This is a genomic window from Granulicoccus phenolivorans DSM 17626 = NBRC 107789 = JCM 15570, from assembly GCF_000423085.1.
Lineage (GTDB): Bacteria > Actinomycetota > Actinomycetes > Propionibacteriales > Propionibacteriaceae > Granulicoccus > Granulicoccus phenolivorans.
In genome coordinates, this window is record NZ_KE383974.1 from 109,971 (window position 1) to 157,779 (window position 47,809).

General features: G+C 69.5%; 41 protein-coding genes (1 of these 41 running past the window's edge). 28 read left to right on the plus strand and 13 right to left on the minus strand.

Annotation, left to right across the window (positions count from 1 at the left end; translation table 11 throughout):
* Window positions 1-779 carry the 5' portion of a citrate synthase gene (locus G531_RS0117860; RefSeq protein WP_026928263.1) on the minus strand. It extends 505 nt beyond the left edge of the window, so the window shows 779 of its 1,284 coding nt (coding positions 1-779); its start codon is at window positions 777-779; its stop codon lies off the left edge, out of view.
* A gap of 331 nt (window positions 780-1,110) precedes the next feature.
* Here G531_RS0117860 and rplM point away from each other — a divergent pair, with 331 nt between their 5' ends.
* The 3 genes from rplM to glmM are packed head-to-tail and all read left to right on the plus strand — an operon-like array spanning window position 1,111 to window position 3,444.
* Window positions 1,111-1,554, plus strand: coding sequence for a 50S ribosomal protein L13 (gene rplM, locus G531_RS0117865; RefSeq protein WP_026928264.1), 444 nt, complete (start codon window positions 1,111-1,113; stop codon window positions 1,552-1,554).
* Between the two features lie 14 nt (window positions 1,555-1,568).
* Window positions 1,569-2,090: a 30S ribosomal protein S9 gene (rpsI, locus tag G531_RS0117870; RefSeq protein WP_026928265.1), complete on the plus strand. Its 522-nt coding sequence runs from the start codon at window positions 1,569-1,571 to the stop codon at window positions 2,088-2,090.
* 4 nt (window positions 2,091-2,094) lie between these two features.
* Window positions 2,095-3,444 (plus strand): phosphoglucosamine mutase, encoded by a 1,350-nt coding sequence (gene glmM, locus G531_RS0117875; RefSeq protein ID WP_026928266.1) that lies wholly within the window; start codon window positions 2,095-2,097, stop codon window positions 3,442-3,444.
* A 97-nt stretch (window positions 3,445-3,541) separates the two neighbouring features.
* Here the strand turns inward: glmM and G531_RS0117880 are convergent, their stop codons facing one another.
* The 9 genes from G531_RS0117880 to G531_RS0117920 are packed head-to-tail and all read right to left on the minus strand — an operon-like array spanning window position 3,542 to window position 14,661.
* Window positions 3,542-4,858 carry an MFS transporter gene (locus G531_RS0117880; protein WP_051215680.1) on the minus strand — a complete coding sequence of 439 codons (1,317 nt, stop codon included), beginning with the start codon at window positions 4,856-4,858 and terminating at the stop codon, window positions 3,542-3,544.
* Window positions 4,859-4,896: 38 nt separating this feature from the next.
* The gene (locus G531_RS23800; protein ID WP_051215681.1) at window positions 4,897-5,361 is read right to left on the minus strand and encodes a VOC family protein; all 465 of its coding nucleotides are present in this window, start codon (window positions 5,359-5,361) and stop codon (window positions 4,897-4,899) included.
* Between the two features lie 28 nt (window positions 5,362-5,389).
* The gene (locus G531_RS0117890; protein ID WP_026928268.1) at window positions 5,390-6,172 is read right to left on the minus strand and encodes a crotonase/enoyl-CoA hydratase family protein; all 783 of its coding nucleotides are present in this window, start codon (window positions 6,170-6,172) and stop codon (window positions 5,390-5,392) included.
* Window positions 6,169-8,130: an AMP-binding protein gene (locus tag G531_RS23805; RefSeq protein ID WP_051215682.1), complete on the minus strand. Its 1,962-nt coding sequence runs from the start codon at window positions 8,128-8,130 to the stop codon at window positions 6,169-6,171. The genes G531_RS0117890 and G531_RS23805 overlap by 4 nt, the downstream gene beginning before the upstream one ends.
* Window positions 8,130-8,954 carry an oxepin-CoA hydrolase, alternative type gene (locus G531_RS0117900; RefSeq protein ID WP_026928269.1) on the minus strand — a complete coding sequence of 275 codons (825 nt, stop codon included), beginning with the start codon at window positions 8,952-8,954 and terminating at the stop codon, window positions 8,130-8,132. The genes G531_RS23805 and G531_RS0117900 overlap by 1 nt, the downstream gene beginning before the upstream one ends.
* Window positions 8,951-10,090 carry an acyl-CoA dehydrogenase family protein gene (locus G531_RS0117905; protein ID WP_026928270.1) on the minus strand — a complete coding sequence of 380 codons (1,140 nt, stop codon included), beginning with the start codon at window positions 10,088-10,090 and terminating at the stop codon, window positions 8,951-8,953. Before G531_RS0117905 ends, G531_RS0117900 begins: the two co-directional genes overlap by 4 nt.
* A gap of 22 nt (window positions 10,091-10,112) precedes the next feature.
* The gene (locus G531_RS0117910; RefSeq protein WP_026928271.1) at window positions 10,113-11,312 is read right to left on the minus strand and encodes an acyl-CoA dehydrogenase family protein; all 1,200 of its coding nucleotides are present in this window, start codon (window positions 11,310-11,312) and stop codon (window positions 10,113-10,115) included.
* 11 nt (window positions 11,313-11,323) lie between these two features.
* Window positions 11,324-12,511, minus strand: a complete 1,188-nt coding sequence (locus G531_RS0117915; protein WP_026928272.1) for an acetyl-CoA C-acyltransferase — start codon at window positions 12,509-12,511, stop codon at window positions 11,324-11,326.
* A gap of 8 nt (window positions 12,512-12,519) precedes the next feature.
* Window positions 12,520-14,661, minus strand: a complete 2,142-nt coding sequence (locus G531_RS0117920; RefSeq protein ID WP_026928273.1) for a 3-hydroxyacyl-CoA dehydrogenase NAD-binding domain-containing protein — start codon at window positions 14,659-14,661, stop codon at window positions 12,520-12,522.
* Window positions 14,662-14,772: 111 nt separating this feature from the next.
* Here G531_RS0117920 and G531_RS0117925 point away from each other — a divergent pair, with 111 nt between their 5' ends.
* Together G531_RS0117925 and G531_RS0117930 are read left to right on the plus strand one after the other, a co-directional pair.
* Window positions 14,773-15,693 carry a LysR family transcriptional regulator gene (locus G531_RS0117925; protein ID WP_026928274.1) on the plus strand — a complete coding sequence of 307 codons (921 nt, stop codon included), beginning with the start codon at window positions 14,773-14,775 and terminating at the stop codon, window positions 15,691-15,693.
* A gap of 158 nt (window positions 15,694-15,851) precedes the next feature.
* A complete protein-coding gene (locus tag G531_RS0117930; protein WP_145978601.1) occupies window positions 15,852-16,355 on the plus strand; it encodes a hypothetical protein in 504 nt (167 codons plus the stop codon).
* Between the two features lie 367 nt (window positions 16,356-16,722).
* On the opposite strand, the gene G531_RS0117935 is transcribed toward G531_RS0117930, so the two are convergent.
* A complete protein-coding gene (locus G531_RS0117935; protein ID WP_035759651.1) occupies window positions 16,723-17,982 on the minus strand; it encodes an alpha-amylase family protein in 1,260 nt (419 codons plus the stop codon).
* Between the two features lie 16 nt (window positions 17,983-17,998).
* Window positions 17,999-18,886 (minus strand): type I pantothenate kinase, encoded by an 888-nt coding sequence (gene coaA / locus G531_RS0117940; protein WP_211221904.1) that lies wholly within the window; start codon window positions 18,884-18,886, stop codon window positions 17,999-18,001.
* 126 nt (window positions 18,887-19,012) lie between these two features.
* Between coaA and glmS the strand changes: the two genes are divergently transcribed.
* The 5 genes from glmS to G531_RS23815 all read left to right on the plus strand — a co-directional run bounded on the left by glmS (window position 19,013) and on the right by G531_RS23815 (window position 25,074).
* A complete protein-coding gene (gene glmS, locus G531_RS0117945) occupies window positions 19,013-20,857 on the plus strand; it encodes a glutamine--fructose-6-phosphate transaminase (isomerizing) (protein WP_026928278.1) in 1,845 nt (614 codons plus the stop codon).
* Between the two features lie 66 nt (window positions 20,858-20,923).
* The gene (locus tag G531_RS0117950; RefSeq protein WP_026928279.1) at window positions 20,924-21,280 is read left to right on the plus strand and encodes a holo-ACP synthase; all 357 of its coding nucleotides are present in this window, start codon (window positions 20,924-20,926) and stop codon (window positions 21,278-21,280) included.
* Window positions 21,277-22,710: a bifunctional ADP-dependent NAD(P)H-hydrate dehydratase/NAD(P)H-hydrate epimerase gene (locus G531_RS23810; protein WP_035759655.1), complete on the plus strand. Its 1,434-nt coding sequence runs from the start codon at window positions 21,277-21,279 to the stop codon at window positions 22,708-22,710. The genes G531_RS0117950 and G531_RS23810 overlap by 4 nt, the downstream gene beginning before the upstream one ends.
* Complete coding sequence (alr, locus tag G531_RS0117960; protein WP_026928280.1) at window positions 22,700-23,854, plus strand: alanine racemase; 1,155 nt, start codon at window positions 22,700-22,702, stop codon at window positions 23,852-23,854. Before G531_RS23810 ends, alr begins: the two co-directional genes overlap by 11 nt.
* Window positions 23,851-25,074 carry an alpha/beta fold hydrolase gene (locus G531_RS23815; protein ID WP_051215684.1) on the plus strand — a complete coding sequence of 408 codons (1,224 nt, stop codon included), beginning with the start codon at window positions 23,851-23,853 and terminating at the stop codon, window positions 25,072-25,074. The genes alr and G531_RS23815 overlap by 4 nt, the downstream gene beginning before the upstream one ends.
* 24 nt (window positions 25,075-25,098) lie before the next feature.
* On the opposite strand, the gene G531_RS0117970 is transcribed toward G531_RS23815, so the two are convergent.
* Entirely contained in the window at window positions 25,099-26,229 is a 1,131-nt protein-coding gene (locus tag G531_RS0117970; RefSeq protein WP_026928281.1) for a glycosyltransferase family 4 protein, read from the minus strand.
* 325 nt (window positions 26,230-26,554) lie between these two features.
* Here G531_RS0117970 and G531_RS26850 point away from each other — a divergent pair, with 325 nt between their 5' ends.
* From G531_RS26850 to G531_RS0118060, 18 genes are all read left to right on the plus strand, one after another.
* Window positions 26,555-28,702 (plus strand): DEAD/DEAH box helicase, encoded by a 2,148-nt coding sequence (locus G531_RS26850; protein WP_081684248.1) that lies wholly within the window; start codon window positions 26,555-26,557, stop codon window positions 28,700-28,702.
* The gene (gene tsaE / locus G531_RS0117980; protein ID WP_245630437.1) at window positions 28,695-29,633 is read left to right on the plus strand and encodes a tRNA (adenosine(37)-N6)-threonylcarbamoyltransferase complex ATPase subunit type 1 TsaE; all 939 of its coding nucleotides are present in this window, start codon (window positions 28,695-28,697) and stop codon (window positions 29,631-29,633) included. The genes G531_RS26850 and tsaE overlap by 8 nt, the downstream gene beginning before the upstream one ends.
* Complete coding sequence (tsaB, locus tag G531_RS23825) at window positions 29,630-30,319, plus strand: tRNA (adenosine(37)-N6)-threonylcarbamoyltransferase complex dimerization subunit type 1 TsaB (protein ID WP_051215685.1); 690 nt, start codon at window positions 29,630-29,632, stop codon at window positions 30,317-30,319. Before tsaE ends, tsaB begins: the two co-directional genes overlap by 4 nt.
* Window positions 30,316-30,783, plus strand: a complete 468-nt coding sequence (locus G531_RS0117990) for a GNAT family N-acetyltransferase (RefSeq protein ID WP_051215686.1) — start codon at window positions 30,316-30,318, stop codon at window positions 30,781-30,783. The genes tsaB and G531_RS0117990 overlap by 4 nt, the downstream gene beginning before the upstream one ends.
* Window positions 30,776-31,819: a tRNA (adenosine(37)-N6)-threonylcarbamoyltransferase complex transferase subunit TsaD gene (gene tsaD, locus G531_RS0117995; protein WP_026928284.1), complete on the plus strand. Its 1,044-nt coding sequence runs from the start codon at window positions 30,776-30,778 to the stop codon at window positions 31,817-31,819. The genes G531_RS0117990 and tsaD overlap by 8 nt, the downstream gene beginning before the upstream one ends.
* A gap of 23 nt (window positions 31,820-31,842) precedes the next feature.
* Window positions 31,843-33,024, plus strand: a complete 1,182-nt coding sequence (locus G531_RS23830; protein ID WP_035759657.1) for a THUMP-like domain-containing protein — start codon at window positions 31,843-31,845, stop codon at window positions 33,022-33,024.
* 136 nt (window positions 33,025-33,160) lie between these two features.
* Window positions 33,161-33,457 (plus strand): co-chaperone GroES, encoded by a 297-nt coding sequence (gene groES, locus G531_RS0118005; RefSeq protein ID WP_026928285.1) that lies wholly within the window; start codon window positions 33,161-33,163, stop codon window positions 33,455-33,457.
* Window positions 33,458-33,474: 17 nt separating this feature from the next.
* The gene (gene groL, locus G531_RS0118010) at window positions 33,475-35,067 is read left to right on the plus strand and encodes a chaperonin GroEL (protein ID WP_026928286.1); all 1,593 of its coding nucleotides are present in this window, start codon (window positions 33,475-33,477) and stop codon (window positions 35,065-35,067) included.
* A gap of 1,056 nt (window positions 35,068-36,123) precedes the next feature.
* Entirely contained in the window at window positions 36,124-36,954 is an 831-nt protein-coding gene (locus tag G531_RS23835; protein WP_051215687.1) for an HpcH/HpaI aldolase family protein, read from the plus strand.
* Between the two features lie 109 nt (window positions 36,955-37,063).
* Window positions 37,064-38,644, plus strand: coding sequence for a polyprenol phosphomannose-dependent alpha 1,6 mannosyltransferase MptB (gene mptB / locus G531_RS0118020; RefSeq protein ID WP_026928287.1), 1,581 nt, complete (start codon window positions 37,064-37,066; stop codon window positions 38,642-38,644).
* 130 nt (window positions 38,645-38,774) lie between these two features.
* The gene (gene guaB, locus G531_RS0118025; protein ID WP_026928288.1) at window positions 38,775-40,295 is read left to right on the plus strand and encodes an IMP dehydrogenase; all 1,521 of its coding nucleotides are present in this window, start codon (window positions 38,775-38,777) and stop codon (window positions 40,293-40,295) included.
* Window positions 40,296-40,338: 43 nt separating this feature from the next.
* Window positions 40,339-41,445, plus strand: coding sequence for a GuaB3 family IMP dehydrogenase-related protein (locus G531_RS0118030; RefSeq protein WP_026928289.1), 1,107 nt, complete (start codon window positions 40,339-40,341; stop codon window positions 41,443-41,445).
* Window positions 41,446-41,484: 39 nt separating this feature from the next.
* Window positions 41,485-41,814, plus strand: a complete 330-nt coding sequence (locus G531_RS0118035; protein WP_026928290.1) for a chorismate mutase — start codon at window positions 41,485-41,487, stop codon at window positions 41,812-41,814.
* A gap of 119 nt (window positions 41,815-41,933) precedes the next feature.
* Window positions 41,934-43,196 carry an extracellular solute-binding protein gene (locus G531_RS0118040; RefSeq protein ID WP_035759659.1) on the plus strand — a complete coding sequence of 421 codons (1,263 nt, stop codon included), beginning with the start codon at window positions 41,934-41,936 and terminating at the stop codon, window positions 43,194-43,196.
* Entirely contained in the window at window positions 43,193-44,170 is a 978-nt protein-coding gene (locus tag G531_RS0118045; RefSeq protein WP_035759662.1) for a carbohydrate ABC transporter permease, read from the plus strand. The genes G531_RS0118040 and G531_RS0118045 overlap by 4 nt, the downstream gene beginning before the upstream one ends.
* Window positions 44,167-44,997 (plus strand): carbohydrate ABC transporter permease, encoded by an 831-nt coding sequence (locus G531_RS0118050; protein ID WP_026928293.1) that lies wholly within the window; start codon window positions 44,167-44,169, stop codon window positions 44,995-44,997. The genes G531_RS0118045 and G531_RS0118050 overlap by 4 nt, the downstream gene beginning before the upstream one ends.
* Window positions 44,998-45,006: 9 nt before the next feature.
* Entirely contained in the window at window positions 45,007-46,257 is a 1,251-nt protein-coding gene (locus G531_RS0118055) for an ABC transporter ATP-binding protein (protein WP_026928294.1), read from the plus strand.
* A 55-nt stretch (window positions 46,258-46,312) separates the two neighbouring features.
* Window positions 46,313-47,770 carry a MauE/DoxX family redox-associated membrane protein gene (locus G531_RS0118060; protein ID WP_162143194.1) on the plus strand — a complete coding sequence of 486 codons (1,458 nt, stop codon included), beginning with the start codon at window positions 46,313-46,315 and terminating at the stop codon, window positions 47,768-47,770.
* Window positions 47,771-47,809 lie beyond the last annotated feature (39 nt).

Sequence of the window (47,809 nt, forward strand, 5' to 3'; positions counted from 1 at the left end):
GCCCCGATCCCGGCACTGACCGAGGTGTAGGGGTCATTGCCCGAGGACGCGACCGCGCGTACCGCATTGGCCGAACAGTTCTGCTCGTGGTCGGCGTGCAGGATGAACAGCACCTCCAGGGCGCGCTCCAGCCGCGGATCCACCTCGTAGTGCGGCTCGCCGACCTGGAACAGCATGGTCAGGAAGTTCTGCACATAGTTGCGGTCATCGCGCGGGTAGACCAGCGGCAGGCCGTGCCCCTTGCGGTACGCGAACGCGGCCAGCGTCGGCATCTTCGCGATCAGCCGGTGGATCTGCCGCCACCGGGTCTCCTCGTCCTGGTACTCCCGGCCATCGGGATAGAAGGTGTGCATCCCGGCCACCGCGGACATCAGCACCGCCATCGGGTGGGCGTCGTAGCGGTAGTGCCGCACCATCTCGGTGATGTTCTCCGGCAGGAACGTGTGCTTGGTGATCACGGTCTGCCATTGCGTCAACTGTTCCTGCGTGGGCAGTTCCCCGTGCAGCAACAGGTACGCCACCTCCAGGTAGGTGCACTGCTCGGCCAGTTGCTCGATCGGGTAGCCGCGGTATTCCAGAATCCCGGCGTCGCCGTCGATGTAGGTGACCGCGGACTTGACCGAGGACGTGTTGACCAACCCCGGGTCGTAGGTCGACAGCCCCGGGGCGTCGGCCACCCGCACCTGCTTGAGATCCGTCGCTCGGATCGTATTGTTGGTGACCGGAATCTCGTAGGTCGCGCCGGTCCTGTTGTCCACAATCGTGAGGGTCTCCGCCATGGGATGACCGTACGCGAGGGGCTCCGGGGCCACCATGGGTGGGGTCTGTGACGCTACCCACTGCGGTCCCGGTTGGACACTCACCCGCCGGGGCGACTAGACTTTCCTGCTGTTGCGCTCGACGCAAACGGGGAGGGTTCGCCGCGAACCCTTTCGACTGGCCGATCCGGGGGATCGAGAAGCGGTGCTGGGACTCCGGCGCGTATTCTCGTGCCGTGGCAGGCCCGCACCGAGCATGACATCCGTCTTCCGGGGCAATCTCCCCATTTCGGCCCTGCGGGCCGCAATGCGGTGATGGTCCCGGTGTCCGAATCGAGAGAAGAGGTTTTGCGTGTCCACGTACACCCCGAAGCCCGGAGAGGTCACCCGCAACTGGGTCGTCATTGACGCCCAGGATGTGGTGCTCGGCCGCCTCGCCGTGGAAGCCGCCACCCTGCTGCGTGGCAAGCACAAGCCCACGTTCGCCCCGCATGTCGACGGTGGCGACTTCGTGGTCGTCGTCAACGCGTCCAAGATCGCGCTGTCCGGCAAGAAGCGCACCGACAAGATGGCCTACCGGCACTCCGGTCGGCCCGGTGGCCTCAAGCAGGTCCCCTACGGTGAACTGCTGGACAAGGATCCGCGTCGCGCCGTCGAACTCGCCGTGTGGGGCATGCTGCCCAAGAACCGGCTGAGCCGCCAGCTGATGAAGAAGCTCAAGGTCTACGCCGGCCCCGAGCATCCCCACGCTGCACAGAAGCCCGTGCAGCACCAGATCACCCAGATCGCCCAGTGAAGCCGGAGAATCACGTGACTGAGCACATTGACGAAGTTGAGGTCGACGAGTCGGTGACCCCGTTCACCGAGGGCGACCGCGAGATCACCTACCGCTCCGAGGCCGACGGCGCCGCGGCGAGCGACCCGAACGAGCGCCCGGCCATGATCGGCCCGGCCCAGGCCCTGGGCCGCCGCAAGGAGGCCATCGCCCGCGTCCGGATCATCCCCGGGTCGGGCACCTGGAAGATCAACGGCCGCACCCTCGAGGACTACTTCCCGAACAAGGTGCACCAGCAACTGGTCTCCGAGCCCTTCGAGACCGCCAACGTGGCCGGCGCCTACGATGTGATCGCGCTGATCAACGGCGGCGGCATCACCGGCCAGGCCGGGGCGCTGCGCCTGGGTGTGGCCCGGGCCCTGAACAACGTCGACGTCGAGGCCTCGCGCCCGGCGCTGAAGAAGGCCGGCATGCTGACCCGGGACGCGCGCGTCAAGGAACGCAAGAAGGCCGGTCTGAAGAAGGCCCGCAAGGCTCCGCAGTACAGCAAGCGCTGATCCCGTGGCGCGCCTGTTCGGAACAGACGGTGTCCGCGGTCGGGCGAACGAAGGCCTGACCGCGGAGCTGGCGCTCGACCTCTCGGTTGCCGCAGCCCATGTGCTGGGGGAGACCGGCGAGTTCGGCGGCACCAAGCCCGTGGCCCTGGTCGGGCGCGATCCGCGGGCATCCGGGGAATTCCTGGAGGCAGCGGTGGTGGCCGGCCTGGCCAGCGCCGGGGTCAACGTCGTCCGACTGGGGGTCGTTCCGACACCCGGCGTGGCCTACCTGGTCGGCGCCACCGGCGCCGACCTGGGCGTCATGCTGTCGGCCAGCCACAACCCGATGCCCGACAACGGCATCAAGTTCTTCGCCCGCGGTGGGGTCAAGCTCGGTGATCAGATCGAGGATGCCATCGAGGCGCGGATGGGCGAGGCCTGGCAGCGCCCGGTCGCCGGGGGTGTCGGACGCGTCCAGGACGACGGGGTCGAGGTCGAGCAGTACATCCAGCACCTGGTCGATTCGATCGAGGGGACGCGACTGGACGGGCTCACCGTCGTGGTCGACGCCGCCAACGGTGCTGCCTCGCACACCGCGGTGGAGGCGTTCACCCGCGCCGGTGCCCGGGTGGTGCCGATCCACCATCGGCCGGACGGGTTGAACATCAACGAGAACTGCGGTTCGACCCACCTGGGTGATCTGCAGCGGGCCGTCGTCGCCGAGGGGGCCGATCTCGGGATCGGCCTGGACGGGGATGCCGACCGCTGCCTGGCCGTCGACAAGGCGGGCAATCTGATCGATGGGGACCAGGAACTGGCGATCATCGGTCTGGACCTCAAGGAACAGGGCCGGCTGCCGGGGGACACCATCGTCGCGACGGTGATGAGCAATCTCGGTTTCGTGAACGCGATGGCCGACCACGGGATCCGGGTGGAGCGCGCCAAGGTCGGGGACCGATACGTGCTGGAGATGATGAACGAGTCCGGCTTCGCCCTCGGTGGCGAGCAGTCCGGGCACGTCGTGATGAGCCAGTACGCCACCACCGGCGACGGCGTCCTCACCGGGCTGCACCTGATGGCCCGGATGGCGCGTACCGGGAAGTCGCTGGCCGAACTGGCGTCGGTGATGACCCGGCTGCCGCAGGTTCTGGTCAACGTCGGCGGGGTCGACAAGGCCCGGGCCGGAACGCACGAGGGCCTGCTGGCCGACGTGCAGACCGAATCCGACGCCCTCGGGACGAGCGGTCGGGTGCTGCTGCGCCCGTCGGGTACCGAGCAGTTGGTCCGGGTGATGGTCGAGGCCGGCACCCAGGATCATGCCCAGGCCGTCGCCGACCGGTTGGCCGCCTCGGTGCGCCGGAATCTGGCGCTGTGATCGGCTGATTGAATCCGAAACGCCTGCGGGGCAGGTGCGGCAGTCACGCTTCGTGCGGACTGCGGCACCTGCCCCGCAGCGGTTTCGGCCCTTGTCATCACCTGCTGGTAGCGGCTTCCCGAACCCGGCGGGCGTCCCGATCCGGATCGAGGAAGATCAGCCCGCCGATGGCGGCGACCACGGCGGCGATGCCGAAGATCTGGAACGCGGAGGCGTATCCGTCGGCCGCAGTGGCGGAGTGATCCACGATGTAGCCGGTGAGGTAGGGAGCGACCAGACCGCCGATCGCCATGATGGCCAGCAGCAGGCCCAGGGCACCGGCAACCTGACGCGGCGGGGCGATCTGCGAGATGGCTGCGTTGATGATCGGGAAGTTGATCGATCCGAGGCCGTATCCGACCGACACCAGGGCGACCGCGATCGCCGGCGTCGAAATGTAGGGCAGTCCCACCATGCTCAGGCCACAGACGAGCAGGGCGGCTGCCGGCAGGATCCCGCGGAAGATCCGGGCACTGCCGCCACGGGCCAGAATCCGGTCACCGACGAACGTGGACAGCAGCAACGTGATCAGGCTGACGATGCTCGGCAGGGCAAACATGACCCCGGAGCTGAGCCGGGAATAGCCCAGGCCCACCTCGAAGTAGGACGGCAGCCAGGTGAGCACGGCAGTGAACAGGGCATACATGGCGATCAGCGAGACCGCGCCGGCAATGAAGGTCGGGGTGGTGAAGATCGTCTTCCACGGGACATGGTCGCCGGTGGCGGAGTCCGAGGCTGCCGAAGCAGCATCGCGTCCGTAGGGCCCTTCCTTCCACACCAAGAGCCACAGGACCACCCAGAGCACGCCGCCGACCGCCAGCGTGACGAAGCCCGCGCGCCAGCCCCACTGGTTGACCACCAGAGCAATGGCCGGCAGCACGGCGAGTTTGGCAATCGAGCCCCCACTGGTGATGAACGCCCCCGGCAGCCCGCGCTTTTCCTTCGGGTGCCAGGAGTAGAGCGCGGTGTGGATCAGCGCGCTGGAGGGTCCTTCGGTCGCGCCGAGGACGATGCGCGAGACCAGCAGAACGGCAAAGCTCGCGGCAGCGATCACCGGGACCATGCAGGCCGCCCAGGCCAGTGCCAGGAAGGCGAGCAGCCAACGCAGCGGAGCCCACCGGGCGAGCAGGCCGGCACTGAACCCGCTGATGGTGAAGGCGAGGAAGAAGGCGCTGCCGACCAGCCCGAGCTGAGAGGCGGTGAGGCCGTATTCCTCCCTCAGCGGCTGAGCCACCAGGCCCAGCACGGCCTTGTCGCTGGTGTTGATGATGTAGAGGATCACCAACGTGAAGGTGATCGCCCAGGCACGGGGACGGGATTCACCCCGGGGCCCGGTTGTTGTGGTGACGGGGGTCGGGGCCTGCTTGATGGCCATGGGTCAAACCTTTCGGGTAGCGAAGTTGAGGGCCGACATCAGGCGTCGAAGCCGTAGTAGGCACGTGCTTCGGGCTCGCGCCCGGCGCCGGGCTCGAAGAGCTCCAGCAGCACGTTGTCGGGAGCGGCGAGCATGAAGTACTTCGAGCCACCGGTGACGCGGATGGGATTGCGCAGATCCAGGCCCGCTTGCTCCATCCGGGCGTACAGATCTTCCAGGCCGACGACCTGGATTCCCAGGTGGTGCACCGCATTCCGGCCGAGGTCGCGGGGAGCCTGGTCATACAGGTGCATCGCGCCGAGGCCGATCTTGAGGAAGACGTTGCGGGCGCCGGCGTAGCCGCCGTCCCACGCGACGTGAGCGTCGAACCATCGCTGGTAGAAGGCGATCGTGGCGTCGACGTCGGAAGCGAACATGTGGACGTGGTGCAGGTGATATCGCTCGGGCCGGCCGTAGGGGTAACGCTCCGGCGGGTAGGTGGGGTCAGTGGCTGCGTGACTCATCGGGGTTCCTTGGTTCTGGGAGGGCCGGTCAGCGGCCCTGAAAGCGTGCGGCGCGTCGTTCCTTGAAGGAACGGATGCCCTCGGCGAAGTCCTCGGAGGTCAGGACCTGCGCCCGGATGCCCGGAATGGCTTCGATCGCGGCCTGCTCCCCGTGCTGGACATAGGTGAGGGCACCGGCCTTCAGGGCCCGCACGCCGAGGGGCGCGGACTCGGTGATCCGGTGGGCCAGCTCCAGCGCGCGTTCGCGCTGCTGCCCGTGCGGGACGACCTCCTGGACCAGACCGATCTCGAGGGCACGATGGGCGGAGAACTCGTCGCCGGTGAACAGGTGGTACATCGCATTGCCCCAACCGGTCCGCGTCAAGTAGCGGAAGTGCGCTCCGCCGAAGGGGGCGATCCCACGCTTGACCTCGACCTGGCCGAACCGGGCGCTGTCGGCGGCGATCACGATGTCACCGGCCAGCATCATCTCGACGCCGAAGGTGTAGGTGATGCCCTGGACCGCGGTGATCACCGGCTTGGTGCAGCGACGGCCGAGGCCGAGCGGATCCACCCACTCCGCCGGACGCTGCCGGGCCCGGGCCTCGGGGCCGAAGAAGGCCGGCATGTCCAGGCCGGCGGTGGTGTGATCGCCGGCGGCGGTGATCACCACGACCCAGAGGTTGTCGTCATCGTCGAAGGTGGTCAGGTGTTGGGCCAGCTGCTCCACCATCTCCGGGGTCAGGGCGTTCTTCTTGGTCGCGTTGTCGATCGTGATCACGCAGACGTGGCCGTCGACGTCCATCCGGACTTCACCGGGGTGCTCGCTCATCGGGGTTGTTCCTTTCCTACGGGGGTGTTTGCTGCAGGGGCAGCCGCGGCTCGCGGTCGGGTGGTCACCTGTCCGGTGACCCCCAGACGCGAGAGCAGGGCTCGAGCTCGACCGGCGGTCTCCTCGGTCAGCGCGGCATCTCCGCTCAGGACCAGGTCGACCCGTCCCGGAGCGGTGGTTTCGAAAGTGACGTCGATGTCCCGATCGGCGATGACTTCCTCGAGTTGTTCGGTGAGGACCTCGATCGTGGCGAGGTGGCGCAGGGCGGGCTTGTAGAGCTTGCCCACCGGGGTCACCGGCAGGGCCTCGAGAATGGTGAGTCGCTTCGGTCGGGCCGGGGGTTCGTCGACGGTGCGGGCCGCATGTGCCAGGAGCTCCTCCCGGGTGGCCCGCGCTCCGGGAACGAGGGTCACGAAGACGGCAGGAACTTCGCCGGCGTACGCATCCGGGGCGCCCACCGCGGCGGCGGTGGCAACCTCGGGATGGGCCAACAGAGCGCTTTCGATGGCCCGCGGGTCGATGTTGTGACCGCTGCGGATGATCAGGTCCTTGGCCCGACCACCGAAGTTGAGCCGTTCATCGGCGTCCAACCAGCCCATGTCCCCGGTGTCCAGCCAGCCGCCCGGGAGCAATCCGTCGGAGTCATCGCCGCCGACATAGCCGGAGAACAGGTTCGGCGCCCGATACAGGATCAGCCCCCGCCGCCCGACCGGAAGGTCGAGGTCAGTGGCCCGCCCGTCCGGGTCGGCGGCGACGATCCGGATCTCGGCGTACGGCGGCACCAGCCCGACACAGCCGGCCGGACCGTTCACTCCCGGCGGGGTGACCGTGGTGATGCCGGCGGTCTCGGTCATCCCGAGACATTCGTGGACATGGACACCCATGGTCCGCTCCACTCGTTCGGCCAGGTCGGCGGTCAGTGGCGCGGCGCCGGTGCGGCAGTAACGCAGTGTCGAGATGTCGGCGCCGTCGAGCGGAACGTCGGCGAGCGCCGACAGCGCGGTCGGGACCGCGGACAGCTCGGTGGCGCCGAAGTGCTCGAACATCCGCCAGTAGTTGCTGACCACGGCGCGGTTGCGGAACAGATCGATGGTCGGGATGACGATGTGCCCCCCGGAGGCGAGCAGGGGCAACGAAGTCGTGAGGGCGCCCGCGGCGTGATACAGCGGGTAACCGATGATCGATACGTTCCTCCTCGTCAGGCCCTGCATCTGGACGCAGGCCCAGGCGGTGAACACGATCGCACCATGGCTCAGCCTGGCCAACCGGGGCGAACTGGTGGTGCCGCCGGTATGCAGGCATACCGCGATGTCCTCCCTGGCCACGGTCCGCTCGAAGATCAGCCGATCACCGGGCTCGGCGGCCACTGCCGTGGCGAAGTCGAGGATCTTCACCGGCCCGTCGTCGGGCTCCGGCCCCTGGGATCCCTGCGGTGGGGCCACCCGGATGACGGCGGTGAGCTCGGGGATCTGTCGCATCAGGCCCAGGGCCCGGGACCAATATCCTTCGCGCTCGTCGGCTCCCCAGACGATCAGCACGCGGCTGCCGGCCGCCCGCATCAGCGTCGCCAACTTCTCCTCGGAGAGCAGCGGGTTGAGCGGCTGGGCCATGCCGACGAAGGAGGAGCCCCACAGGGCGAGGTGATACTCCGGGCTCGCCGGCATCAGGATCGACACGGCGTCCTGGGGGCCTACGCCCAGTCGGTGCAGCAGATTGGCCAGGGCCCGGCACCCGGTGAGCAGTTCCCGGTAGGTCAGCCGGGTGAGCTGGGTCAGGTCGGCAGGATCGTGCACGAACGAGATGGCCGGTTCATCGCCGAAGGCCGCGGTCGAGTTGTCCAGCAGTTCGTAAATGCTGCGCACCGGGACGCTCTGCACCAAGGGATCGGCCGCCAGGCGTCTGACATCGGCTGCGGTCCGGACCGGTGCGGTACTGGTGAACGGGAGAGCCGATGACATCAGCGCACCTCGCTCTCGGTCAGCGCTGCCGACTGCGTCCGCCGCGGCCGGGGGAATTCGGCCGGGCGCCGTTCCAGGACCGCGGCGATGCCTTCGGCTGCCTCGTCGTCACCCTGGCTGAGCACCATCGCCGCCGCCTCGAGGTCGAGTTGCTCGTGGAGGGTGTGCCGCGTGCTCGTGCGTACCAGCGTCTTGATCCGGGCAGTGGCACGGGCCGGGCCGCCGGCCAACCGGGTCGCGAGTTCGACGGCGACCTGCTCGGCCCCGTCGGTGTCGACCAGCCGGTTGACCACCCCGAGTTCATGCATCCGTTCGGCCGGCACCCGCTCTCCCAGCAGACACAGCTCGGTGACCGCTTGTCGGGGGAGGGATTCGGTCAGCAACGCGGTGAGGCCTCCGTCGGGACTCAACCCGGCTCGGATATAGGACGCGCTGAAGAACGCGGTGCGGGCAGCGACGATCAGATCGCAGGCCAGGGCGAGGGACATGCCTGCGCCGGCCGCGGCACCCTCGACGGCGGCAACGATCGGCAGTGGGCTGGCGTCGATCCGGCGGATCAGCCCGTGCAGCAGCTCGATCCGCTCGCGGCGCTCGGCGGCGGGCTTGTCCCGATTGCCGGCCAGCGCGCGCAGGTTGCCGCCGGAGGAGAAGGTGCCGGAGGCCCCGGTGAGGACGATGGCCCCGATTCCGGGGTCTGCCTCCGCTGCGCCGAGGGCGGTCTCGGCTTCCTCGAAGAAGTCCGGCCCCACGGCGTTGCGGGTGGTCGGGTTGTTGATCTCGAGCACACGGACGGAACCGATGGTCCGAGTGGTGAGGACGGTCATGCCGCGATCTCCTTGCTCAGCGTGATGTAGCGCTGCAGATGGTGGTCCTCATCGCCGAGGATGTGATCGACGGCGACCAGGGCTTTGGCGAGGTGGGACAGCGTCAACTCATCGGTCATTCCGATGGCCCCGTGCAGTTGAATCGCTTCCTCGGCGGTGTGCAGGGCCGCCCGGCCGAGGGTGAACTTGGCGGCCGACACGGTCCGTTCGCGGTGGGCTCGCGAGGTCGAGTCGAGGGCGTACGCGGCGTTGATGACGGCTGATTCCGCCTGCTGGATCTCGACCCACAGGTCGACCATCCGGTGTTGCAGGGCCTGGAAGCTGCTCAACGCGACGCCGAACTGGTGGCGCTGGAGCAAGTACTCCCGGGTGGATTCGAAGGCGGCCTGCATCATTCCCAGCGCCTCCGCGCAGACAGCCACGATGCCCCGGGAGAGGGCGGCCTCGATCAGCGGGTACGCCTCGCCGACCGGTCCCACGGCTGCGGCGGCGGGAACCAGGACGTTGTCGAGGGCCACGTGCGCGGTGCGCCGGCCGTCGACGGTCGGGAACTCCTGGATGCCTACGCCGGGGGTGTCCGACGGTAGGACGAACAGGGCGAGTCCGGCGGGGTCGTCGACGGCTCCGGCCGTACGCGCGGAGATGATCAGGTGGGTGGCGGCGGCGCCGTGGTCGACGTCCACCTTGCCACCGGTGAGCAGCCAGCCCTGCGAGGTCGGGGTGGCGGTGGTCTCGACGTACGCCGGGCTGTAGCCGGCAGCGGTTTCGGCGTGCGCCCAGGACACCAGATTCCGGCCCTCGAGGAGGCCGTCGATCAGTTCCTGGTGGCCACCGCCGAGGCTGAGCGCGGAAGCAGCGAGTACCCCGACCGAGCGCAGCGGCTCGACGACCAACGCCGGGCCCACCGCCTCGAAGACGGCCATGATGTCGAGACCGGAGCCGCCCAGCCCGCCGACCGACTGCGGCAGGAGCACGTGGAAGACACCGATCTCGGTGAACAGCTTCCAGTGGTTCTCACTCAGTCCCGAGTGCGATGCGATCGTTGCTGCCCTGGCGGCCATGTCGTACTCGCGGCCGAGCATCTGCCGCAGGGAATCCTGGAGCGCCTGACGCTCCTCGGAATGATGGAAATTCATCGGATGATCCTTCTACTGCCGGTCACAGCCCCAGCACCGATTTGGCGATGATGGTTCGTTGGATTTCGCTGGCCCCGCCATAGATGGAGAGCTTGCGCTTGTTCAGGTATTGCGCGGTCGCGGTGAGACCGCGGGGTTCGGGCACGGTCATCTCCGCGAAGGAGTCGGCGCACAGTTGCTCGGGGTCGTAGGTCCGGGCGTGTACTCCGCTGGCCCGGCGCAGCAGCGCCGAGATTTCTTGCCGGATCTGCGAGCCGCGCAGCTTGAGCAGCGAGCTTTCCGGGCCGGGGGCGCGGCCGTCGGACGCGGATCGCAGAATCATCAGACTGGTGGTCTGCAGGTTGGCGATCTCGATCTCGACCCGGGCCACCCGGGCCGCGAAGACCGGATCCTCGGCCAGGCGGCGTCCGTTGCGCTGAGCCCTCGCGGCGGACTCCTTGACCCGGCGCAGTTCGGCAATGGCGTTGCTGACCCGGGCGGCGGTGGTGCGTTCGTGGGTCAGCAGGAACTTCGCGCAGTCCCAGCCCCGATTCTCCGTACCCACCAGGTTGGCCACCGGGACGCGGACGTCGGAGAGGAAGACCTCGTTGACCTCATGCGCACCGTCGAGGGTTCGGATCGGGCGAATCTCCACCCCGGGACTGTTCAGGTCGATCAGCAGAAAGCTGATCCCCTGCTGCTTCTTCGCGCTGGGATCGGTCCGGACCAGGCAGAAGATCATGTTCGCGTGGTGGGCGCCGGTGGTCCAGGTCTTCTGTCCGTTGACGATGTAGTGATCGCCGTCACGGACCGCGGTGGTACGCAGCGCAGCCAGATCGGAACCGGCGCCGGGCTCCGAATAGCCCTGGCACCACCAATCGGTGCCGTCCAGCATCCGCGGCAACCAGTGCGCGCGCTGCTCGTCGGTCCCGAACCGGATGAGCACGGGAGCCAGCATGCTGATGCCGAACGGGAGCACCGTCGGAGCATCGGCCAAGGCGCATTCGGCGTCGAAGAGGTAGCGCTGGACGGGGTTCCAGCCGGGGCCGCCGTACTCGGTCGGCCAGCCTGCTGCCAGCCAGCCTCGCTTGTTCAGAATCGCATGCCATTCCAGCTGGTCCTGTTTGCTCAGTTCGAGCCCCTGGGCCACCTTGGTCGACAATCGGGTGGGCAGTTCGGCGTGGAGGAAAGCGCGGACCTCGTCGCGGAAGGCGGTTTCCTCGGGGGTGAAGTTGATGTCCATGGGTGTGCCTTTCAGCAGATCTCGATGAGTCCGGCGGCGCCCATGCCGCCCCCGACGCACATGGTCACCACGGCGTACCGGGCACCGTTGCGGTGTCCTTCGATCAACAGGTGGCCGATCTGGCGGGCCCCGGTCATTCCGAAGGGGTGGCCGATGGAGATCGCGCCGCCATTGACGTTGAGCCGCTCGGACGGGATCTCCAGGCGTTCCTGGCAGTAGAGCGCCTGGGAGGCGAAGGCCTCGTTCAGTTCCCACAGGTCGATGTCCTCGGTAGTCAGACCGAAGCGCTGCAGCAGTTTCGGGACCGCGTACACCGGTCCGATCCCCATCTCATCGGGCTCACACCCGGCAATGGCCAGGCCACGGAACCAGCCCATCGGCGCGATCCCCTCGGCTTCGGCGAGTCCGGCGTCCATCACGACGCAGGCCGACGCCCCGTCGGTGAGCTGGGAGGCATTGCCGGCAGTGACGAAGCCACCGGCGCGCACCGGCTCGAGTCCGGCAAGGCTCTCCGCGGTGGTACCGGGACGGTTGCAGGTGTCGTGATCGACGGTGACCGACTGCTGCGTCACCGTGCCGGTCTCCCGGTCGGTGACGGCCATCACCGTCGAACAGGCCACGATCTCGGCGTCGAAGCGGCCGTTGTGCTGCGCCGCCGCGGTGCGTCGTTGGCTTTCCAGCGCGAAGGCGTCCTGCGCCTGCCGGCTGATGCCGTAACGGGCTGCCACGATGTCGGCGGTTTCGATCATGGTCATGTACATCTCGGGTTTGTGCTCGAGGATCCACGGGTCCAGGTCCGGGTCGATGCCATCGGCAGATCCGGTCGTACGCCGCAGCGAGACCGACTCGACGCCGCCGGCGACCAGGGCCGGGGCACCGTCGAGGATGACCCGCCCCGCCGCGGTGGCGACGGCCTGCAGCCCGGAGGCGCAGTAGCGGTTGACAGTGAGGCCGCCGACCGAGACCGGCAGCTGCGACCGGATCGCTGCCTGCCGGGCTACGTTGCGCCCGGTCGTGCCCTCGGGGAAGGCGCAGCCGAGGATCAGGTCCTCGATCAGGTCCGGGTCGATGCCCGAACGTTCGACCGCTGCGCCGATGGCGAAGGATGCGAGGGTCGGCCCCGCAGTGAGGTTGAATTCGCCGCGGCCGGCCTTGGTGAGGGGCGTCCGGGCGGTGGCGACGATGGCTGCTTCGCGCATCGGAACTCCTAACGTTCGTGGTTGAGGTGGTCGAAGGTGCGGCCGTCGGCGACCAACTGGGCCAGCAGCGGCGTCGGCTTCCAGAACCGCGGATCTTCGCGGGCGAACTCCTGCAGGTCGGCCAGGATCGTCGCCGGGCCGACGGTGTCGGCGTACTTCATCGGGCCTCCGCGGAAGCGCGGGAACCCGAAGCCGTGGACGAAAACGGCATCCACATCCGACGGGCGCAACGCGGTGCCGTCAGCCACGGCAGCGGCGGCTTCGTTCACCATGGCCGCCAGGTAGCGGCGGAGGATCTCCTCGTCGCTGAAGTCCCGGGGGGTGATGCCGGCCCGCCGGCGTTCCTGGTCGACGATGGCGAGAACCTCCGGATCGGGGGTGCCGCGGCGGGCGCCGTCGGGGTAGCGGTACCACCCCCGTCCGGTCTTCTGCCCGTACCAGCCACGCTCGGCGATTCGGTCAGCGATGTGGACGTAACGATCCTGGGGGTCCCGGGTGGCGTCCAACCGGCGTCGATTGGCATAGCCGATGTCGCCCCCGGACAGATCCGAGACCTCGAACGGCCCCATCGGGTAGCCGAAGTCGCGCAGCGCGGAGTCGATCTGGTAGGGCGAGGCGCCGTCGGCGATCAGATAGTCCGCGGCACGCCGGTAGACGTTCAGGATGCGATTACCGATGAAACCGTCGCAAACCCCGGCGCGGACCGCCACCTTGTTCATCCGTCCGGCCAGTTCGAAGGCGGTGACCACGACATCGGGTTCGGTCCGATCGGTGACGACCACTTCGAGCAGTCGCATGATGTGGGCCGGTGCGAAGAAGTGCAGGCCGATCACGTCGCCCGGGCGTGAGGTGCTGGCGGCGATCTCGTCGAGATCCAGGTAGGAGGTGTTGCTGGCCAGGATGGCTCCGGGGCGGCAGGCCCGGTCGAGGGCGCTGAAGACCGCCTTCTTGACGGCCATGTCCTCGAAGACCGCCTCGATGACGATGTCGGCCCGGGCCAGGTCGGCATAGTCGGTGGTGGTCGAGAAGCGTCGCTCGCGCTCGGCCCGCTCGGCCGCGGACAGCCGTCCCTTGGCGACCTGCGCAGCCAGTACCTGCGCCACCTTGGCCGCCCCGCGGGCGGCAGACTCCGCGTCCCGCTCCACCATGGTGACCGTCAGGCCGGCGTTGAGCAGGGCCAGGGCAATCCCGGCGCCCATGGTGCCCCCACCGATCACGCCGGCGGTCTCGAGCTGCCGCGGCGTACCGGTGGCGGCCTCGGGGATGCGGGCCGTCGCGCGTTCGGCGAAGAACGCATGGACGAGCCCGGAGCGTTGACTGCTCTGTTCGCACTGCTGGAACAGCGCGCGTTCCAGTGCCAGCGCCTGGTCGAAGGGGAGATCGAGTGCTGCCTCGACCGCGTCGACGATCAGCCGCGGTGACAGGAGATGGCGGTCGGTCCGGGTGAGGCGCTCGCGCGCTTCGGCGAGGGTCCGGCGGGTGTCCGCGTCGTCGATGAGTCGGCCGGTCAACTCGCGGGTGGGTCGCGGTCCAGTGCCGGATGCCAGCAGTTCCCGTGCGTACGCCAGGCCCGCCGCCCGCGGATCGACTTCGTCGGTGAGGCGATCCACCAGGCCGAGTTCGAAGGCCTCCTGGGCCGAGAGTCGGCGTCCGGTCAGCATCAGGTCCAGGGCCGCCGGGACCCCGACCAGCCGCGGGACCCGTTGGGTGCCGCCGGAGCCCGGCAGCAGACCCAGCTGGACTTCCGGCAGTCCGAAGAAGGCAGTCGCAGTGGCCACTCGGTAGTGGGCGCTGACGGCCACCTCGAGTCCGCCGCCCAGGGCGGCACCGTGGACAGCGGCAACGACAGGCTTGTCGAGCTCCTCCAGGCGCGCGCAGAGTTCGGAAACGAAGGGCCGCTCCCGGGGGAGGCCGAACTCCTTGATGTCCGCGCCCCCGATGAAATGCCGACCGGCCCCGATCAGGACGACCGCCCGCACCTCGGACTCGGCCTCGGCGCGATCCAGCGCCCGCGCCAGGCCGGCGCGAACCGGGTAACCGAGTGCGTTGACCGGTGGGTTGTCGACAGTGACGACCAGGACGTCGTCGACCAACTCGGCACCGACGACAATGCCGTCGGAGGGTGGGGCTGAAGCGCTGCTCTGCGTCATGGAACTTCCTTGTCCGGGGTTGCGATTCATCCTCCGTTATCAAGGGATAGTTGACAATTCCCAAATTTCCCCGCCATATTGTCAAACAAAACTTTCAGGCAGAGGTGAGTCATGGACAGTGCGTCGCTGGTGATGCTCGTCGAGATCGTGGATGCCGGCAGCATCAGTGAGGCGGCTCGGCGACTCAAGGTGACCCGGGCCAACGTCAGCTATCACCTGAAGCAACTCGAGGCGTCGGTGGGGGAGGAACTGATCCGACGCACCACGCGCAACCTGGAGCCGACCGAATTGGGGCTGCGGCTCTACGAGCATGGTCGGGTCATCAAGGACAGCCTGGACAGTGCTCAGGAGACGGTGGCCTCCCTCGACGGGACCCCGCGGGGAAGGGTGCGGCTGTCGGTTCCCAACGGGTACGGGCAACTGGTGATGACTGCGTGGCTGCTGGAGTTCAAGCAGCGCTTTCCCGGGGTGGTGCTGGACGTCGTCTTCGAGAATCGGATCCAGGATCTGATCCGGGATGAGGTCGACGTCGCAGTCCGGCTGCTGTCGGAGCCCCCGGCCAACCTCGAGTGGTGGGACCTCGGCAGCGTCGGCATCGTCGCCTGTGCCACGCCGGCCTTCGTGCAGCGCCGGGGCCTACCGAGCCATCCGGAGGAGTTGCCGCAGTTCCCCGTGGTCACCGCGTCGATGCTGGCCAAGCGACTCCGAGTGGCGGCGTACCGGGCGGAGGAACGCATCGAGGTGTCCCTGGAGCCCACGCTGACCTCCCACAACTTCCTGTTTCTGCGCGATGCGATCCGGGCCGACATCGGCGTGGGGCTGGTGGCCGACTACCTGGTCGCCGAGGAGATCGCCGCTGGCGCGATGGTGGCCGCGCTGGATCAGTGGCGCCTATCGATGTTCGGGGACCGGGTCTACCTGCTCACCATGCCGTCCCGGCATCGCTCCGGAGCGATCACCAGTCTGCTCGAGCACTTGGCCGAACGCGCCGGGGCGGCCTCGAGCTCCCGGGCGGGCTCGGGAGCCGGGTGACAGGGAGGCGACACCAATGCGCGAAAACTGCCCGTAGCGACGCTTTTCGGGCCACCAATGTCGCCTCGCTGTCAGGTTGCCGGTTATCCCCGCGGGGGAGGGGCTGGCCGGGTGGGCGGGCCCGGCACGGTCGGCGCCGGTCGGTTAGGCTTCCAGCGATGACCAGCGCACCTCCTCCCGCTCCGCACCCGCGACGTTCTTGGCGTCGGCGCGGCTGGGCCGTGGCCGTGGTCGCCGCGTTGGCCCTGGGGGTCGCCGGCTGCCAGCCGGGCACTCCGGCCTCCCGCGCGGCGTCCACCCCGACGCCGACCCCGCTGCGTACCGACATCACCCAGCCGGGCAAGAACCTGCCGGTGGTCACCTGCGCCGGCAACGACAAGGCCGACGCCGACGTGTCGCTGACCGTGTCGCCCGCGCGGACCCAGGACCTTCCCGGGGGCTCGATCCGGCTGGATCAGGTCCGGGTCGGCCAGGACAAGCGGCCGGTCGCCACCATCACCCTGACCGAGGGCACCCTGGAGCGGACCCAGGACCTGGCCAACAACGATCGGGTCACCGTCGGCGGAACCGCGTACCGGGTGGTCACCGTCTGCGACTACGCCTACGTCACCCAGCCACCCGAGCACGCCGCGATCGGCCTGCTGCGCCTGAAACGAGCGTGATCCCCGCGCTACTGCGCGCATCCAGCGTCAGTGCGGGCATCGAGCGTCAGGGCGGTCATCCAGCGTCACCCTGGACGCCGCCCGGACAACTGCACCGCGACTCTTCGGTGCCACCGAGCGACGCCCGATGCAGTCGGCGGCCCGTCGTCGGTCCCGCGGCTCCTGCAGGGCCCGCGCACACGAAGAACCACCGCAACCCCGCACGATGACCCGCCAAACCCCCTCCGGCCCGCGCACCGGGGGAGTCGGGACACCGGGTGCCAGCCAGCGCCAGTGCGGTCATCCAGCGTCACCCAAGGTGATCCAACGTCCGGGCGCACCGACGTTGGGTGCCCTTCGGTGACGCTGGATGACCGAGGTGCCGCTGCTACCCCGAGGCCCACAGCACGGACCCGTCGGCCCCGGTGATCCGGGCCCGCGGCGTACCGGTCAGGTCGATCGCCAGGTCCACCCGATCGGACCCGTCGGCGGCGGTACTGCGGAAGGTGGCCCGCTCGTTGGCCAGGTTCTCGGTCGTGGTCCGCGCGGTCGCCAGCCAGGGATGCTGTCGGCGCAGCGCGATCAGCGCCTGATGCGCTCGAAAGACCGCCAGCGCCGCCCCCGTGGGCTCGCTCACGGCGTCGGGAAACGCCGGCCGGATCGCATCGTCGCCGCCCTCGCGCTCCTCCTTGACCCCTTCCAGGCCCCGTTCGTCACCGGCATAGATCGACGGCACCCCGGCCACGCACGCGAGCACCGCCAGCGCCACGATCGCGCCCTGCGGGCCCACCGCCGAGGCGATCCGGGTGACGTCGTGATTGCCCACGAACGTCTGTGGCAGCAACCGCGGCAGATCGTTGTGCCGCTTCAGGTTCCAGTCCAACTCGAACAGGTTCCGCTCCGCGATACTGGACCGGATCGATTTCCACAGCTCGTACTGGGTCACCGCATCGATCGCCGAGTCCGCCGCGAACTGGGGGTAGTCCCCGTGGATCACCTCGCCGAGGAACCAGGCCTGCGGATAATCCGCCCGCACCCGCGGCAGCACCTGCGCCCAGAACCCCGGGGCCACCGAGTACGCCGCATCCAGCCGCCACCCGTCGACCCCGCGGGCCAACCAGTGCCGCATGACCGCCACGGTGAACTCGACCGCGGCGGGGGAGTCGTGCTTCAACCGTGCCAGCGCCCCGTGCCCCTCGAAGGTCCGCGGCCGCGGCGGCGTGGCGGCCCAGTCGATGTCGAACAGCGCGGCCGGCGCACTGTCCGGCCCCTCCGCCAGCGCCTGCCGCAGCAGCGGATGCCGATCCCCGACATGGCTGAACACCCCGTCCAGCAGCACCCGGATCCCGCGCTCGCGACACGCCGCGACCAGGGCATCGAAATCGGCCTCGTCGCCCAGCCGCGGGTCGATCCGGTAGTGATCCAGGGTGTCATAGCCATGCGTCTGCGACGCGAACACCGGCCCGAGCAGCAACCCGTTCAGCCCCAGCTCGATCACCTGGTCCAGCCAGCCGGTCAGCCGCGGCAGCCGGTGCGCCGGATGCGGTACGCCGTCGGCCTCCCGGATCGGCGCGCCACAGAACCCCAACGGGTAGACCTGCCACCAGATCGCATACTCCACCCACGGGGGCGGCGTGACGGCAACCATCGGCCCTCCTCGGTTCTCAGATCTTGCGGATGCGGACCCACTTCACTTCGTGATTCTCACCTTTGCGCAGTATCGCGGTCGCCCGGCCCCGGGTGGGGCGTACGTTCAGTTCCAGGTTGGGCCCGTTGATGGTGTCCCAGATGTGCTCGGCCTGGGCCAGCGCCTGCGCCTCGGACAGATCGGCGTACCGGCGGAAATAGGAGCGCGGATCACGGAAGGCCGTGGTCCGTAGCGCCAGGAACCGATTCAGGTACCAGCGCCGGATATCGGCATCGGCGGCATCGACATAGACCGAGAAGTCGAAGAAGTCGCTGACGGCCAGCCCGGTCGTGCCGTCGGGCCGGATCCGCGCCGGCTGCAGCACGTTCAGCCCCTCCACGATCAGGATGTCCGGCTGCTCGACGGCGATGTAGTCATCGGGCCGGATGTCGTAGGTCATGTGCGAATACACCGGGGCCAGCACGCGCGGCTTGCCCGACTTCACATCCATCACGAACCGCTGCAGCGCCCGCCGATCGTAGGACTCGGGGAATCCTTTGCGCTGCATCAGGCCGCGCCGGTTCAGCTCCTCGTTCGGCAGCAGGAAGCCGTCGGTGGTGACCAGATCCACCCGCGGATGCGAGGGCCAGCGCCGCAGCAGGGCCTGCAGTACGCGGCTGGTCGTCGACTTGCCGACCGCGACCGAACCGGCCACCCCGATCACGAACGGGGTTCGCGCGGTCTGCACCCCGAGGAAGGAGTTGGTCTGCCGGTAGAGATTGGTGGTGTGGTCGAAGTACATGCTCAGTAGCCGGGTCAGCGGCAGATAGACCTCGGCCACATCGCGCAGGCTGATCGGGTCGCCCTGCCCGCGAATGCTGTCCAGGACCTCCTGGTCCAGCGTCATCGGCGTCGAGGCCGCCATCGCGGCCCAGGCAGCGCGGTCACGCTCGACGAAGGGGCTCTGCGTATCCCGCAGAGCTTCGGTGCTCACCTGTGCCGCCACGCGGCCATTCTGCCCCACACGGCTGTCACCGGTACGCTTTCGGCCATGTGTGGAATTGTCGGATATGTGGGCCCGCGCTCGGCTCGTGAGGTCGTCGTCGGTGGATTGCGGCGTCTGGAATACCGCGGATACGACTCCGCGGGGGTGGCCATCGTCGCTGACGGCAGGATCGACCTGCGCAAGTCGGCAGGCAAACTCGCCAACCTGGAAGCCGTCCTCGCCGAGCATCCGGTCGCCGAGACCGGGACCGGGATCGGCCACACCCGATGGGCCACCCACGGCGCCCCCAATGACGTCAATGCCCACCCGCACCTGTCGGCCAGCAGCCGGGTCGCGGTGGTGCACAACGGCATCATCGAGAACTTCGCCGCGCTGCGCGCCGAACTGCAGGCCGAGGGCATCACCTTCCACTCCGAGACCGACACCGAGGTGGCCGGGCAGCTGCTGGGCCGCGAGGTCGGCCGCGGGGCCACCCTGATCGAGGCCATGCGTACCGTCGTGGGGCGCCTGGAGGGCGCATTCACTCTCGTCGCGGTGGACGCCCAGGAGCCCGGCCGGGTCGTCGCCGCCCGCCGCAACTCCCCGCTGGTGGTCGGCCTGGGCGACACGGAGAACTTCGTCGCCTCCGACGTCGCCGCCTTCATCGAGCACACCCGCGAGGCACTCGAACTCGGCCAGGACCAGATCGTGGAGATCACCGCGGACTCGGTCAGCGTCACCGACTTCGCCGGCAACGACGCCCCCACCCGGCCCTACCACGTCGACTGGGACCTCTCGGCGGCCGAGAAGGGCGGCTACGACTGGTTCATGCGCAAGGAGATCCACGAGCAGCCGCAGGCGGTCGCCGACACCCTGCTGGGCCGCTACACCCCCGCCGGGGCGCTGAAGCTCGACGAGATCCGCATCGACGAGGCCGAACTGCGCTCGATCGAGAAGATCGTCATCATCGCCGCCGGGACCAGCTTCTACGCCGGTATGGTCGCCAAGTACGCCATCGAGCACTGGTGCCGGGTCGCCTGTGAGGTCGAACTGGCCTCGGAGTTTCGCTACCGCGATCCGATCGTCGGCAAGGGCACCCTGGTCGTGGCGATCTCCCAGTCCGGCGAGACCGCCGACACCCTGCAGGCGATCCGACACGCCCGGGAACAGGGCTCGAAGGTGCTGGCGATCTGCAACACCAACGGCTCGACCATCCCGCGCGAATCCGACGCGGTGATCTACACCCACGCCGGTCCGGAGATCGGGGTCGCCTCGACCAAGGGCTTCACCACCCAGCTCGCCGCCTGCTACCTGCTCGGGCTCTACCTGGCCCAGGTGAAGGGGACCAAGTTCGGCGACGAGATCGCTGCGATCATGGCCGACCTGGAAGGGGTCCCGGACAAGATCCAGCGGCTGCTCGACGACTCCCAGGTGATCCTGGATCTGGCCAACCGGCTCACCGACCGGCGCTCGATCCTGTTCCTGGGCCGCCACGTCGGCTACCCGGCCGCGCTGGAGGGAGCGCTGAAGCTCAAGGAGCTGGCGTACCTGCACGCCGAGGGCTTCGCCGCCGGGGAACTCAAGCACGGTCCGATCGCGCTGATCGAGCCGGGCCTGCCGGTCTTCGTCGTGGTGCCGCCCAAGGGTCGCGACATGTTGCACGACAAGGTCGTGTCCAACATCCAGGAGGTACGCGCCCGCGGCGCCCGCACCATCGTGCTGGCCGAGGAGGACGACACCTCGGTGGCCGACTACGCCGATGTGCTGATCCCGCTGCCGAAGGTGATGACGATCCTGCAGCCGCTGCTGGCGATCATCCCGCTGCAGCTGTTCGCCTGCGAGATCGCCACCGCCCTGGGCCACGATGTGGATCAGCCCCGCAACCTGGCCAAGAGCGTTACCGTCGAGTGAGTTGTGCTTGCCCGGACGGTGCTTCGGGCGCATGCTGAACGGGTTTGGACGACTGGGTAGGGTCGGATGATTGTCGGGATCGGTGTGGACGTCTGCGCGATCGATAGGTTCGCCGCGGCCGAGCAGCGCCGTCCCGGCTTTGCCCGGCGCTACCTGACCGAGGCCGAGGCCGCCCTGTCGATGCCCTCGCAGGCGGCCCGGTTCGCCGCCAAGGAGGCCCTGGCCAAGGCGCTGCGGATCGAACACGGCCTCGGCTGGCACGATGCCGAAGTAGTCTGCGATCAATTCGGGCGGCCCGAGTTCGCGATCACCGGTTCGGTGGCCGCCCGGGCACGCGTCCTCGGCGTGACCCGGATCCACCTGTCGATGAGCCACGACGCGGGAATCGCGACCGCGTACGTGATCTGTGAGGGAGAGCGATGAAGTACGCCTACACCGCGGCACAGATCCGCGCGGCGGAGGCCGCGGAGATGGCGCGGCTGGCCCACCGGGCGCTGATGCAGCGGGCCGCGATCGGGCTGGCGGAGTTCCTGGTCCGCCGCCTGCACGACCGGCACGGCTTCACCCAGGGCGGCCAACTGCTGCTGATCGTGGGTCCGGGCTTCAACGGCGGCGACGCGCTGTTCGCCGGGGTCCGGCTGCTCAAACGCGGCATCCAGGTGCTGGCCTGGCGGTTCACCGATCGGGTGTACGAGGCCGGCTGGGAGGCGTTCATCGCCGCCGGCGGCCGGGAGGTCGGCGACACCGAGGCCTGGACCGCCGCGCAGCGGGTGGACATCGTCGTCGACGGCGGGTTCGGGATCGGCGGCCGCCCCGGCCTGACCGGCAAGCTCGCCGACTTCGCTCCCGTGCTGGAGCGGGCCAATGATGTCGTCGCGGTCGATCTGCCGTCCGGGCTGGACGCCGACGCGGCCCAGCACGTGCAGCCCTGTCTGCGCGCCGATGCGACGGTGACGTTCGGGGCGTACAAGATCTGTCAACTGACCGACCCGGTCGACGGCCTGTGCGGGGACGTCGAACTGATCAGCATCGGGCTGAGCCTGTCCTCCCGCGACGCCGCGGTCGCCGCCCTGGACCGGACCGACCTGCAGCATGTGTGGCCGCAGCCGGGCCCGCACTCCGACAAGTACTCCCGCGGGGTCGTCGGGATCGACACCGGCTCCGACGACTATCCGGGCGCGGCGGTGCTGTCCACGCTGGGCGCGGTCTACTCCGGGGCAGGCATGGTGCGGTTCCTGGGCGCTCCGCGGGCGTTGGATCTGGTGCTGCACCGGCTGCCGAACGTGGTGGCCGCCGCGGGCCGGGTCCAGGCGTACCTGTTCGGCTCCGGCTGGGGGCAGCGGCCCGACGGGCGCCCGGTGATCGAGTCCGCCCTGGCCACCGGGGTACCCGCGGTGATCGACGCCGACGGGCTGAACCACCTGCCGGCCGAACTGTCCGGCTGCCTGCTCACCCCGCATGCCGGGGAACTGGCCCGGCTGCTGCGGACCACCCGCGCGGAGGTCGAGGCCGACCCGATCGGGCACGTCCGCCGGGCCGCGACCGACCTCGGGGTGACGGTGCTGTTGAAGGGGGCGGTGCAGTACGTCGCCGCGCCCGGCACCGAGTGCGTCCGGATCGCGATTCCCGGTCCCGCCTGGACCGCCCAGGCCGGCTCCGGAGACACCCTGGCCGGGGTCGCCGCGACCCTGCTGGCCGGCGGACTCACCCCGATCGAGGCGGCCCTGGGTGCGGCCTCGCTGCAGGCACTGACCGCGGCCGCCCATCCCGGCCCCCATCCGCCGCAGGACCTGGCGCTGCAGTTCCCTGCGATGATCGCCGAACTGACCGGAGGGCCCCATCGTGCTCGCTGACCCGCATACCGCCTGCGCCCGGATCGACCTGGCCGCGTACGCCGGCAACCTCACCCGGATCGCCGACCACGTCGGGCCGGAGGTCGCCGTGATGGCCGTGGTGAAGGCCGACGCGTACGGCCACGGGATGATCGAGTGTGCCCGCGTCGCCCGCGCCGCCGGCATTCCCTGGGTCGGCGTGGCGACCGTCGCCGAGGCGCTCACCCTGCGCGAGGCCGGCGACCAGGGACCGCTGTTCGCCTGGCTCTACGGGCCCGATGAGGACCTGTCCCCGGCCGTCGCCACCGGGATCGACCTGGCCGTCCACCGGGTCGAGCAGCTGTCCCAGGTCGCTGCGGCCGCCGCGATCTGCGAGACCACCGCGGCGGTCCAGCTCAAGATCGACACCGGGCTGAGCCGCAACGGCGCGACCGGGGAGCAGTGGCCGGCCCTGGTCGAGGCCGCGCTGGAGGCGGTCGAACTCGGCGCCCTCGAGGTCCGCGGCATCTGGTCCCACTTCGCCGCCTCCGACGAGCCGGAGCATCCGGCCACCGCCGCCCAGCTCGAGGTGTTCGAGTGGGCCCTCGGGTACGCCGCAGACGCCGGGCTGGCGGTCCCGCTGCGCCACATCGGCAATTCCGCGGCCGCGCTGCGGCTGCCGCAGGCCCGCTACGACCTGGTCCGGATCGGGATCGCGGCGTACGGGATCGACCCGGCCGACGGCACCCTCGCCGCCGATGCGGGGGTCGAGTTGCAGCCGGTGATGACCCTGCGGGCCCAACTGATCAACGTGAAACCGGTGCCGGCCGGGGCCGCGGTGTCCTACGGCGGCACCTGGACCGCGACCGAATCGACGGTGCTCGGCCTGGTCCCGCTCGGCTACGGGGACGGGGTGCCGCGGGGGGCCGGCAACCGCGGCCAGGTCCTGGTCGGCGGGCGGCTGGCCCCGATCCGCGGCCGGATCTGCATGGACCAGTTCGTCGTCGATCTGGGCCCCGACGCCCGCGATCAGGTCGGGGACGAGGTGGTGCTGTTCGGCGCCGCCGGCGCGCCGACCGCCTCGGACTGGGCCCGGGCCGGGGACACGATCGGCTACGAGGTGGTGACCCGGCTGCCGCTGCGGCTGACCCGGATCCAGGTCGAACCCGGCGAGGAGTCGCGATGAGTACCCGGCGTCCCGGCAAACCGCAGGCGAGCCGGCAGCGGGCCCTGCCGGCGCCCCCGAAGAAGTCGGCGCCCTCGAAGAAGTCAGCGCCGGTGTCGGTGCCCGCGCCGATGGCCGGGGTGGATCCCCGGGTCGCGCTCGGGGTCGGCCTGGTCGGATCCATCGCCGCCCTGGCCGCCACCTCGGTGGTGGCCGGGATCGAGCTCGAGCGTCGGGTGTTCAACCAGACCCAGCGCGGGCACGGCGGCAGTGGCGAACCGTTCTTCAGCCTGCGCAGTCCCGGCCCGGAGGTGATCACTCCCGACGGACTGCGGATGCACGTCGAGGTCGACGAGATCGACGCGTACCCGCGCACCGACGGACGCACCGGGGCGTACGCGGGGGTCACGCTGGTCTTCGTCCACGGCTACGTGCTCAGCCTGGACTGCTTCCATTTCCAGCGGGCGCACTTCCGGGGCCTGGCCAAGCTGGTCCTCTACGATCAGCGGTCGCACGGCAAGACCGGACGCTCCCCGGCCGAGCACTGCCGGGTGCCGCAACTGGCCCGCGACCTGGCCCAGATCATCGAGGCGACCACCACGCCGGAGGAGAAGGTCGTGCTGATCGGCCACTCGATGGGCGGCATGACGATCCAGGAGTTGGCCAAGCAGCGCCCCGAATGGTTCGGTGACAAGGTGACCGGGGTCGGCCTCATCTGCACTTCGCCGGGGAACATGACGGCCAACCCGTTCCTGAAGCGGGTGCCCGGGCCGATGTTCCTGCGGCTGGCCGATTCGGTGCTGTCGGTGCTGAACCGGGTGCCCGGGCTGGTCGACAAGACCCTGAACACCCCGACCGACCTGTCCTGGCTGACCACCAAGCGGCTCGCCTTCGGCTCCGATGTGCCACCGGACTACGTCGAGTTCATGTCGGAGATGATCGGGCGGACCGGGATCGAGGTGGTCAATGACTACTGGCCGGCGATCCGGGAGTTCGAGGGGGAGCCGGCGTTCCCGGCGCTGAATCGGGTCGAGGCCACCGTGATCGGCGGGGTGGACGACCACATCCTGTCGATCGCGCACAGCGACCGGATCGTGCAACTGCTGCCGGGGGCCGACTACCACCGGATCGAGGACGGCGGCCACATGACCCAGATCGAGCATCACCAGGAGGTCAACGAAGCCCTCGAGGCGATGGTGGCCCGGACGCTGCGGCCGGCCGCCCGGAGCCTGACCGGCTAGGTGCAGTACAGCCAGGTCGTCCGCTCAGGCGACCCGGGCGTCGTGGACGACGTCGATCGCCTCCTGGTAGTGGGTCATCAACTGGGCACACATGGATTCCCAGGTACGCCCGACCACCGCGCTGCGGCAGGACTCCGCGAACACCTGCCGCTTGCGGTCATCCCCGAGCAGGTCGATGGCGTACCCGCGCATCGCGTCCAGATCGCCGGGCGGGTAGAGCCAGCCGGTGCGGGAGGGCTCGATCAGGTCGATGGGGCCGCCGCGCGCGGGCGCGATCGGCGGGATCCCGGACGCCTGGGCCTCCTGGATCGACTGGCAGAAGGTCTCCAACTCCCCGGGATGCACGAAGATGTCCATGCTGGCCAGCGTGCGCGGCAACTGCTCCCCGGTCATCTGACCCAGGAAGATCGCCCGGGGCAGCAATTGCTCGAGCTCGGCGCGCTTGGGGCCGTCGCCGATGATGACCGTACGCGTGTTGGGCAGATCCTGCAGCACCGCGAGATCCTCGACCTGCTTCTCCCCGGCCAGCCGACCGACATAGCCGATCAGCTTCTCCCCGTTCGGCGCGAGCTCGCGGCGCAGGGCCGAATCGCGCTTGGCCGGGTCGAAGCGCACCGAATCCACTCCGCGCCCCCACAGCCCGACCCGCTGGACGCCGATGTCGACCAACTGCTTGCGGGCGTACGTGGACGGCGCCAGGGTCATCGTGGCGAGTTGATGGGTGTTGCGGACCCACTTCCACAGCAGCGGCTCGGCCTGCGGGATGCCGTACTTCGCGGCGTAGCTGGGGACCTCGGTCTGGTAGATCGCCACGCTCGGCAACTCGAACCGGTTGGTGACCACCGCGGCCCGTTGACCCAGCACGTACGGGGCGGCCAGATGCACCACGTCGGGACGGAAGTCGTCGAAGATCCGCTCGAAGCGCCAGATCGGCGACGTCGAGACACGGAAATCCTGATAACCCGGCAGCGCCATGGACGGGAGACCGATCACCTGGTAGCCCATGTACTCCTTGGGGGCCTTCCCGCCCGCCGAGGGCGCGATCACCAGTGCCTCATGCCCATGCGCGGCCAAGTGTTCGAGGACTCGCATCACCGAATGCGTAACCCCGTTCACCTGCGGAAGAAAGGTTTCGGTCACTATGGCTACACGCACACCCCTACCGTAGTTCGTGATTCCGTGTTCTCCGCCACCGAAAATCGACAGAACGTAAAACACCAGGTTACGGATTGTCAAAGAGCAGGTGTGGTAATGGGATTCGTCACTCCGGGTGACCCGCTGGTAGTCTTGGAGACCGATCCGGACGACAGTACCGGATGACCCGGCTGCGCCGTGCAGCGCGGGACGTCGGCACCCGAACGTCGGTGCCTTCTGGTTCGTCTTCTCTGCCACCTCCAAGCAAGCGCCGCTCGCCGCGGCCGGTGGGCCGTTGACGTGCCTACGAGCGGGCCGGAAAACCGGTCCAGAGAAGTGAGACATCATGTCCAAACGACCCGTTACGCCCAACCGCAAGCACAACACCGGCAAACCGGCGGGCAAGAAGAGCACCGGTCCGAAGTCCTTCAAGTCCGACGGCACCCCGAAGGCTCGCTGGAGTTCGTCCGAGCGCGCCGAGCGCGGGCATTCGCCGCGCCGCGGCGGTGGCCGACCGCGCAGCGAATCCCGCGGCTACGAGGGGGAGCGCCGCACCGAGGGGGAGCGTCGCACCGAGCGGGTGAGCGACCGCTCCGGACGCAACTTCGCCAAATACGATCCCCGCGATGATCGGCCGCGCCGCGACTTCGACCGGGATGATCGTCCGCGTCGGGACTTCGATCGGGATGATCGGCCGCGCCGCAATGATCGGTTCGACCGGGACGACCGTCCGCGCCGGGACTTCGACCGGGACGATCGGCCGCGCCGCAACGACCGGTTCGAGCGGGATGACCGCCCGCGCCGGGACTTCGATCGGGATGATCGGCCGCGTCGTAATGATCGGTTCGAGCGGGACGACCGCCCGCGCCGGGACTTCGACCGCGCCGATCGGCCGCGTCGCAACGACCGGTTCGAGCGGGACGACCGGCCCCGTCGGGACTTCGACCGGGACGACCGGCCGCGTCGCAACGATCGGTTCGACCGGGATGATCGGCCGCGCCGGTTCGAGCGCGACGACCGGCCGCGGCGCCACGACCGGTTCGACGAGGGGACCCGCTTCGAGCGTCCCGAGCGGCGTACGACGGCCGAGTTCGACGCCGACACCGAGGCCGACACCATGTCCTGGGCGCAGGCCGAGGACGTCGAGGTGGACACCACCACCGTCGCCGATGATGCCGACTTCGCCCAGCTCGGCGTCCCGAAGGAACTCGTCGCGGTGCTGCAGCAGCGCGGCATCACCACTCCGTTCCCGATCCAGCAGGCGACCATCCCCGACGCGCTGTCCGGACGCGACGTGCTGGGGCGCGGGCGTACCGGTTCGGGCAAGACGCTCGGCTTCGGCCTGCCGATGATCGCCCGCCTCGCGGCGCAGCCGGACACCCACGCGGGCCGCAACCCGCGCGCGGTGGTGCTGGTGCCGACCCGGGAACTGGCGCTGCAGGTCGCCGACGTGGTCTCCCCGCTGTCCCAGGCGATGGGCCTGAAGGTCATCCTGGTCGCCGGGGGCATGTCGTACGGGCCGCAGCTCAAGGCCTTCGAGCGGGGCATCGACATCGTCGTGGCCACGCCGGGCCGGCTGATCGACCTGATGGATCAGGGCGCGGCCGACCTCAGCGATGTCCAGGTCACCGTCCTCGACGAGGCCGACCACATGGCCGACCTCGGCTTCCTGCCCGATGTCACCCGGGTGCTGGACTCGGTGCCCGGCGACGGCCAGCGGCTGCTGTTCTCGGCCACCCTGGACCGCGGGATCGACAAGGTGGTGCAGAAGTATCTGCACGATCCGGTCACCCACGAGGTCGACTCGGCCCAGGCCGAGGTCACTACGATGGAGCACCATGTGTTCCACGTCCAGCCCAACGAGAAGGTCCAGTTGACCGCGCTGATCGCCAATCGGCCCGGCCGGACCGTCATCTTCGTCCGCACCCAGCGCGGTGCCGACCGCGTCGCGGAGCAGTTGCGGGAGGCCGGCATCCTCGCCGGCGCCCTGCATGGCGGGCTCACCCAGGGCGCGCGGGCGCGGATCCTGGCGGCGTTCAAGGAGGGCTCGCTGCCCGTCCTGGTCGCCACCGACGTCGCCGCGCGCGGCATCCACGTCGACGACGTCTCCCTGGTCCTCCAGGTCGACCCGCCGATGGGACCCAAGGACTACCTGCACCGGGCCGGCCGGACCGCACGCGCCGGCGAGGCCGGGGCCGTGGTGTCGCTGGTGCTGCCGCACCAGAAGCGGGAGGTCGCCCGGCTGACCAAGCAGGCCGGCGTCCAGGTCACCCCGGTGGTGGCCCGGCTGGCCGATCCCCAGGTCGCCGAGATCACCGGCGGCAGCCTGCCCGAGGGCGAGCCGATCAGCGAGGAGGAGTACCGCGCGCTGATCGCGCCGAAGAAGCCGGAGCGGCGCCCGCGCAAGCAGTACGGCGACCGGGACCGGCGCGGCGGCGGCTGGCAGGGAGGCGGCCGCAAGCCCTACCGCGGCCGCGGGGGACGGCGTGACTGAGACCGGGGAGATCTCCCTGGGGATCGTGCGGGACGCGGACGCCGCGGGCGTGCTGGAGGTCATCCACGCCGCCTTCGGGGCCCGCGCCCACGTCGATCCGCCGCCGCCGGCGCTGTCGGAGACCGTCGCGTCGGTGACCGCCGAGATCCGTGCCGGGTCCGGCGTGGTGGCGCGGGTGGACGGGCGGATAGCTGGAGTCATTCTGCTCAAGGCCCTGGACGCGGACACCACCAGCCTGATCCGGGTCTCGGTGCATCCGCGGTTCCAGCGGCTCGGCGTCGGTGCGGCGCTGGTCGAGGCGGTGCAGGAAGTGGCCGCGGCGGCCGGGTTCCGGCGGGCCGAGCTGGTCGCCCGCCGGGAGTTTCCCGAGGTGGTCGCCTGGTGGCAGCGCCGCGGGTATCGGTTGGCGAGCACGGAGGGCGAGAAGTGCATTCTGGTCCGCCGGTTGCCGGTGCTGATCGATGTGCCGACCGCCGACGCGATGCGCGAACTCGGCGTCGGCCTGGCCGGCCTGCTGCAGCCCGGTGATCTGGTCCTGCTCAACGGAGGGTTGGGGGCCGGCAAGACCACCCTGACCCAGGGCATCGGCGCCGGCCTCGGGGTCACCGAACAGGTCACCTCGCCGACCTTCGTGATCTCCCGGATCCATCGCAGCGCCGCGGGCCGACCCACCCTGGTGCATGTGGACGCCTACCGGCTCGGCAGCCTCGACGAGGTCGACGACCTGGACCTCGACGAATCCGCCGACGACGCGGTCACCATCGTCGAATGGGGCGCCGGCAAGGCCGAACAATTGGCCGATGATCGGCTGGAGATCGAACTGCGGCGCAGTCCGGACCCCACCGATGAGACCCGCCTGGTCATTATTGCCCCGGTCGGCGCCCGCTGGGCCGAGGCCGATCTGGACGCGCTGCTGGAGGAACTGTCATGACCGTGCTGGCGATCGACACCTCGACCGATGTCCGCGTCGCGGTCGCCGACGGGCCGACCGTGCTCGCCCGGGCCACCGAGCACGACACCCGGTCCCACGTCGAACAACTGGTCCCGCTGATCCGGCGCGCGCTCGAGCAGGCCGCGCTCGACCTGGCCCGGATCGACCTGATCGTGGTCGGGATGGGCCCCGGCCCGTTCACCGGACTGCGGGTCGGGATCGCCACCGCGCAGGCGCTGGCCATCGCCGACGCGATCCCGCTGCGGCGGGTCTGCTCCCTGGACGTGCTCGCGCTGACCGGGGTCCGGACCCTCAGCCCCGCCGATCGCGCCGAGGGCTTCCTCACCTGCACCGATGCCCGGCGCAAAGAGGTCTACTGGGCCCGGTACGACGCCGCCGGGGTCCGCGACGGCGAGCCCCGGGTCGGGCCGCCGGACGCCCTGCCCGACCTGCCGATCATCGGGCCCGGGGTCGCGGCGTACCCGCAGTTGGGCAACCGGGGTACCGTCGAGGCGGTCGACGCCGGCCTGCTGGCCACCCGCGGCACCGAACTGCCCGAGGTCGGAGCCTCTCCGCTGTACCTGCGACGACCCGACGCCGCGGTGCCGACCCGACGCAAGTCGGCCCTGGCCCTGCCGCAACGGCCCGGCGCGGCCCGCCCGCGGATCCGCCGCCGACCGGCATGACCGGGGCGCTCACGCTGCGGCCGGGCCTACCCGGCGACCTGGCCGCGATCATGGAGCTGGAACGAGCCGGGTTCGCCGCTGCCGAGCAATGGAGCGAACGCTCCTGGAGCGACGAGCTGGCCGCCGGGCACCGGCTGATCCTGCTCGCCACCGCCGGGGCCGAGGTGCTCGGGGTCGCCACTTTCCAGCACATCGCCGGCGTCGCCGACCTGAACCGGATCATCGTGGCCCCCGCCGCGCGCGGCGCCGGCATCGGGCGCACCCTGGTCGAGGCGGGCGCAGGTACGCTCGCCGCGACGGGCAACGACCAGCTGCTGCTCGAGGTCGAGCGGCACAACACCGCGGCCCGGGCCCTGTACGCCGCGACCGGGTTCGTGCCGATCGCGACCCGCAGCGACTATTACGGACCCGGCCGGGACGCGATCATCATGCGCCGTGACCTGGGAGAGGAGAACCATGAGTGAGCCCCTGGTGCTGGGCATCGAGTCCTCGTGCGACGAGACCGGGGTCGGGATCGTCCGCGGTCAGGAGATTCTGGCCAACGAAGTGGCCTCCTCGGTCGACCAGCATGCCCGTTTTGGCGGGGTCGTCCCCGAGATCGCGTCCCGGGCCCACCTGGAGGCGATCGGTCCGACCCTGGAACGGGCACTGGCCACCGCCGGGATCGACCCGAGCGAGCTGGACGGGGTCGCGGTCACCTCCGGTCCGGGCCTGATGGGGGCGCTGGCCGTCGGGGTGGCCGCGGCGAAGGCGCTGGCGTACGCCTGGAACAAGCCGCTGTACGGGGTCAACCATCTGGCGGCCCACGTGCTGGTCGACGAACTCGATCACGGCCCGCTCCCGCTGCCCGCGCTGGCCCTGCTGGTCTCCGGCGGGCACACCCAACTGCTCAAGGTCGAGGACCTGCTGACCGGAATCACCGAGATCGGGACCACCATCGACGATGCCGCCGGGGAGGCGTACGACAAGGTGGCCCGGGTACTCGGGCTGGCCTATCCCGGCGGTCCGGTGATCGACAAGGCGGCCCAACAGGGCGACCCGCGCGCGATCGCGTTCCCGCGCGGGCTGACCGCCCGACACGATCTGGCCAAGCACCGCTTCGACTTCTCCTTCTCCGGCCTGAAGACCGCGGTCACCCGCTGGGTCGAACTGGCCGAACGCGACGGGCGCGAGGTGCCGGTCAACGACGTGTCCGCGTCCTTCCAGGAGGCGGTCGCCGATGTGCTGTCGGCCAAGGCGGTCGACGCCTGCCGGTTCCATGAGGTCGACACCCTGGTGCTCGGCGGCGGGGTCGCGGCGAACTCCCGACTGCGCGGCCTGCTCGAGGAGCGCTGCGGTGACGCCGGGATCACCCTGCGCCGACCGCGGCCGGGCCTGTGCACCGACAACGGGGTGATGATCGCCGCGCTGGGGGTGGAGGTGATCCGCCACGGCGGTCGCCCGTCCCCGGCCGATCTGGGCGCCGACGCCGGCCTGCCGGTCTCCCGCGTGCTGGTCTGAGCGAGCGATCCGGGCGGGGCGCGATGGATCTGGTGACGGCCCGGCAACTGACCGGGCGGGATGGGAGCGACGGCGCGGCGGCCCTGGCCGCCGCAGCGGCGGAGGCCGAGCCGGACTCCCTCGGTGCGGCAAGTCGGTTGCGGCGTAGCTTCGCCCCGGACCTGGCCGCGGCGGCGCTGACCCAGGTGGGGCTGCGGCGACGCGCGGTGACCAAGTTCGGTGACCGGGCGGGCGAACTCTGGTTCACCCCGGCCGGTCTGGAGCAGGCCACCCGGCCCGCGGTCGCCGCCTGGCGGGCCGAGCGGATCGCCGGGCTCGGTGCCCGGACCGTGGCCGATCTGGGCTGCGGAATCGGGGCCGACAGCCTTGCTTTTGCCGCCGCGGGCCTGGGCGTACGCCCGGTCGAGCGGGATCCGGTCACCGCGCTGTTCGCCGAGCAGAACCTCGGCGTCCCGGTGGTCGTCGGCGACGCCGAGCAGGCCGAGCTGGCCGAGGACTGGTACGCCTTCTGCGACCCGGCCCGCCGCGACGGCTCCGGGCGGGTCTGGAACGTCGACCAGTTCACCCCCTCCTGGGACTTCGCCACCGGTCTGCTGGCCCGCCCGGCCGGGGCCTGCCTGAAGCTCGGCCCGGCTCTGCCGCACCGGATGATCCCCGACGGGGTCGCGGCGATCTGGGTCAGTGACGGCGGGGACGTGGTGGAGGTGTCGTTGTGGTCCGGACCGGGGATCACCCCGGGGCTCGGGGCGGTCCGGCTGGCCGAGGGCCGGGTCGAGGAGTTGTGGGCCGATTCGCGCCGCGCCGAGGTCGGGGCGCCGGCGGCGTACGTCTATGAGCCGGACGGGGCGGCGATCCGGTGCGGTGGGCTCGGCGAGCTGGCCGCCCGGCACGGGCTGTCGGCGCTGGCGCCGGAGATCGCCTACTTGACCGGGCCCGAACCGGTGGAGTCGCCGTGGCTGATCCGGTTCCGGGTGCTGGAGGACCTGCCCTGGAAGGAAAAGCTGGTGCGCCAGTGGGTCCGGGACCACCGGATCGGGACTCTGGAGATCAAGAAGCGGGGGATCGACGTCGATCCGGCGGCGCTGCGGCGCCGGCTCAAGCCCGCCGGTTCGGAGCGGGCGACGATTCTGTTGACCCCGACCCCGGCCGGGGCCCGCTGCTTGGTCGTGGAACGGGAATCGGATCGAATCTGGCACTCCACTTGAACGAGTGCTAACCAGCGCGCTAGATTGAGGTCCGTTAGCACTCTCCACCCGAGGGTGCCAGCAGCTTGGGACGGCACCCGCGACGACGCCCCGGGCCTGGAACCGTACATTCAAAAACATTGAAAGGGGTTTGAACGTGGCAGTCACGATCAAGCCGCTCGAGGACCGCGTCCTCGTTCAGCCGCTCGAGGCCGAGCAGACCACCGCTTCCGGCCTGGTTATCCCCGATACCGCTCAGGAGAAGCCGCAGGAGGGCAAGGTCATCGCCACCGGCCCCGGCCGCGTCGACGACAAGGGCGCCCGGGTTCCGATGGACGTCGCCGAGGGCGACGTCGTGATCTTCTCGAAGTACGGCGGCACCGAGGTCAAGTACAACGGCGCGGAGTACCTGCTGCTCAACGCGCGCGACATCCTCGCCGTCGTCTCCAAGTGATCTCGGAGGTCGATTAGATGCCCAAGATCCTTCAGTTCGACGAGGAAGCTCGTCGCTCCCTGGAGCGTGGCGTGGATGTCCTCGCCAACACCGTGAAGGTGACGCTCGGCCCGAAGGGCCGCTATGTCGTGTTGGACAAGAAGTGGGGCGCCCCCACGATCACCAACGACGGCGTCACCGTGGCCCGCGAGGTCGAGCTCGACGATCCGTACGAGAACCTCGGCGCCCAGCTGGCCAAGGAAGTCGCCACCAAGACCAATGATGTCGCCGGTGACGGCACCACCACCGCCACCGTGCTCGCCCAGGCGCTGGTCCACCAGGGCCTGCGTGCGGTCGCGTCCGGGGCCAACCCGGTCGGCCTCAAGCGCGGTATCGAGAAGGCCGTCGAGGCGCTGGAGACCCAGCTCGCCTCGGTCGCCCGCCCGGTCGAGACCACCCAGGACATGTCCCAGGTCGCCACCATCTCCTCGCGTGATGAGGAGATCGGTCAGCTGATCGCCGACGCGTTCGACAAGGTCGGCAAGGACGGCGTGATCACCGTCGATGAGTCCCAGACCTTCGGCACCGAGCTCGAGTTCACCGAGGGCATGCAGTTCGACAAGGGTTACCTGTCGCCCTACATGGTCACCGACTCCGAGCGGATGGAAGCGGTCCTCGACGATCCCTACATCCTGATCAACTCCGGCAAGATCTCCTCGATGCAGGAGCTGCTGCCGCTGCTGGAAAAGGTCATCGCCGCCAACGGTTCGCTGGTCGTCGTGGCCGAGGACGTCGACGGGGAAGCCCTGTCGACCCTGGTCGTGAACAAGATCCGCGGCACCTTCAACTCGGTGGCCGTCAAGGCCCCCGCGTTCGGTGATCGCCGCAAGGCCATGCTCGAGGACATCGCGATCCTGACCGGTGGTCAGGTCGTCGCCCCCGAGGTCGGCCTGAAGCTGGACCAGATCGGTCTGGAGTCCCTGGGTCGCGCCAAGCAGGTCGTGATCACCAAGGACGCCACCACCATCGTCGGCGGTGCCGGCGAGCAGTCCGAGGTCACCGATCGCGTGGCGCAGCTGCGCAAGGAGATCGAGAACTCCGACTCCGACTGGGATCGCGAGAAGCTGCAGGAGCGGGTTGCCAAGCTCGCCGGTGGCGTCTGTGTGATCCGCGTCGGGGCGGCCACCGAGGTGGAGCTCAAGGAGAAGAAGCACCGCATCGAGGATGCCGTCTCCGCGACCCGCGCCGCCATCGAAGAGGGCATCGTCCCCGGCGGTGGTACCGCGCTGGTGCAGGCCGCCAAGGTGCTCGACGACAGCCTCGGGCTGACCGGCGACGAGAAGGCCGGCGTCCAGATCGTGGCCAAGGCCGTGGTCGAGCCGCTGCGCTGGATTGCTGAGAACGGCGGCGTACAGGGCTACGTCATCGTGGCCAAGGTGGCCGAGCTCCCCGACGGGCAGGGCTACAACGCTGCCACCGGTGAGTACGGCGACCTGGTCGGCATGGGCGTCATCGACCCGGTGAAGGTCACCCGCTCCGCGCTGACCAACGCCGCCTCGATCGCCGCCCTGCTGCTCACCACCGAAACCCTGGTGGTCGAGAAGCCGGAGGAGTCCGACGACGACAAGTGACCTGTGAGGTCAGTCTCCTGAACGGGGCACCCGCTGTGGCGGGTGCCCCGTTCTGCGTCTCCGGTCGGGCGTGGGTGCGGCCGCGGGCCGGATGGGTGTCGGGGCCGGGCGGGTATCGCGGGCCGGTCGGGTGTCGCGGGCCGGTCGGGTGTCGCGGGCCGTTGGTTGGGTTTGCGGTGTTGCCTGCGGGCTCGCGGGTCCGTGTCGGGTACGCGGGCCCTGCAGGGGCTGCGGGACGGACGGGGGACCGCGGACTGTACCGAGCGTCGCTGGTTGGTGCTGATGCGGCGCTGTGCCAGCCACGTAGGTCAGGTGTCCGAGCAGCGACCAGGTGTCCGAGCGGTGTTCCGGGCAGGGAGCGTCCCTGATGGTCACGGAGCTTCGGGGCGCCCGGACGCTGCGTACCCCTGAGGGCCGCTGTCCGCACGGGCTGACGCTGGATGGTCGAACCTCGGGGGGTGCTCCAGGGCCGAACAAGGTGGTGGGGGTCATTGGTCTGCTTTACGTGGCTGCGGTGGGGCAAGTCCGGTGGGTTCGCGGGCCAACGGCCGGGTCTGCGGTGCTTCCTGCGGGCTCGCGGGTCCGTGCAGGGGCTGCGGGACGGATTGGGGACCGCGGACTGCACCGAGCGTCGCTGGTTGGTGCCGATGCGTCGCTGGGCCGGCCATGCAGGCCAGGTGTCCGAGCAGCTACCAGGTGTCCGAGCGGTGTTCCGGGCAGGGAGCGTCCCTGATGGTCACGGAGCTTCGGGGCGCCGGGACGCTGCGTACCCCTGACGGCCGCTGTCGGCCCGGGATGACGCTGGGTGGGGCAAGTCCGGTGGGTTTGCGGGCCAACGGTCGGGTCTGCGGTGCTTCCGGTGAGTTCGCAGGCCGGTGTCGGGTACGCGGGCCGTGCAGGGGCTGCGGGACGGACGGGGGACCGCGGACTGCACCGAGCGTCGCTGGTTGGTGCCGATGCCTCGCTGGGCCGCCCCGGCCGGTAACTCCTACACGCCCCGTTTGGCTGGGCAGAACGCCCGACCCGCGGCCACGCCGGTACGGTCATACTGGGCCCATGGTCAACACCACTGCCTCCGACACTTCCTCCGACGAGGGCTTCACCGGCCTGCGCGGCGCCCTCGCCGACCCGGACCGCCGCCTGCTCGGCACCTTCGTCAACATTCCCCGGGTCGAGGTGGTGGAGCTGGTCGCCGCTGCCGGGTTCGACCTCATCGTGATCGACGCCGAGCACGGCCCGTTCGGGCTCGAGCCGCTGGTTCCGCTGATCGCGGCCGCCCAGGGCAGTGGCATGTACGCCGTGGTCCGGGTTCCCGAACTGCGCCCGCACGCGATCGGCGCCGTCCTCGACATCGGCGCCGACGGCATCCTGGTCCCGCACGTGCTCTCCGGCGACGCCACCGCCCAGGTCGTCGCGGCTGCCCGCTTCGCCCCCGAGGGGACCCGGTCGTTGCACAACGGCGTCCGGGCCGCCCGCTACGGCGCCGACCCCGACTACTTCGCCGCGGCGAACCGGCGTACCGCGGTCCTGGTGATGTGTGAGGACATCGAAGCCGTCCGGGCCATCGACGACCTGATCGCGGTGCCCGGCGCCGACGCCATCTTCGTCGGCCCGCTCGACCTGTCCGCCTCGATGGGCTACGTCGGGCAGCCCAACCACCCCGAGGTCGTGGACACCGTCCGCAGTGTCCTGGGTCAGGCCACCAACGCCGGCAAGGCCGGCTCGCTGATGGTCAGTACGGCCCAGCAGGCCCGCGATCTGCTGGACGCCGGCGCCCGGATGGTGCTGGTCTCGGTCGACACCGCGATGATCCTGGAGGCCTTCACCCGGACCCGGGCCGCGGTGTTCCCCGAGGATCCGGTGCCCCGGCGCGGCCCCGGCTACTGAGCCCCGGCCGAAGCCGGCGACAACCCCCGGCCCCACCGGCGCGGACGCGGATCTGGATCCGGCCGATCCCTGGACTAGGATCGGGGCGATCAGGCGAACAGGAGTGGCTTTGACCGCACAGACCCGACCCGCGGCCGGCGGACGTTTCGGTTGGCTGCGTACCCGGGGAGTGCTGATGGGGCTGCTGGGCAGCATCTGCATCAGCATCGCGGTGATGACTCCGGGCTTCGTCCCGAACGCGGGTCTGGATCGGATCCTGCCGGTCCGCTGGTTCCGCAACCTGGTGCTGGGCGACCTCTACCTCGGCCGGGTCTTCATGCTCGCCGGCCTGATCCTGTTGATCGGCGGCTGGCTGCGGCTGCGTCCGGCGGTCACCCCACGGGTGCCGCACGCGGCGATCCTGGCGCTGTGGTCGCTGCCGATGCTGCTGGCCCCACCGATCTTCTCCAGCGACGTCTTCCTGTACGCCGACCAGGGCTGGATCCTGCATCTGGGCCTGGATCCCTACCAGATCGGACTGGCCCAGGTCGGCGGCCCCTTCGACACCAACGTGCACTGGGTGTGGCGCGGCACCACCGCGATCTACCCGCCGCTGGCCCTGCAGATCCAACACCTCATCGTCAGTACGACCGGCTATTCCGGCTACCTGTCGGTGGTCGCGATGCGGATCCCGGCGATCATCGCCGCGATCGTCATCGCCGTCCTGGTGCCCCGGCTGGCCCGGCTGCTGCGGGTCGATCCGGAACTCGCCAAGTGGATGGCCGTGCTCAACCCGATGCTGCTGCTGCACTACATCGGTGGCGCGCACAACGACGCGCTGATGGCCGCCGGCGTCCTGCTGGCGTGCTACCTGACCTACCGCTTCGGTCGCCCGGGGATGCTGATCGGCGCGGCGATCATCGGCGTCGGCACCGCCATCAAACAGCCCGGCCTGATGGCCGCCTTCGCGATCGGACTGATCCCGGTTGCCCATCGGCTGCCGAGCATGCCCGTGGCCCGCCGGCTGCTGGTCGGCGGCGGCCATGTGCTGGCGTCGATCGCGGTGGCCGGGCTCGCGTTCGTGGCAACCACCGCGGCCACCGGTCTCGGCTTCGGCTGGATCCGGGCCACCAGCATCGGCGAGCTCACCTGGTCGATGAGCCCCTCCAGTGTGGTCGAGCAGATCGTCGGTCCGATCGCCGGCCAGTTCGGCTACACCGGAAATCTGTTGCCGCTGTTCAGCCAGATCACCACCGGGCTGAGCGTACTGGCGCTGGTCTGGCTGGCCTGGCGCTACTTCTTCGCCGACCGGATCGGGCATGACCCGATCGGCACCCGGTGGCGGCTGGATCCGGCCGCGCCCACCGACTGGCACGACTACCCGCTGCGCTGGCTGGCCTGGGCCTTCATCCTGTTCAGCCTGGGCGGGTCGGGGTATCACACCTGGTACTGGCTGTGGGGTGGCATCTATCTCGGCATGCTGCGCTACAACGACAAGCTGATGCGCCTGGTCGTGGCGATCATGATCTTCCTGCTGACCACCGAGGCCGGCCAGGAGTACTACTCTGTGCGCACCATTCCGGGCATGGTGCTCGGGGCGACACTGGCGTACCTGTGGTGGATCTATTCGGTGCGGTGGAAGTTCAACCGCTCCGATCCCACCGCGGCGACCGACGCCCCGGTGCCGAGCGTGTCCGGCGGAATAAGATGAGGAGCGGTTCGGCTATGTCCAGCAGACGGTTCGATCGAACCGGCTGACGGGCCCATCGCAGCAACCAGTCGAGTGCCCGACACAGACACAGACGTACGCAGACCACACGTACTTACACCAGGGGTGACATATGGAGTTGACCGGCGCCGGAGTTCCGGAGAAGTTCGCAGCCTTGGGGCTGACCTTCGATGATGTACTGCTGCTGCCCAACGAATCCGACGTGATCCCGTCCGCCGCGGACACCACCACTCGGGTCTCGAAGAACATCAGCATCAAGATCCCGCTGCTCAGTTCGGCGATGGATACCGTGACCGAGCACCGGATGGCCGTCGCGATGGCCCGGGAGGGCGGACTGGGCATTCTGCACCGCAACATGTCGATCGAGGAGCAGGCGGGCCAGGTCGACCAGGTCAAGCGGTCCGAGGCCGGCATGATCGTCGACCCGGTGACCACCACCGCCGACGCGACCATCGCCCAGGTGGACGAACTGTGCGGGCACTTCCGGATCTCCGGAGTACCCGTGGTCGACGATCAGATGCGCCTGGTCGGCATCGTCACCAACCGCGACATGCGCTTCGAGCACGACCCGAACCGCAAGGTCAAGGACGTGATGACCCCGATGCCGCTGGTCACCGGCTGGCCCGGCATCTCCAGCGAGGACGCGATGGCGCTGCTGGCCAAGCACAAGATCGAGAAGCTGCCGCTGATCGACGATGCCGGCAAGCTCAAGGGTCTGATCACCCTGAAGGACTTCGTGAAGTCCGACCAGTACCCGAATGCCTCCAAGGACGCCCAGGGCCGGCTGCTGGTCGGTGCCGGCATCGGCTTCTACGGCGACGCCTGGGAGCGCGCCGGGGCGCTGCAGGAGGAGGGCGTGGACGTGCTGGTCGTCGACACCGCGCACGGCCACTCGCAGGCCCAGCTGGAGATGATTCGCCGGCTCAAGGGCGATCCCGCCTTCGCCGGGGTGGACATCATCGGCGGCAACGTCGCCACCTACGCCGGCGCCAAGGCCCTGTGCGAGGCGGGCGTGGACGGGGTCAAGGTCGGCGTCGGCCCGGGCTCGATCTGCACCACCCGAGTGGTCGCCGGGGTCGGCGTACCGCAGGTGACCGCGATCTACAACGCCGCCCAGGCCTGCCAGGCCTACGGCGTCCCGGTGATCGGCGACGGCGGCCTGCAGTACTCCGGTGACATCGCCAAGGCGCTGGTCGCCGGGGCCGATTCGGTGATGCTGGGTTCCCTGCTGGCCGGCTGTGACGAGTCGCCCGGTGAGTTGACCTTCATCAACGGCAAGCAGTTCAAGACCTACCGCGGGATGGGTTCGCTGGGCGCGATGGCGGCCCGCGGTCGCAAGCCGTCCTACTCCAAGGACCGCTACTTCCAGGCCGATGTGACCAGCAACGACAAGATCATCCCCGAGGGCATCGAGGGCCAGGTGGCCTACCGCGGACCGCTGGAGGCCGTCGCCTACCAGTTGATCGGTGGCCTGCGGCAGTCGATGTTCTACACCGGTGCCTCGACCATTCCGGAACTGCACGAGCGCGGCAAGTTCGTCCGGATCACCTCCGCGGGCCTGCGCGAGTCGCATCCGCACGACATTCAGATGACCGTCGAGGCGCCGAACTACACCGCCGCCACCCACAGCTGAGCTGACCCCGACCGAGCCACCCCGGCTTGCCGAAAGGACTCCCATGTACGACATCGGCCGTTCCAAGCGTGCCCAGCGGGCCTACTCCCTGGACGATCTGACCATCGTCCCGACCCGGCGCACACGGGGGATCGAGGAGGTCGACCTGCATTGGCGGCTGGACGCGGTGGAGTTCGAGTTCCCGATCCTGGCCGCCCCGATGGACTCCATCATGTCCCCGGCGACCGCGATCACCATCGGCAAGCTGGGCGGGCTCGGTGTGCTCAACCTGGAAGGGCTGTGGACCCGCTACGAGCACCCCGAGGAGCAACTCGACCAGCTCTCGGCGATCCAGGACCCGGTCGAGGCGACCCGGCGGATGCAGAGTCTGTACGCCGCCCCGATCGACCCGGAACTGATCACCCGGCGGCTGACCGAGATCCGCGAAGCCGGGGTCCCGGTGGCGGGCTCGCTGTCCCCGCGGCATGTCGCCGAGTTCGCCGGGGTGGTGGAGAAGGCCGGGGTCGACTTCTTCGTCATTCGCGGCACCACCGTGTCGGCCGAACACGTCTCCAGCGTGCATGAGCCGCTGAACCTGAAGCAGTTCATCTACGACCTCGATGTGCCGGTGATCGTCGGGGGCTGCGCGACCTATCAGGCCGCGCTGCACCTGATGCGCGCCGGCGCGGCCGCGGTGCTGGTCGGCTTCGGCGGTGGCGCGACCCATGCCACCCTCGACGTGCTCGGGGTCGCGGTCCCGATGGCGACCGCGATCGCCGATGTGGCCGAGGCCCGCCGGGATTACATGGACCAGTCCGGGGGGCGCTACGTCCACCTGATCGCCGACGGTGGGGTCGGGCGTACCGGCACCATCGCCAAGGCGTTCGCCTGCGGTGCCGACGCGGTGATGGTGGGCTCCCCGCTGGCCCGGGCGGCCGAGGCTCCCGGGCACGGCTGGCACTGGGGTGCGGAGGCCTGGCACGCCGACCTGCCGCGCGGGGAACGCGTCCGGTTCTCCCCGATCGGCTCGCTGGAGGAGATCATGCTCGGCCCGTCGTCGGTCTCCGACGGCACGATGAACCTGGTCGGGGCGCTGCGGCGTACGCTCGCGACGACCGGCTACACCGATGTGAAGGCGTTCCAGCGCGTCGAGGTCGTGCTGAACCGCTGACCCACTGAGCCGCCGGCCGACCCCGATCAGGAGACATTCATGACCACACCCGACAGCCCCGAGTCCGCACTGCCGGAGCTGACCCGGCTGCGGGCCAGCATCGACAACCTGGACGCCGCGGTGATCCATCTGCTCGCCGAACGGTTCAAGTGCACCCAGCGGGTGGGGGAGCTCAAGGCCACCCATGGGCTGCCGCCGGCCGATCCGGCCCGGGAGCAGCAGCAGATCACCCGGATGCGGGGGATCGCTCAGGCCGCCCATCTGGATCCGGAATTCGCCGAGAAGTTCCTCAACTTCATCGTCTCGGAGGTGGTCCACCACCACGTGGCCATCGCGGAGTCCCATGCCAAGGAGGCCACCGAAAGCTGACCGATTGGTAACAAATTCGGTTACTTCTCTTTGTTCCGTGACGCGGCACAGCGATGGGGCTAGTGTGATTTGGCACACCCCGCACTGCTGTGGAGGAGATCGTGTCACATTCAAAACGCATGCGTCGCTGGCTCGCCGCCGGTGTCGCGGTCGCAACGGCCGGCCTGCTCGCCGCTTGTTCGGCGACCAATACCGGGCCACCCACGCTGACCTGGTACATCAATCCCGATGACGGGGGCCAGGTCGACATCGCGGCCAAGTGCACCCAGGCCTCCGGGGGCACGTATCGGATCCAGACCTCGCTGCTGCCGCGCGATGCGGCCTCCCAGCGGGAACAGCTGGCCCGCCGCCTCGCCGCCGGGGACAGTTCGCTGGACATCATGAGCCTGGATCCGCCGTACGTGCCCGAACTGGCCGAACCCGGCTTCCTCGCCCCGGTCCCGCAGACCGTGATCGACCAACGCACCACCGATGTCGTCGACGGCGCCCGCAAGGGTGCCCAATGGAACGGGAAGTACGTGGTCATCCCGTTCTGGGCGAACACCCAGCTGCTGTGGTACCGCAAGTCGGTGGTCGAGAAGGCCGGCCTGGACATGAGCAAGCCGGTCACCTGGGACCAGATCATGAATGTCGCCCGGCAGACCGGAACGCATCTGGGCGTCCAGGGCATCCGCGGCGAATCGATGACGGTGTGGGTCAACGCGCTGATGGAGTCGCAGGGCCAGTCGATCGTGATCGGCAACGCCAGCAGCGCCGACCAGACGCAGTTCGGCCTGGATTCCCCGCAGGGAGTCAAGGCGGCCGAGATCATCGGCACCATCGGCCGGGAGGGGCTCGGCGGACCGGGCCTGACCACCCAGGACGAGAACCAGTCGATGAGCACCTTCCAGGGCGCCAAGGGCTCCTTCATGGTGAACTGGCCCTTCGTGTGGCCGGCCACCCAGTCGGCCAAGCCGGAGCTGATCAGTGACATCGGCTGGACCACCTACCCGCGGGTGGACGCCAACACCGAATCCGCCCCACCGCTGGGCGGCATCATGCTCGGGGTCGGCGCCAAGAGCAAGCACACCGACCTGGCCTTCGAGGCGGTCACCTGCATCACCTCGCCGGAGAATCAGGCGCACTACTTCGTCACCAACGGCAACCCGCCGGCGAGCAAGGCCGCCTATGACGACCCCCAGGTCGCCCAGAAGTTCCCGATGGCCCCGGTGATCCGGACTTCGCTGGACAACGCGAAACCGCGCCCGCAGACCCCGTACTACAACGAGGTCTCCACCGGCCTGCAGCAGCGCTGGACGCCGGTGCAGACGGTCACCGACCAGACTCCGGCCCAGACACAACAGTTCCTGATGCAGGTACTGCGAGGGGAGCGATTGCTGTGAGTACTGCTGCACAACCCCGCGAAGCCTCCGGCAGCGGCTCGAGCGCCACCACCGGTGGCGCCGTCCAGAAGCGGAACCAGCCCCGACCGCGGCGTACCGAACGGGCCCGGGCCGAGGCCCGGCTCGGCTGGCTGCTGGCCGGCCCCGCCTTCGTCCTGATGCTGCTGGTGACGATCTATCCGATCCTGCAGGCGGCCTTCGACTCGCTGTTCTCCTACCGATTGACCGCGCCCCAGGATCGCGCCTTCGTCGGGCTGGGGAACTACGGTGTGGTCTTCACCGACCCGGTCTTCTGGGCCGACTTCGGGGTCACCCTGCTGATCACGGTGATCACCGTGGCGGTCGAACTGGTGCTCGGCTTCGCCCTGGCGCTGGTGATGAACTCCGCGATCAAGGGCCTCAAGGGGCTGCTGCGGACCGCGATCCTGGTGCCCTACGGCATCATCACCGTGGTCTCGGCCTTCGCCTGGTTCTACGCCTTCGACATCAACACCGGCTATGTGAACTCCTGGATCGGGCAGCCCAACCTCGACTGGTTCGGTTCGGGACCGACCGCGCTGGTGGTGATCATGGCCTCCGAGATCTGGAAGACCACCCCGTTCATCTCGCTGCTGCTGCTGTCCGGGCTGGCCCAGGTGCCCAGTGAGCTGACCGAGGCCGCCAAGGTCGACGGGGCGACCTGGTGGGAGCGGATGAGCCGGGTGATCCTGCCGAATATGAAGGCCGCGATCATGGTCGCCGTGCTGTTCCGGGCGCTGGATGCGTTCCGCATCTTCGACAACATCTTCATCATGACCAACGGTGCGTACGGCACCGAGACCCTGTCGCTGCTGGCCTACCGCACCTCGATCGGTCGCCTCGAAGTGGGCATGGGCTCGGCGGTCTCGGTCGTGCTGTTCCTGCTGGTGATCCTCATCGCGGTGATCGCCATCAAGGGCTTCAAGGTCGACCTGGCCGGAGGAGGCAAGCGATGAAACGCAAAATCGGATGGGCCGTGATCACGATCCTGGTCCTGGTCTACGCACTGTTCCCGGTGCTGTCGATCCTGATGAACTCGTTCAAGTCCTCCGGCGACTTCACCGAGGGCGGGCAGTTCCTGCCGCGGACCTGGTCCACGGAGAACTACCAGATGATCTTCTTCGGCGACGCGAAGGACCTGTTCCTGCCCGCGCTGCGCAACTCGCTGGGCATCACCCTGATTGCGACCGTGATCGCGGTGGTGCTGGCCACCCTGTGTGCGTATGCCGTGGCCCGGCTCGACTTCCCGGGCAAGCGGATCGTGCTCGGGGCGGCGCTGGCGATCTCGATCTTCCCGGTGATCTCGATCGTGACGCCGCTGTTCAACCTCTGGCGTCAGATCGGGCTGTACGACACCTGGCTCGGTCTGATCATCCCCTACCTGTCGCTGACCCTGCCGATCTCGATCTACACCCTGTCGGCGTTCTTCCAGCAGATCCCGTGGGAACTCGAACAGGCGGCCCAGGTCGATGGGGCGACCCCGTTCCAGGCGTTCCGGAAGGTGATTGTGCCGCTGGCCCTGCCGGGGGTGTTCACCACCGCGATCATCGCCTTCTTCATCGCCTGGAACGACTTCGTCTACGGCATTTCGCTGACCTCGACGTCGGCGGCGCGACCGGTCCCCGCGGCGCTGGCCTTCTTCACCGGGGCCTCGCAGTTCGAGGAACCGGCCGGAGCGATCTCCGCGGCCGCGATCATCGTCACCATTCCCGTCGTCATCATCGTCATGCTGTTCCAGCGTCAGATCGTGTCCGGTCTGACCCAGGGCGCAGTCAAGGGCTAAGGAGCCGAAGTGTCAACCATCACCCTGAAGAACCTCGTCAAGCGCTACGACGACGGATTCGAGGCCGTCAAGGGGATCAGCCTGGACATCGCCGACGGTGAGTTCATGATCCTGGTGGGCCCGTCCGGTTGCGGAAAGTCCACCCTGCTGCGGATGATCGTCGGTCTGGAGGACATCACCGACGGCGAACTGCAGATCGACGGGAAGCGGGTCAACGAGATGGCGCCCCGGGATCGCAATCTGTCGATGGTGTTCCAGAACTACGCGCTGTACCCACACCTGACCGTCTATGAGAACATCGCCTTCCCGCTGCGGCTGAACAAGAACTCCGTCCCCAAGGACGAGATCGATCGCCGGGTCCGGCAGGCCGCCGACATGTTGGACCTGAACGAGCATCTGCAGCGCAAGCCGGGCAACCTGTCCGGTGGGCAGCGCCAGCGGGTCGCGATGGGGCGGGCGATCGTGCGCGATGCCGACGCCTTCCTGTTCGACGAACCCCTGTCGAATCTGGACGCCAAACTGCGCGGCCAGATGCGTACCCAGATCGCGCAGTTGCAGCGCAAACTGGGCACCACCTCGATCTATGTCACCCACGACCAGACCGAGGCGATGACCCTGGGGGACCGGGTCGCGGTGCTGAAGCGGGGTCTGCTGCAGCAGGTCGCCAGCCCGCGCGAGCTGTACGAGCAGCCGGTCAACCTGTTCGTCGCCGGCTTCATCGGATCGCCGTCGATGAACTTCCTGCCGGCCCATCCGGTCGACGGGAAACTGCGGACGCCGCTGGGCGACATCCCGGCGCTGGAGCATCAGCTCAAGGCGGCCGAGGGGCGCGACATCGTCCTGATCGGGGTGCGCCCGGAACACTTCGAGGACAACAAGCTGGTCGACGAGGGGGTCCGCAGCAAGGGGTGGACCTTCAAGGCGGACGTGTCGCACACCGAATGGCTGGGCAACGAACAGTACGGCTACATCTCCTATGAGCCGGACCCGAAGGTCTCCGGCCTGCTCAACTCGCTGGCCCAGGACCTCGATGCCGACGAGCTTGTCCCGATGGTGGTGACCAGCCTGGAGGCGACCAGCCGGATCCGCGGCGGGCAGCAGGCCGAGTTGTGGATGGACGTACGCAAGCTGCACGTCTTCGACGCCGAATCCGGGGAGAACCTGACCCGGGATGCCGAGGAGGGGGCCCGGCTCACCGCCGAGGCTGCCGAGGAGCGTGCGTTCGAGATCAAGCGGGCGCAGCAGGAGGTGTCGGCCTGAGGCAGTGGGCCGACTCGATGCGGTCGATTCCGCGGCGACAGGGGATAATCCGGGGGTGCTGACCCCTTTGGTGTTGACCCAACTCCTCTGCGCCGCGGTGCTCGCGCTCAGCGGTATCGCCAAGCTCCGCGAGCCCCGGGCTTCCCGGGACGCGTTCGTCGCGCTGCGGCTGCCGGACCGGCTGGCCGCCGGTGCCGCGCCGCTGCTGCTGCCGTACGCCGAACTGGTCCTGGCCGCCGGGCTGCTGGTGACCCGGGGTCGGCTGCTCGCCGTCGTGGCGGGGGCGACCGGGCTGCTGTTCGTGGCGTACCTGGTGGTGATCGCCCGGGCGCTGCGCTTCACCGAACCCGTGCACTGCAACTGCTTCGGCAAGATCGGCGACCACTCGGTGTCGATCCGGACGCTGATCCGCAATGTGCTGCTGGTGCTCGCCGCCGGTGCGGCGCTGCTGGGTGCGCTCGGTGGGGTGGCGGTGATTCCGGTGCTGACCGGCCCGGGGGCCGGGTCGGTGTGGGGCTGGGTGGCGGTTGCGGTACTGGTGGCGGCGGTGGCGGTGCTGATTCTCGGGCGGCCCGCCCCCGAGCCCGAACCGGTCGTCGAGGCTGCTCCGGTGGACGAACGTGTCCCGGTGGCCGAGGCTGCTCCGGTGGAGCGGCGGCTGCCCGATGAGGTGGTGACCGATTCGCGGACCGGCGCGTTGGTCCGCCTGCGCGAGTTGGGGGCCGACGGCCCGATGGTGCTGGTCACGCTGACCTCGGGGTGCGGCCCCTGCCAGCGGGTCGCGGCGCAACTGCCGGGCTGGCGGGCCGCGGGGCTGCCGGTGCGGGCCCTGGTGCGTCTGGGGGCGACCCGGTTGTTCCCCGATCCGGGCGGTCTGGCGGCGTTGGAGGATCACACCGGGCGGGTGATTCCGCTGGTGTTCGGCTACCACGCCCCGGCGGCGTACCTGGTCGGTGCCGATGGGGTCCTGCTGGCCGGCCCGGCGCGCGGGGAGGATGCCGTGGCGGCGCTGGTGGGGTCGCTGGGCGAGGGCCCGGCGTACGACCCGTTCCGGCTGCCGGAGGACGAGCCGTCCGAGGTGGGGGAGGAGGACTACTTCCGCGCCCCGATCCCCGACGTCGTGCTGATCGACCGGGATCGTCAGCCGACCACGCTGCGTTCGTTGGCGATGCTGCGGGCCCAACTCCTGGTCACCGTGAACTGCTACTGCGGACCGGCCATGTTCACCCTGGCTCGGGTCGCCGACTACCGGGACCGGCTGCCTGCACTCGATGTCCGGGTGCTCAGCTCGGTGGATCTGGCGCGGGTGCCCAATCTTGATCCGGGGGTCCTGGCCAGCTCGGTCTATGACCATGATCAGATCGCCCACCGGGCCCTGGGGATCACCAGCAGTCCGGCCGCGGTACTGATCGGGGCCGATGGGCTGCTGGCCGGTGGTCCGGTGCTCGGTCCGGAGGAGGTTGACGCCTTCATCGCCGAGGTCGAGGCCCAGTTCGCCGCGGCGGCGGACTGAGTTTCCGGTTCGCGGGTGGAGTTTCGGGCTCGCGGGTGG

What these genes read in the sequence shown, in the direction of transcription:
- G531_RS0117880 (WP_051215680.1), bottom strand. Translation starts at nt 4,858, where the DNA reads ATGGCCATCAAGCAGGCCCCGACCCCCGTCACCACAACAACCGGGCCC.
- G531_RS23800 (WP_051215681.1), bottom strand. Translation starts at nt 5,361, where the DNA reads ATGAGTCACGCAGCCACTGACCCCACCTACCCGCCGGAGCGTTACCCC.
- G531_RS0117890 (WP_026928268.1), bottom strand. Translation starts at nt 6,172, where the DNA reads ATGAGCGAGCACCCCGGTGAAGTCCGGATGGACGTCGACGGCCACGTC.
- G531_RS23805 (WP_051215682.1), bottom strand. Translation starts at nt 8,130, where the DNA reads ATGTCATCGGCTCTCCCGTTCACCAGTACCGCACCGGTCCGGACCGCA.
- G531_RS0117900 (WP_026928269.1), bottom strand. Translation starts at nt 8,954, where the DNA reads ATGACCGTCCTCACCACTCGGACCATCGGTTCCGTCCGTGTGCTCGAG.
- G531_RS0117905 (WP_026928270.1), bottom strand. Translation starts at nt 10,090, where the DNA reads ATGAATTTCCATCATTCCGAGGAGCGTCAGGCGCTCCAGGATTCCCTG.
- G531_RS0117910 (WP_026928271.1), bottom strand. Translation starts at nt 11,312, where the DNA reads ATGGACATCAACTTCACCCCCGAGGAAACCGCCTTCCGCGACGAGGTC.
- G531_RS0117915 (WP_026928272.1), bottom strand. Translation starts at nt 12,511, where the DNA reads ATGCGCGAAGCAGCCATCGTCGCCACCGCCCGGACGCCCCTCACCAAG.
- G531_RS0117920 (WP_026928273.1), bottom strand. Translation starts at nt 14,661, where the DNA reads ATGACGCAGAGCAGCGCTTCAGCCCCACCCTCCGACGGCATTGTCGTC.
- G531_RS0117925 (WP_026928274.1), top strand. Translation starts at nt 14,773, where the DNA reads ATGGACAGTGCGTCGCTGGTGATGCTCGTCGAGATCGTGGATGCCGGC.
- G531_RS0117930 (WP_145978601.1), top strand. Translation starts at nt 15,852, where the DNA reads ATGACCAGCGCACCTCCTCCCGCTCCGCACCCGCGACGTTCTTGGCGT.
- G531_RS0117935 (WP_035759651.1), bottom strand. Translation starts at nt 17,982, where the DNA reads ATGGTTGCCGTCACGCCGCCCCCGTGGGTGGAGTATGCGATCTGGTGG.
- coaA (WP_211221904.1), bottom strand. Translation starts at nt 18,886, where the DNA reads ATGGCGGCCTCGACGCCGATGACGCTGGACCAGGAGGTCCTGGACAGC.
- glmS (WP_026928278.1), top strand. Translation starts at nt 19,013, where the DNA reads ATGTGTGGAATTGTCGGATATGTGGGCCCGCGCTCGGCTCGTGAGGTC.
- G531_RS0117950 (WP_026928279.1), top strand. Translation starts at nt 20,924, where the DNA reads ATGATTGTCGGGATCGGTGTGGACGTCTGCGCGATCGATAGGTTCGCC.
- G531_RS23810 (WP_035759655.1), top strand. Translation starts at nt 21,277, where the DNA reads ATGAAGTACGCCTACACCGCGGCACAGATCCGCGCGGCGGAGGCCGCG.
- G531_RS23815 (WP_051215684.1), top strand. Translation starts at nt 23,851, where the DNA reads ATGAGTACCCGGCGTCCCGGCAAACCGCAGGCGAGCCGGCAGCGGGCC.
- G531_RS26850 (WP_081684248.1), top strand. Translation starts at nt 26,555, where the DNA reads ATGTCCAAACGACCCGTTACGCCCAACCGCAAGCACAACACCGGCAAA.
- tsaB (WP_051215685.1), top strand. Translation starts at nt 29,630, where the DNA reads ATGACCGTGCTGGCGATCGACACCTCGACCGATGTCCGCGTCGCGGTC.
- G531_RS0117990 (WP_051215686.1), top strand. Translation starts at nt 30,316, where the DNA reads ATGACCGGGGCGCTCACGCTGCGGCCGGGCCTACCCGGCGACCTGGCC.
- tsaD (WP_026928284.1), top strand. Translation starts at nt 30,776, where the DNA reads ATGAGTGAGCCCCTGGTGCTGGGCATCGAGTCCTCGTGCGACGAGACC.
- G531_RS23830 (WP_035759657.1), top strand. Translation starts at nt 31,843, where the DNA reads ATGGATCTGGTGACGGCCCGGCAACTGACCGGGCGGGATGGGAGCGAC.
- groL (WP_026928286.1), top strand. Translation starts at nt 33,475, where the DNA reads ATGCCCAAGATCCTTCAGTTCGACGAGGAAGCTCGTCGCTCCCTGGAG.
- G531_RS23835 (WP_051215687.1), top strand. Translation starts at nt 36,124, where the DNA reads ATGGTCAACACCACTGCCTCCGACACTTCCTCCGACGAGGGCTTCACC.
- guaB (WP_026928288.1), top strand. Translation starts at nt 38,775, where the DNA reads ATGGAGTTGACCGGCGCCGGAGTTCCGGAGAAGTTCGCAGCCTTGGGG.
- G531_RS0118030 (WP_026928289.1), top strand. Translation starts at nt 40,339, where the DNA reads ATGTACGACATCGGCCGTTCCAAGCGTGCCCAGCGGGCCTACTCCCTG.
- G531_RS0118035 (WP_026928290.1), top strand. Translation starts at nt 41,485, where the DNA reads ATGACCACACCCGACAGCCCCGAGTCCGCACTGCCGGAGCTGACCCGG.
- G531_RS0118040 (WP_035759659.1), top strand. Translation starts at nt 41,934, where the DNA reads ATGCGTCGCTGGCTCGCCGCCGGTGTCGCGGTCGCAACGGCCGGCCTG.
- G531_RS0118050 (WP_026928293.1), top strand. Translation starts at nt 44,167, where the DNA reads ATGAAACGCAAAATCGGATGGGCCGTGATCACGATCCTGGTCCTGGTC.